Origin of the sequence: Rathayibacter iranicus NCPPB 2253 = VKM Ac-1602, assembly GCF_003149025.1 — a bacterium.
In the GTDB taxonomy this organism is placed as follows: domain Bacteria; phylum Actinomycetota; class Actinomycetes; order Actinomycetales; family Microbacteriaceae; genus Rathayibacter; species Rathayibacter iranicus.
Window position 1 is genome coordinate 54,553 of record NZ_QGDV01000010.1, and the last position, 51,077, is coordinate 105,629.

The following is a 51,077-nucleotide window of genomic DNA, read 5'->3' on the forward strand; positions in this document are numbered from 1 at the left end:
AAAATGGAATGCTGCGCACGTGGATCGGCGTTGGCGGCAGCCCCGAGTCTGTCGTCCGTGCCGCGCGCTACGGCTTCCCGCTGGTGCTCGCGATCATCGGCGGCTCACCCGCCCGCTTCCGTCCCTACGTCGACCTCTTCGGGCGAGCGCTCGACCAGCTTGAGCAACCCCGGCTCCCCGTCGCCGTGCACTCGCCGGGTTTCGTCGCCGAGACAGACGAGGAGGCGCGCGAGCTCTACTACCCGCACCACAGGGCGATGATGGACGCTCTCGGCCGGGAGCGCGGCTGGTCACCGATGACCCGGGAGCGCTTCGATGAGGAGTCGGGCCCCGACGGCGCTCTTCACCTCGGCTCGCCCGAAACGGTCGCCCGCAAGATCGCAGGAACGGTCTCGGCGCTGGGCATCGACCGGTTCGACCTCAAGTACAGCGCAGGCACCCTTCCCCACTCGGCCATCATGCGCACTATCGAGCTCTACGGCACGCAGGTCATTCCGCGCGTGCGGGAGATCCTTGCCGGGAGCTGACCGGGCGACGCCGTGAGCGCTCCCACCGAGCGCCCGGGCGGCGTCGATACACTCGAACACCCGGTGATCCCGCCGCCCGACCCTCCGGAAGCACATGCCAGACAGCAACGCCGCCCGCACCCCCTACGAGGTGCTGGGCGTCGCCACCACGGCGTCCGACGACGAGGTCAAGCGGGCCTACCGCCGCCTGCTCCGCGAGACGCATCCCGACACGGGCGGTGATGCCGCCTCCTTCCACGCGGTGCAGGTCGCCTGGGAGCGCATCGGCAGTACGGCGGCGCGCGGCGACTACGACCGCGGCGCCCCGGCGCCCGGAGACTCCTCCTCACAGACGTCCTCTACGGGATCGCCGCGTGCGCAGAACGCGTCGGCCGTCCGAGCCCGCGCGTACGGTCATCCCGGAGGCGCGGCGCGCGAGTACTACCTGCGTCTCGTCCGAGAGTGGCTGGGCCGGGGTGCCGCTGTCGATGATCCGTTCGACCCGGCGATCGTCCGCTCTGCCCCCCGCGAAATCCGCTCCTGGCTCGCGAAGGCGCAGGCGGAGGAGGCGACCGCCGCTCTTATCGGCGCTCTGGGCATCGCCTACACGATCTGGAATGATGTCGCGGTGGGCGATGGTGGCCTGAAGATCGACCACCTCGTGCTCGGCCCCTCGGGGCTGCTCGCGATCACGTCGGCCGACTGGGGCGACCCGGTCCGCCTCCGCAAGGGCGAGCTAGAGGGGGCGGGTATCGCCGACGACGAGAAGCCGATCACATCGCTGACCAAGGCGGCGCGGCGGCTCGGGCGCGACCTCGGAGTGCGCTTCTCCGCGAGCGTCGTCGTGGTCCCTGACGACGCGTTGGAGCAGCCTTTCGAGCAAGTGGAGCGCGGCCGGCACCAGGGCGCTGTCGTCATCCGCCGCTCGCTGCTGCCGCAACTGTTGCGTTCCGGGACCGACGATCCGCGGCTGGGAGGCTACGGCGAAGCCTTCGAGGTCCGCACCCGGGTCCAGAACCGCATTCGCTTCGTCTGAGGCAGAGCTAGCCGCCGATCGTCGCCGGGGCAAGGGGTTAGCGCACGTCCACCCCGCCGCCCCAGCATGGAGTATGCCCGCGGGCATTCCACGACGAGCGGAACGAGGACGGACGATGGTGCGATTCGGCTACACCCTGATGACCGAGCAGAGCGGACCCAAGCAGCTGGTCGGCTACGCGGTCGACGCTGAGAGGCTCGGCTTCGAGTTCGCGGTCTCGAGCGACCACTACTCGCCCTGGCTGACCGAGCAGGGGCACGCCTCCTACGCGTGGACTCTCCTCGGCGCGGTTGCCCAAGCGACGTCGACCATCGACCTGACGACCTACGTCACCGCCCCCACCATTCGCTACCATCCCGCGATCGTCGCGCAGAAGGCGGCGACTCTCGCGATCCTGTCGGACGACCGCTTCACCCTGGGCCTGGGCTCAGGAGAGAACTTGAACGAGCACGTCGTCGGCGAGGGGTGGCCCTCGGTCGCCGTTCGGCAAGACATGCTGGAGGAGGCGGTGCACCTCATCCGCGAACTGCACACCGGCGATCTGGTCACCTGGGAGGGCAACTACTTCCGCGTCGACTCCGCGCGAATTTGGGACCTCCCGGACAAGCCCGTCGAGATCGGTCTTGCCGTCTCGGGGACGAAGTCGATTGAACGCTTCGCTCCGATCGCCGACCACTTCATCACGACCGAGCCCGACGCAGAACTGATCTCACAGTGGACCGCCGTCCGCGGCGTCGACGCCGCCCCGTCCCGCACGATCGGGCAGATCCCGATCTGCTGGGCGCCCAGCAAGGAGCAGGGCGTGACGCTCGCCCACGAGCAGTTCCGCTGGTTCGCGGGCGGCTGGGCTGTCAACTCCGACTTGCCGACGCCAGCCGGTTTCGCGGGCGCGAGCCAGTTCGTGCGCCCCGAGGACGTGGCCGAGCAGATCGCCTGCGGACCGGACCTCGACGCGCTTGCCGAAAGCGTCGTGCCGTACATCGAGGCGGGCTTCACCGATATCGCGCTGGTCCAGGTCGGCGACGAGCTGCAACAGCGCTTCCTTGATGAAGCGGCGCTTGGGCTGCTCGAACGCCTGCACGCTCTCGCCCCGTAATCGAGGCGGGCGCCTCCCGGTCAGAAGCCGCGAAGGCGCTCGATGTCGCGGCGGTCGCGCTTGGTCGGTCGTCCCGCACCGCGGTCGCGCACGATGACAGCAGGAGCCGACTCTCGCGGCGGAGGCGGCGGCGTTCGGTCCTCGACGCACTCGGCGGCGACCGGAGCACCAACCCGCTTGACGACCAGGCCGCGAACGACGAGTTCGCGGTCGAAGCCACCGATCCGGACTCGCACCTCATCGCCGACGCGCACCGTCTGCGCCGCCTTCGCCCGCTCCCCGTTCACGCGGATGTGGCCCGCCCGTGCGGCGGTCGTGGCGGCGGAGCGGGTCTTGTACACGCGGACCGCCCAGAGCCAGGCGTCCACTCGCACGGAACCGGTCACCGGGATCTGCATCCCATCAGTCTACGAAGCGGTCCGCTCCCCACTCCACGGCCCACCATCCACCCCGCGGCCCGCCAGGGGCCGCCGCGACACAAGGATCGACATGAACCGAGACGAAAGTATCTACTCCGGGACACACGACGAGGGAGGCGACGACGCCCTCCGTAGCGAGGAGAGTCGCATGGTCGCTGCCAACGACAGTTCCGGTGCCGGAGGCACGCGCGGCGACGTCGGGATGAGTACCACGAGCGGCGCGGGCACCGGCGTTCCCACGCGGGGCGCACCCCCGCACAGTGGCTCGCCGTCCGAGCTGCGGCCGACAGCGTTCCCGCACGCGGGCCTGGAGTTCTCGCTTGTCCCGTCAGGTCACGAGGAGTGGCGCATCGAGCACCCCACTGGTCGCGCTGTCGGGGTGTTGGCCGTGATCTCCCACGCGGGCGAGGAAGCGGAGGCAGTCTTCGTTACGCGCCGCGTCGGCTCCGAGGACGCCGTGGCAGAGGGCACCGACTGGCGCGGCATCGTGTCGGCCGTCATCAACGACGAGGCCGCCGATCAGCGCGACGCTGTCGATCCCGACCCCACCGTTTCCCACGTGCGCGGCGGCCTCATCACCCGCGCCCCGTCCGCCCCCGACGCCCTCCCCTGACCCCTTTCCCTCCCGCGAGATGCCACGTAAGACCGCCGTCACCGGCGTGCCGCGCACCCAAGGGGCATCTCGCGGAGGGGGATCAGCGGGTCAGGAGTGCTGCGTTGATTCGGGCCGAGAGGTCGCCGTCCACCGGGCGGTCCACTCCGTCGACCGAGCGGATGGGTGCTGCGTTGCGGGCGCTGGAGACCAGCCAGGCCGCGTTCGCTGCGTCAAGGTCTGGTGCGCGTAGGGGTCGTATGGCGGTTCGTAGGCCCAGCGTGGGCGCCAACTCGAACAGGTCGCCCTGCGTGGTGCCCGGCAGTAGGCCGAGGCTCGGCGGAGGCGTCACCAGCTCCTCGTCGATCAGCAGCACGAGGTTAGCGCTCGGCCCCTCGAGCAGGTAGCCGTCGCTGGAGACGAAGAGCGCGTCGTCCGCGCCTCGCCGCACTGCCTCCCGCGCGGCCGCCCGGTTGACTGCATACGAGAGCGTCTTCGCCCCCACGAGCAGCCACGGCGATGTGTGCTGCACGTCCGAACGCAGCCCGCGGTCCAAAAGCACCACCCGAACGCCGTCGCGTCGCGCTGGCCCGAAGTCGGGGCTGGTCTGCACGAACACCACGCCAGTCGGCCGTCCGCTGCCCTCCACACCGCGCGTCAGGATCGTCTTCACTATCGCCTCAGGGACACGCGGATGCTGGGCGACAGCGGTGGCGATCGCGTCTCGCCAGGCCACACAGTCCGGACGGGGGAGGTCCAGCATCCGCGCCGAGCGCTCAAAGCGGTCGAGGTGCGCGTCCAACGCCTGGACCCGGCCATCGACGAGGTTAATGGTCTCGAAGATCCCGTCGCCTCGGGTGAAGCCGAGATCGGTGACGTCAACGTCTCCGCTCCGGTACGGATGCGCGTCTGCGTCGAGGGAGGGGCGGTCGAGGATGACGAGCGTGTCAGCGGGCATGGGTGATGCGGTCCTTCCGGGGGCGGCGGGGTAATCGGGGGAGAGGGGTATCGGGTCAGGAGGATCGTCAGCAGGGCGCCGAGCAGTGAGCCGCTGCCGTTTGACACGAGGTCCTGCACATCGCTGACCCGGGTCGGCAGCCAGAGCAGCTGCGCCGTCTCGATGACGACTGAGACGCCCAGGCCAATGAGCGCCGCGAGCAGGCGGCGACGCGGAGGCAGCTGCGCGGCGACCAGTGCCCCGAGCGGCACGAAAAGAAGCACGTTCGCCGTGAATTCCGCGACGGCGAAGTCAAACCAGCCGGTGAGCGGAGTGGAGGCGATGGTGGCGATAATCGCAAGGATCAGCGTGCTCGGCTCCCCGGCAGGATACGGCGCGGGTGTCAGCGTGATCAGGGCAATGACCGCGAGCCACGCCAGCGTCGCAACGGGGAGCAGTCTTGAGCGGCGCATCGTCCGATTCTGCCAGCCCGTCGCGGCTCGCGGACGTCGGGCTCGGCGGGTCCCGTGTGGGAGGCTGGAGGGTATGACGAGCGAGGACACCGGCGGCACCGGGCTGCCCTCGCGCCCTCCGCTCGACTCGGCCCTTGGCGACGGGTGGGTCGAGATTGGCGACGGTCGCCGCTTCTGGGGCCGGTTCGGCGCCGCCGGCCTTCTGCTGCGTGATCCGTCCGGTCGCGTCCTGCTCCAGCACCGCGTGAGTTGGAGTCACTTCGGCAACACCTGGGGCCTCCCCGGTGGGGCTCGGCATCCGGAGGAGTCGGCGTTTCAGGCCGCGCTCCGCGAGTCGGAGGAGGAGGCGGGCGTCCCCGCCGGGCTGATCGTCCCCGTCCTCTCCAGCGTGGTCACGATCGGACCTTGGAGCTACTCCACTGTCGTCGCCGACACTCTCGAACACTTCACCCCGCGCATTACCGACGCCGAGAGCGAAGAGTTGCGTTGGGTTGCTCCCGAAGACGTCGACACCCTCCCCTTACACCCTGGATTCGCCGAAGCCTGGCCGGGCCTGCGCTTGCTCGCCGCGCCGCTGCCCGTGCTGGTGATCGACGCGGCGAACGTGGTCGGGTCGCGGCCCGACGGCTGGTGGCGCGATCGTGCTGGAGCCGCGCAGCGCCTCCTCCTCGCCCTCGCGCGGCTCGCTCGCACCGGCGTCCCGGGTGCACTGCTGGGGATCGACGCCGAGACGGTCTGGCCGTGCATCGCCGTCGTCCTGGAAGGCGCCGCCCGCGCCGCCGATGCCACCGCGGCCGTCGAGGCAGCACCGTCCGGACGCCTTGTCGTGGACTCCGCCGAGGGTTCCGGCGACGATGCGATCGTCGACCTCGTCGCGAGGCTCGACTCCGCCGTCGTCGTGACCGCCGACCGTGGACTCGTTGCCCGCATCGAGGCGCTCGGAGCCACCGCGATGGGACCGCGATCCGTCCTCGATCTGCTCGACGCGGCCCGGGAATAGGCCGTCGCGCACCCCGGTTGCATCCCCCATGACCACGACCCCGATGACCCTCGACTCCCATGACCAGACGATCGCCGACGGCATCGTCCTCATCGACTTCTGGGCCGACTGGTGCGGTCCGTGTAAGCAGTTCGCGCCCGTCTTCGAGGCCACAAGCGAGAAGAACACCGACATCACCTTCGCCAAGGTAGACACGGAGGACCAGCAGCAGCTCGCCGCCAGCTACGGCATCTCCTCCATCCCCACCCTCGTCGTCTACCGCGACGGCATCCCCCTGATGGCTCAGCCGGGCGCCCTGCCTGCTGCCGCCCTCGACGGCTTGATCGAGCAGGTCCGCGGTCTCGACATGGTCGAGGTGCGCCGCCACTACCAGGAGGCGAAGGCAGCCCAGGAGGCGAGCACAGCCGCGCAGGTCTGATCCCGCAGCGGACGACACGGAACCCCGGCAGCCGAGAGAGCACCGGGGGTTGCGTCGTTCGAGCAGCCGATCAGCCTGTGTTCTGCAGGCCAGCCGCCACGCCATTCACGGCCAGCAGGAGCAGGCGCTGGTTCTGCTCTGTGCCTGAGCCGCCCGGGTCGGTCCGCAGGGCACGCAGGGCGCGCAGCTGGAGGAGCGAGAGGGCGTTCACGTAGGGCGTGCGCAGCCGCACCGCCCGGCCGAGTACCCGGTGCCCGGTCAGCAGACTCTCCTCCCCAGTGATCGAGAGCACCCAGCGTCGCGTCAACTCCATCTCGCCGAGTACAAGGCCGGCGAGGTCGTCGCGGGAGTCGAGCGCGAGGTAGCGGCGGGCGATCCCCTCGTCGGTCTTCGCGAGCGACATCTCGACATTGTCGATCATCGTCGTGAAGAGCGGCCAGGAGGCGTAGGCCGCCTGGAGCAGCTCCAGATCCCCGACCGCCTCGAGGGCGCTACCCAGTCCGAACCATCCGGTCAGATTGACGCGCGCCTGCGTCCATGCGAAGACCCACGGGATCGCCCGAAGATCCTCCAGCGACTCGACCGAGAGACCGCGGCGGGCCGGGCGCGAGCCGAGCGCGAGCAGGCCCACCTCCTCCTGTGGGGTCACCCGGGCAAACCACGGGGCGAAGCCGTCGGCCTTGACCAACTCGAAGAATCGACGACGGGATTCGCGGTCCATCGTCGCGGCGACCTCGGCAAAGCGGTCAGCGGCTGCCGCGTTCCGCTCACCAACTGCGGGGGACGAGGCGAGCAGCGTCGCTCCCGCGACCTGCTCGATGTGCCGGGTCGCGATGTCGGGGTTGCCATAGCGGGCGAAGATGACCTCGCCCTGCTCCGTGAGCTTGAACCGGCCGTCGACCGAACCCGGCGGCTGCGCGAGGACCGCGCGGTTCGCCGGACCGCCACCGCGACCGAGCGCACCGCCGCGGCCGTGGAACAGCGTCAGCACGATCCCCTCGCTGGCGGCCCACTTCGCGATGCGCGCCTGGGCGTCGTAGAGCGCCAGTGTCGCCGAGACCGGTCCGACGTCTTTCGACGAGTCCGAGTAGCCGAGCATCACCTCGAGGCGGTTGCCGGTCGTGGCCAGTCGCTCGCGCACCTGCGGGATGCGGATCATCTCGGCGAGGATGTCGGTCGACGCGTCCAGATCAGCGAACGTCTCGAACAGCGGGACTGCATCGATGATCGGGGGAGTCCCGTCGGTCGCCGCCTTCGCGAGCTCGAAGACCGTGCGGAGGTCGTCAGCCGACTGGGTGAACGACACGATGTAGCGGCGGGCCGCCTCCGTGCCGAAGCGCTCCTGGACCGTCGCGATCGCGCGGAAGACCGCGAGCACCTCGAGGCTGCGCTCGTCGAGTTCGCCGCCCGCGCGCACCGCGGCGATGGTCTCTCGGTGCACCTTCGAGTGCTGGCGCACCTCGATTTCGGCGAGGTGGAAGCCGAAGGTCTCGAGCTGCCAGACGAAGTCCTGCAGGTCGCCGTAGGCGGCGCGGACGTCGCCCGCAGCGACCAGCGACTCCTGCAGCGTGCGCAGCTCGCCCAGCAACTCGGCGGCATCGGAGTAAGCCAGCGGCCCCTCGGAGCGCGTCGCGGCGAGGCGGTCCGCGGCGAACAGGAGCACTCGGCGGTGCGTCTCGTTCGGCGAACGCTCGGCGATCACTGCGGCGAGTGTGGGGGCCCGCTCGGTGCACGAGGCCCACAGGGCATCGACGGCAGCCGACGGGGGAGTCGTCGCGCCGTCGAGCGTCAGCGCGCGGCCGACGCGGCGGGCGACCCGCTCGAGACCGATCAGCACGTGTTCGGAAGCGATGTCGACGGCTCTCAGCGTCGTCTCGGCAGTGACGAACGGATTGCCGTCGCGATCTCCGCCGATCCAGGTGCCGAGTCGGACGAAGGCAGGAGCGACCGGCGATCGCGTGCCGGAAGCCTCGCCGAGCAGGGCGTCGTCGAGGCGCCGGTAGACGCGGGGCAGCACCGAGAACAGTGACTCGTCGAAGACGCTCATCGCGGTTCGCACCTCGTCCAGCGGACTCGGCTTTGACTCCCGTAGCGGCGCCGTGCGCCAGAGGGTGTCCACTTCGGCCAGGAGGCGGCGGCGGATCTCGACCAGCACCACCCCGCCCATCCGCGGATCGTCGCGCTGCTCGAGGAGATCGCTGATGCGGCGGATGGTCGACGCGACCGCTCGCCGGCGGGCCTCCGTGGGGTGCGCCGTGAGCACAGGCCGAAACTCCAGCCGCGAGAGTCGCTCGAAGGCTTCCTCCTCGCCAAGTTCCCCGGTGAGACGGCGCATCGACGCGAGGATGGAGTCCTCAGGCGACTGCGTGCCCGCGTCGGCTTCGCGACGGCGCAGCACGCGCACCCGGTGAAACTCCTCGGCCACGTTCACGAGATGGAAGTAGCAGGTGAACGCGCGAGCCACCTCCTCGGCGCGCTCGAGCGAGAGCGAGGCGACGAAGTGCTCCGCCTCGGCCATCGTGGCGGGGTCGCCACTGTCGTAGGCGCTGATGGTCAGCGCGCGGAGACGCTCGACGTCGTTGTAGAGCGTCGGTTCCCCCGATTCGCGCAGGACCTGGCCCAGCAGCTCGCCCAGCAGGTGAACGTCGCCGCGGATGCGCTCATCCAGCGGGGGAGAGGTCGTCCCGTCGGCGGACGAGAGGGAGGAGGCGGGTGCTGCGGTCGCGTCTGACGCGTCGGAGTACGGGGGCACGGGACAGACCTTAGCGGCGGGGCCGATCACGCACGTGAATCCTCCCTCACGATCGAAACTGGAATGATCGAGGAGTGACCGTGACACTCGCATCTCCCGCTTCCGCCGTTCAGACCGAGCAGGCGGCGCCCCACGTCGTCGTCCTCTTCGGCGCGGTCGGCGATCTGGCCCGTCGCAAGCTCATTCCGGGGATGGCCCACCTCGCTCTGTCCTCGCTCGCTCCGGACCTGCAGATCGTGGGCACCTCGCTCGAGGAGCATGACGACGATTCCTTCCGCGCCTTCGCCAAGCTCGCCTACGACGAGTTCGGTAGCCGCTCACTCACGGCCGCCCAGTGGGACGAGTTCGCCTCAAAGCTGCGCTACGTCCCGCAATCGGCAGGTCCCGCCGCGCTGGCCGAGGCGGTGACCGCCGCCGAGGCGGCACTCGGACCCGACGTCAGCCGCCTGCACTACCTCAGCGTCCCGCCCAAGGCCGCGCTCTCGGTCGTGCGGATGCTTGCCGAGGCCGGCCTGGTCGAGCGTTCCCGCATCATCATGGAGAAGCCCTTCGGCGTCGACCTCGACAGCGCCGTGGTGCTCAACGCCGAGCTGCACGAGACCTTCAGCGAGGAGCAGATCTTCCGGATCGACCACTTCCTCGGCAAGGAGCCGGCGCAGAATATCCTCGCGTTCCGCTTTGCCAACGGTTTGTTCGAGCCGATCTGGAACCGCAACTTCATCGACCACGTCCAGATCGACATCCCCGAGAAGCTCACCCTCGACCGCCGCGCCGAGTTTTACGAGTCGACCGGCGCCTATAAGGACATGGTCGTCACCCACCTTTTCCAAGTCCTCGCCTTCATGGCGATGGAGCCGCCGACGGCCCTGGAGCCGCAGGCGATCAGCGAGGAAAAGAACAAGGTCTTCCGCTCGATGCGTCCACTCAACCCCGAGAACGTCGTGCGCGGCCAGTACATCGGCTACCGCGACGAGCCGGGCGTCGCCGCCGACTCCGAGACCGACACCTTCGTTGCGCTCAAATGCGAGATCGACAACTGGCGCTGGGCAGGCGTCCCGTTCTACCTCCGCACCGGCAAGCGGATGGCCGAGGGGCAGCGCATCATCTCGATCGCCTTCCGCGAGCCTCCGAAGAGCATGTTCCCGCAGGGCTCGGGAGTCGGCGCCCACGGGCCGGACCACCTCACCTTCGACCTCGCCGACGCCTCAAAAGTCTCGCTGTCCTTTTATGGCAAGCGGCCCGGTCCCGGTATGCGGCTGGACAAGCTGAGCATGCAGTTCGCGCTGCAGGAGACCGATCGAGCCGGCGACGCGCTGGAAGCCTATGAGCGCTTGATCCTCGATGCGATGCGCGGCGACCACACGCTCTTCACCACGGCCGAGGGCATCGAGCGCCTCTGGGAGGTCTCGGCGCCGCTGCTGCAAGACCCGCCGCCCGTCCGCCTCTACGCCCCCGGCTCCTGGGGTCCGAATGCCATCCATCAGCTGATCGCCCCGCACGCCTGGCGGCTTCCGTTCGAACGCGTCTGGCGCGATAAGCGCTGACCGCGCCGCCGAACGCCCGGCCTAGGCTGGGGCGCATGAGGCGCGCGGGGGAGGACCGGATCTGGACGGTCCCCAACATCCTGAGCCTTGTGCGCCTGGCGCTCGTCCCGGTGTTCCTCGTGCTGGTCGTGGTGGGCCAGGATGCGCTCGCCCTCCTCGTCCTTGTCGTCTCGAGCCTCACCGACTACCTCGACGGATGGATCGCGCGCCGCTTCGACCAGATGACGCGCCTCGGCCGGATTCTCGATCCCGCTGCCGACCGGCTCTCCATCTTCGCAACCGTCTTGGGCCTCGCCGCCCGCGACCTCGTGCCCTGGTGGCTCGTCGCCGTGCTGCTCGCCCGCGACCTGATGCTCGTCGTTCTCGCAGTCATCCTGGCGAACCACGGCTACGGGCCTCTTCCGGTGCACCACCTGGGGAAATTCGCCACTTTCTGCCTGTTGTACGCCCTCCCGCTGATCATGCTCGGGCAGGCGTTCCCCGCTCTGGCACCCGCCTCGCTGCCGCTCGCTTGGGCGTTCGCACTCTGGGGCGTGTTTCTCTACTGGTGGGCAGGGATCGTCTATGCCGTGCAGACGTGCGGACTCGTCCTGCAGGTGCGCACAGGCGATCAGGGGTCCGGCGAGGGTCACGATTCGGATACGCTGGGCCGGTAGGAGGTACCTCTTGGTCGAGCCAGTCGGTGGAGCATCACCCGCCCAGCACAAGTCCGTTTCCGGTGAGCCATCGACGGAGACGACGCTGACGTTCACCGACGACATCGGTGCCCAGCTCGCCGCTCTCGACAACCGCGCCTCCCGCGAGGAGGCTGAGGCCGTCGGTGCTCTGCCCTCCGGTTCGGCGCTGCTCGTCGTACGCCGCGGTCCCAACACGGGTGCGCGCTTCCTCCTCGACACCGACTCGACCACGGTGGGCCGGCACCCCGAGGCGGGCATCTTCCTCGACGACGTCACGGTCTCGCGCCGTCACGCCGAGTTCGTCCGCCGGGGCACCTCGTTCGAGGTCCACGATCTGGGCTCGCTCAATGGCACCTACTTCGACGGAGTCCGGATCGAGTCCGCGATCCTCACCGATGGCTCCGAGGTGCAGGTCGGCAAGTTCCGTCTCACCTTTTACGCGTCCCGCGCCGACCTCGTCGCCGCTCCGGACGCGTGAGCCGTGGGCCGCTCCTCCGCGCGCGCCCTCCCCACCGGTTCCGCTGCTCTCCTGAGCATCGGCCAGGTGCTGGCCAGGCTTGTCCCCGAGTTTCCTGATGTGACTCCCTCGAAGCTCCGCTTCCTGGAGGAGCAGGGTCTCGTCTCACCCGCCCGCACCGACTCCGGCTACCGCAAGTTCTCTTCCTCCGACGTCGAACGGCTCCGGATGATCCTTGCGCTCCAGCGCGATCACTACCTCCCTTTGAAGGTCATCCGCGGGTACCTCGACGACGTCGACGCCGGACGCGAGCCCATCCTGCCCGCGGGTGTCGGCGGTGCGGGAGCGGCCCTGCTTGGTCCGGCTACCCGGCTCAGTCGCGAGGGACTCTCGAGCGAGTCGGGCGCGAGCGCCGCTCTCATTCAGGAGGCGATAGCCGCTGGCCTCGTCAGGGGCGGCGACGTCTTCGGCGACGAAGCCGTGACGACGCTGAAGGCTCTCGTCGAACTCGGCCGCTCGGGCGTCGAGCCGCGGCATCTGCGGCCTTTGCGCGTCGCCGTCGAGCGCGAGATGTCGCTGATCGAAAGCGTCGTTGCCTCGAGTTCGCGGCGCGGCGAAGCGTCAGGAGCAGCGGGCGCGGCCGAGAATGCGATAGGACTCGCGGCGCAGCTGGGCACCATCCGCGGAGCGATGGTGCGCAGCGCCCTGTCGCGGATCGGGCGATCGTGAGCCACCGCGAGTTAGTCGCAGACCGCAGACGACACGCCGCCGCCGGAAGGCCGATGTCGTTTACTCGGCCTGCCGTGGTGGGTACGGTAGGGAGCGCGTTCGGAGGATCCGGCGTCCGGATCCGAGAGGCACAGGGATGAGAGAAGTCAGCCGCGACGTCCGCGGCCAGCGCGATCTTCTCCTCTTCAGCGACGGGCTCCCCGATCTCGACGCGGACGCCGGCTATCGCGGGGCCGTCGCCGCTCGCGCCGCAGGTATCACCTACCGCCAACTCGACTACTGGGCGCGTACCGAACTCGTCGAGCCGACCGTCCGCGGAGCCTCCGGGTCCGGCACCCAGCGGCTCTACGGCTTCCGCGACATCCTTGTGCTCAAGCTGGTCAAGCGCCTGCTTGACACCGGCATCTCACTCCAACAGATCCGCACCGCGGTAAACCAGCTCCGGGAGTCGGGTGTGGACGACCTCGCCCAGACGACGCTGATGAGCGATGGCGCAAGCGTCTACCTCTGCACGTCCAACGATGAGGTCATCGACCTCCTCAGTCGCGGTCAGGGCGTCTTTGGCATCGCCGTCGGCAAGGTCCTCCGCGAGGTCGAGTCGAGCCTCGTCGAACTCGAGCACCAGTCCGTCGACCCGACAGACGAGCTGGCCCAGCGCCGCGCTTCCCGCCGCGTCGGCTGACGACGACGATCCGTCCGGGGCCCTGGACCTACTTCGCGGCCGTGACCTGCTCGCCGATGCGGCCGGTGCGAATCACGCGGTCGAGCAGCAGGTCGAAGTTGTGCGCCATCTCCTGAGCGCTCTCGCCCGGCCACACATGGACCGGCTTTGCCGCGCCTTGAGCTTGCTGGAGCGATGTGCGCTCGGGGAGCTGCGGGCTGAGCACCAGCGGACCGAACATGTCGCGCAGTTCCTTGATCCGGAACTGGTGCTCGAGCGACTGCACGCGAGCGCGGTTGACGATGATGCCGAGTGGCTGGAGGCGCGGACTGAGACCGCGGCGAATCTCCTCGATCGCGCGCAGGGCACGGTCGGCGGCGGCCACGGAGAAGAGGCCGGGCTCGGTCACGACGGCGACGCGATCACTCGCTGCCCACGCGGTGCGGGTGAGCGCGTTCAGGGACGGCGCGCAGTCGATCAGGACGAGGTCGTAGTCGGCCTCGACGCTGGCAAGCGCCTCCTCGAGCTTCCAGATGTCACGGATGCTGGGGTGGGGCCCGTCAAAGTTGATCGCGGACGGGCTGCCGATCAGCACGTCGATCGTGCCGTGGTGCTCCTTCGTCCAGCCGGATGGGGCAATCGCGGAGCGGACAATCTTTTCTTTCGGCGACGTGAGGACGTCGGCGATGTTGAGGTGCCCGGCGACGTTGATGTCCATCCCGGTGGACACGTCGGACTGGGGATCGAGGTCGACGACCAGCGTTCGCCAGCCCTTCGAGAACGCCGCGGATGCAAGGCCGAGGGTCACCGTGGTCTTGCCGACGCCGCCCTTGAGGGAGCTCACGCTGAGTACATGCATGGCTGACTACTTTACGTTCCCGCGGGCGGGAGAACCTAACCGTCCGCCGCATACGCCGTTCGTGCGTGTCGCGCGGGCGCGTCCACTAGCAGCCGCGGCGGCGCCGATCCAAGCCACCCCGAACGATCCGGGCCCGCCGGTACACTGACCGCAAGCGGAAGGAGGCTCGTTCGCATGGATGAGCGCAACGACGAACAGCCCGACACCGACCCAGACACCGGCCCGACCGACACTGGTGCGACCGACACTGGCCCGACGCCTCGGACCGCTCTGGATGCGGCGCGGGAGTTCGAGCAGTACGCACCTCGCGCGAGCGACACGGCGCCGACCCTCCTCCCCGACGGTATGCGGTCGTCCTCGCCCGGCCCACGCCGGCGGTCGACCGCACCCGCTCCGGTCGAGGACGAGAACGCGATCGACGTTGGTCGCCTCGGTCTCCCGCCGACGCGCTCGCACGCTCTCCTTCCGCCCGAGCCCGCGCCGGACGCCTCAGAGCCCAGCCCGCGGACGACTCCGAGCGCATCAGGTCAGGGCCATTCCGTTCCGCGCGCGTCGGACCCCGCGCGACCTGTCCCGAGCGGTCCGGTCTCGGCAGGGATTCCCGTGCACCAGGAGCAGTCGCTCGCCGACGAGGCCTCCGGGTCGTCCGTCCCCACCCGGCGCGACCGTCTGCGTGCGGAATCCTCCGGAGCTGGGGCCCCCGCGACTCCGGGCTCTCCGGGTGCCACCACTCCCGAGTCGGCGTCGATGCTGACGCCCGACCGCCTCCTCGAAGTGAACCGAAAGACGCGTCCGGCGCCCACGGGGGGCTGGAACCGCTTCCTCTATGGCCTCACCTTCCGTACCGTCAACCTCGGCGACTCCGCGAGCGTTCGCGCCTGGAAGGCGATGGATGTGCGCATCGGCCGTCAGTTCGAGGGCGGCACGCGCTTCGTGCCCGTGATGACACGCAAGGGCGGCGTGGGCAAGACCACGGTCACCACACTCCTCGGCATGGCCCTTGCCGACTCGCGGGAAGACCGCATCATCGCGGTCGACGCCAACCCCGACCGCGGCACGCTCGCCGAGCGGGTGCCCAAGCAGACGCGGGCGACCGTCCGCGACGTCGTGAACGGCGCCTCAGGAGTGACGGGCTTCACCGAGTTCTCGACGATGGTCTCGCGGGACGAGACGCGACTCGATGTCCTCGCCTCCGACACCGACCCTCAACTCTCGGAAGCATTCGACGAGGACGACTACAACGTGGTCGCGGATCTCGTCGAGCAGTTCTACTCGATCATGCTGACCGACTGCGGGACCGGGATCGTTCACTCGGTGATGCGGCCCACACTTCAGCGCGCGGACACCGTCGTGATCGTCTCCGGCGGCAGCGTTGACGAGGCGAGACTCGCCTCCGAGACTCTCACCTGGCTGGACGCGAACGGCCACGGCGCGCTGGTCCGCAATGCGGTAGTCGCGCTGAATACCACCACACCGGGCACGAGTCTGGTCAAGCTCGAGGAGATCGAGTCGCACTTCCGGTCCCGCGTGCGCGAGATCGTGCGGATTCCCTACGACCCGGTGCTCGCCGCCGGTTCCGTCGTGAAGTGGGAGCAGCTGCGCCAGGCGACGAAGGAGGCGGCGCGCCTGCTCGCAGCGCACGTCGTCGAGGGTATCCCGGTCCGGCGTGTCTGAGGCCTCCGAGCAGGAGCAGTCCATCGAGACCTTCGACCTGATCGTGGTGGGAGCGGGGTCGGGCAATTCGATCGTTGGGCCTGAGTTCGACGGCCTGCGGGTCGCGATCCTCGACGACGGGCAATGGTTCGGCGGCACGTGCCTCAACGCCGGATGCATCCCCACGAAGATGTTCGTGCACGTCGCCGACGTGGTCGCCGACGTCGACCAGGGCGGTCGGATCGGCGTTCACGCTCGCCTCAGCCGGCCCGAGTGGGCGGAGGTCCGTGACCGGATCTTCGGTCGCAGCGACGCAATCAGCGAAGGCGGCTTCGAGTATCGCGACCAGCGCTCGCCGAACGTGACCGTCCTGCGCGAGAGCTTCGGCTTCGAGTCGCTCGGCGACGGCACCCGCCCGCATGTCTTGGTCAGCACGAGCGGCGCCCGCATCAGCGCCCCGCAGGTCGTCATCGCCGCGGGTTCCCGCCCGAGGCCGCTCCTGGCCGCGTACGAGCCCGACCCACGTATCCATGACTCCTCGTCGGTCATGCGCCTCGAGGAGCTGCCCGAGCGGATGCTCATCGTCGGCGGCGGCGCGGTCGCCGTCGAATTCGCCCACGTCTTCTCCTCCTTCGGCACTGCGGTGACCGTCGCCGTCCGCGGCGACCGGCTCCTCCGCGCTCTGGACGAGGATGTCGCCCGCCGCTTCACTGCGATCGCTGCCGACCGCTACACGGTCCACACCGGAGTGAGCGTCGAGAGCATCGACGCTCGCGACGACGGTCTGCACGTCGTCTTCGACGACGGGAGCACGGTCGAGACGGACCTGCTGTTGGTGGCGCTCGGGCGCGACCCGAATAGCGACACTCTCGCCGCCGCCGCCGTCGGGATCGACCTGCACGAGGATGGCCGGGTCAGTGTCGATACCGAGCAGCGCGTCCTCTCCGCCGGGCGCCCCGTGCCCGGCGTCTTCGCTCTCGGCGACGTTTCGTCTCGCTGGCAGCTCAAGCACGTCGCCAATCACGAGGCTCGGCTCGTCGCGCACAACCTGCTCCACCCGGGTGAGCTGCTCTCGAACACGCTCGCACCCGTCCCCGGAGCGATCTTCGCCCATCCGCAGATCGCGCACTTCGGGCTCACCGCGGCCGAGGCCCGTGAGACGGGGATCGACGTCGTCGCCGTGAGGCAGGAGTACGCCTCGACGGCATTCGGCTGGGCCCTGGAAGACGACTCAAGCGCGTGCTTTCTCGTCGTCGGCCTCGACGGCGCGCTCCTCGGCGCGCACATCATCGGACCGCAGGCCAGTATCCTCATTCAGCCGCTCGTCCAGGCCGCCAGCGCCGGCATCGGTATCCGCGGACTCGCTCGCAGCCAGTACTGGCCGCACCCCGCAGCGAGTGAAGTCGTCGAGAACGCCCTCCTGAGCGCGGAGGAGGCCCTGAGGGAGCGCACCACATGACCGAACGCCAGATCCGTATCTTCGGGGACCCGGTGCTGAAGACGCCGTCGGCCCCGATCGAGACCGTCGATGAGGGTGTCCGCCGCCTCGTCGAGGACCTTCTGGACAGCGTTCGTCCGCCCGGTCGCGCCGGCGTCGCTGCTCCCCAAATCGGCGTCAACCTGCGCGCTTTCAGCTACAACGTCGAGGGAGTCGTCGGCTACATCCTGAACCCCGAGATCGTCGAGCTGAACGGCGAGCCGCAGCCCGTCGACGAGGGCTGCCTCTCGGTGCCGAATCTGTGGTATCCGGCGATCCGCTACCCATACGCAAAGGCGCGCGGGACCGACCTCGACGGTAACGAGATCATCCTGGAGGGCGACGGTCTCATGGCTCAGGCTCTCCAGCACGAATGCGACCATCTCGACGGTCGGCTCTACCTCGACCGGCTCTCCAAGGACGACCGCCGGGCCGCCATGAAGGCTGTCCGCGAATCGGACTGGTTCTGAACGGTGTTTGTGTGCGAGCCGGTCCTTGCCCGGCTCGGCGCGGTCGGCTGGGTGGGGTGGCTGGGTTGGGTGGAGCGGGGTGGGTGCGCCGACGGGAAAGCGCTGGACGCGCTTTTCCGGATACGGCTGTGTTTGTTGCGATCCGGTCCCTGCCCGGCTCGGCGCGGTCGGCTGGGTGGGGTGGCTGGGGTGGGTGGAGCGGGGTGCGTGCGCCGACGGGAAAGCGCTGGACGCGCTTTCCCGGATACGGCTGTGTTTGTTTGTGAACCGGGGAGGGGCTGGGGACCACGGGTGAGGGGGCCCGGGGTTAGTGCAGGGAGATGCCCTCCGTGGCGGGAGCCGCGGAGTAGACGGCGGCGATGGTCTCGGCGTAGTCGGCGAGGATCACCGACCGCTTGATGCTCATCTTGGGAGTGAGGTGGCCGCTTGCCTCCGTGAATTCGGTGGGAAGGATCACGAACTTACGGATCGACTCCGCGCGCGAGACCCGTTCGTTGGCAGCGTCAACGGCACGCTGAACCTCTGCCAGCACGGCAGGATTCACGGCCGCGTCCTCGAGAGTGAGCGCCGCATCCTGACCATTATTGGCGAGCCACGTCGGCAGCATTTCGCTGTCGAGAGTGATCAGCGCGGCGATGAAGGGCCGCTGGTCGCCGACAACGACGACCTGGCCGACCAGGGGATTTGCCCGGATTGGGTCCTCGAGCGCCGCCGGAGCGACGTTCTTGCCGCCCGCGGTGACGATGATCTCCTTCTTCCGGCCGGTAACGCGGAGATAGCCCTCGTCGTCGAGCGCCCCGAGGTCGCCGGTGCGGAACCACTCGCCGTCGAACGACTCCGCCGTGGCCTGCTCGTTGTTCCAGTACCCGCCGAAGACGTCGATACCGCGCACCTGGATCTCGCCGTCGTCGGCGATCCGCACCGACACTCCGGGTAGCGCCGGCCCAACGCTGCCGATCTTGAAGCGCTCCGTGCGGTTCACGGTTGCCGGCGCTGTGGTCTCGGTCAGACCATAACCCTCCAGGATCTTGATGCCGAGGCTGTGGAAGAAGTGGCCCAGCCGGTCGCCGAGCGGTGCGGATCCTGACACGGCGAACCGAACGTTGCCGCCCATCGCGGTCCGCAGCTTCGAGTACACCAATCGGTCGAACAGGAGGAACTGGAGCTTCACCGCGAGCGGCACCGAGCCGGCCTCGACGGCGATCGAGTGCGCGACAGCGATATCTGCTGCGCGCCGGAAAAGCTTTCCGCGCCCGCCGGCCTCGGCCTTCTGCTCAGCGGAGTTGTAGACCTTCTCGAACACTCGCGGGACTGCGAGCAGGAACGTCGGCTTGAACGAGGCGAGCGAGGGGAGCAGCTGCTTCGTGTCTGCCTGATGCCCGACCTTCACGCCTCCGTGTACGCAGAGGATGGCGATGAAGCGCGCGAAAACGTGTGCTGTGGTGATGAACAGGAGCGTCGAGGCGCCGGGCTGGTGAATCAGTTCTGTGAGAGCGACCGCGGCGTTGCGGCTGAGTTCGACGAAGTTCGAGTGGCGGATGATGCAGCCCTTGGGGCGGCCGGTCGAGCCAGAGGTGTAGATGATCGTCGCGATGTCGGAGCCGGTGGCGAGGGAGCGGCGACGCTCGATCTCGGCGTCCGGCACCTCGCTGCCCTGAGCCACGAGCTTGTCGAGGTCGCCGAGCCCGATCTGCCACGCGAAGCGGATGCCGGGAAGATCGGCACGCACCTCGTCGAAGCGGGCGAAATGCTCCGCGGTCTCGACAATGACCGCGTGCGCGCCCGAGTCGGTGAGGTTCCACTGCACCTGAGCAGGGGAAGAGGTCTCGTAGACAGGGACGAGGACCCCGCCGGCAAACCAGACGGCGAAGTCGATCAGGGTCCACTCGTACCGGGTCTTGCAGATCAGCCCGACCTTCTCGCCGGGCTTGAGGCCCACGGCGACGAAGCCCTTCGCCAGGGCGGTCACCTGATCGAGGAACTCCTGCGCGGTCACATCTCGCCACCCCGCACCGTCCGGTAGGGCGAAGAGCACCCGCTCAGGCGTCTCGCGGACCCGGTCGAGCAGGAGCGCTGTGGCGTTCGCCCGCGGGTCGGCGGGGACCACAGGGGGAGAATCGAACTGGTTCATGGCAACTCCTTTGGTACCTGAATGAACGTCGTCTCCACCTTACCGGTGCGGAACAAACTGTGAGTCTTTTCAGGTATATCGGTTGGTCATATCCGTGCGGCAGATCGGTCAGGCGCATCCGTCCCGGTCACGCCCGCCACACGAGCGGATGAGACGAGCGAACGTCGAGCGCGTCCGGTCACTACACTCATTCTGGTCGCCGCTGAGGCGGACCCGCCGTCGCGTCCGTGCCGGTGGCATCGTGAAAGGCGGTTCGCGTGCACGCGATCGGGATCGACATCGGCGGCACGAAGATCGCCGGAGCCCTGGTCGATGAGTTCGGCGCCATCCTCCGCGAGGACCGTCGGCCCACTCCCGCGGGGCATCCCGAACTCATCGTCAACGTCGTGGTCGAGATGATCGAAGACTTGCGCGAGGGACTGTCCGCGCAGGACGTCGCCGCGGTCGGAGTCGCCGCCGCCGGTTTCATCGATGCGTCGCAGTCGATCGTCTATTACGCCCCCAACATCAATTGGCGCAACGAACCCTTCCGCGAGAAACTCTCGGCGCGAATCGACCTCCCGATCATTGTCGAGAACGATGCCAATGCTGCCGGATGGGCCGAGTTTCGTTATGGAGCCGGACGCCTCGTCAGCGACATGGTGATGCTGACCATCGGCACCGGAGTCGGCGGCGCGATCGTGATCAACGACCGACTCCTGCGCGGCGGCTTCGGCGCGGCCGCCGAGATCGGGCACATGCGCGTCGTCCCTGGCGGTCTGCCCTGCGGCTGCGGAGCCCGCGGCTGCATCGAGCAGTACGGCTCCGGTCGTGCCCTGCAGCGCTTCGCCGGAGAGCTCGCCGATGCGGGCGGGATCGGACAGGGCATCGCCGACGCCCGCGCGCACAATGGCGGCGAGCTGAACGGACAGCTGATCTCAAAGCTGATCACCGCCGGCGATCTCGGGGCGCTCGCGGCCCTTCGTCAGCTCGGCCACTGGCTGGGCGAGGCGGCTGCCAGCCTGAGCGCCGTGCTCGACCCGCAGATGTTCGTCATCGGCGGCGGAGTCGCGCAAGCGGGCGATCTCCTGCTCGACCCGATTCGCCAGGCCTACCTCGACAACCTTCCGGCCCGGGGCTATCACCCCGAGCCTGAGTTTCGCATTGCCGAACTCGTCAATGACGCTGGAGTGGTGGGGGCCGCCGACCTGGCGCGTCTGCACGCGAACTCCCTCTAGCCGGCACCCGCCGCGCCTGATTCACCGCACCGCCGAGGAGCCCGATGTTCTACTGGTTCATGAAGCACATCGTCGCGGGCCCGCTCCTGACGACGATCTTCCGTCCGTGGGTGGTCGGTGCCGAGCGTGTTCCGCAGAGCGGAGGCGTGATCCTCGCGAGCAACCATCTCTCGTTCATTGACTCCGTGATTCTTCCGCTCGTGATCGAGCGCAACATGGTGTTCCTCGCCAAAAGCGATTACTTCACCGGCAAGGGCCTCAAGGGCTGGGCGACGAAGATGTTCTTCACCGCGACGGGGATGTTGCCGATCGACCGCTCCGGGGGAAAAGCGTCGGAGGCCTCGCTGAACACGGGCCTGCGCGTACTGGCCGGCGGTCACGCGCTCGGCATCTACCCCGAGGGCACTCGCAGCCCCGACGGCCGGATGTACCGCGGGCGCACCGGTGTCGCCCGGATGGTGCTCGAGGCTGGCGTACCCGTCATCCCGGTGGCGATGATCGACACCGCGCGCATCATGCCGATCGGCAAGCGGATGCCCAAGCTCGGCCGGATCGGCATCGTTTTTGGCGAGCCGCTCGACTTCACCCGATTCGAGGGAATGGAGGGCGACCGCTTCATCCTCCGCTCGATTACCGACGAGATCATGTACGAGCTGCTCACTCTGAGCGGCCAGGAATATCTCGACGTGTATGCCACCTCGGTCAAGGAGAAGCGCGCCGCGCTCACCCGCTGAGCGCCCTCCCCGCAAGCGCTAAGCTCGTCAACCGCTGCCGTCCGTCCGGGCGGCGAACGTTCATGCGCCCCTGGCGCCCGTCAGAACCGGGAACATCCTCGTGGTCATCGATCCCAACGAACCGTCCGTCCTTGCCCCGCCTTCGGTGGTCGCTGGCCTGGACTCGTGGCGGGAACTCGAGATCAAGCAGCAGCCGCAGTGGCCCGACGCCGAGGCTGCGAAAGCCGCCTCCGCCGAGGTCGCGGCTCTGCCTCCGCTGGTGTTCGCTGGCGAGGTCGACCAGCTGCGCGAGCGTCTCGGAGCTGCGGCCCGTGGCGAGGCATTTCTTCTGCAGGGCGGCGACTGCGCCGAGACCTTCGCCGGAGCGACGGCCGACCAGATCCGCAACCGCGTCAAGACGGTGCTGCAGATGGCCGTCGTGCTGACCTACGGCGCGAGCATGCCTGTCATCAAGATGGGACGGATGGCCGGGCAGTTTGCGAAGCCCCGCTCCAGCGATCTCGAGACGCGTGGAGACGTGACGCTTCCCGCCTACCGCGGCGACATCGTGAACGGCTACGACTTCACTCCGGCGTCGCGTATCGCCGACCCGCGCCGAATCGTGCAGGGCTACCACACCGCCGCGTCCACGCTGAACCTCATCCGCGCCTTCACCCAGGGCGGTTTCGCCGATCTCCGGCTGGTGCACTACTGGAACAAGGGCTTCACCGAGAACCCGCAGAACCAGCGCTACGAGCAGCTGGCGCGCGAGATCGACCGCGCTGTCAAGTTCATGATCGCCTGCGGGGCTGACTTCGAGGGGATGAACCGGACGGAGTTCTACACGGGCCACGAGGGTTTGTTGATGGACTACGAGCGGCCGATGACGCGGATCGACTCACGTACCGGCACCCCCTACAACACCTCCAGCCACTTCATCTGGATCGGCGAGCGCACCCGTGACCTCGATGGTGCCCACGTCGACTTCCTGTCGCGCGTGCGCAACCCAATCGGCGTGAAGCTCGGCCCGACGACGACCCCCGAGACGATGCTGAGGCTGATCGACAAGCTTGATCCGGAGCGCGAGCCTGGGCGCCTCACCTTCATCACCCGGATGGGCGCGGGCAAGATCCGCGACGCCCTCCCGCCTTTGCTCGAGGCCGTCAGGCAGAGCGACGCGCTGCCGCTGTGGGTCACCGATCCCATGCACGGCAACGGGCTGACGACGCCCACCGGCTACAAGACCCGTCGGTTCGACGACGTGGTGGACGAGGTAAAGGGCTTCTTCGAAGCGCACCGCGCAGCGGGGACGCATCCGGGTGGCATTCACGTCGAACTCACGGGCGACGACGTCACCGAGTGCCTCGGGGGCTCGGAGCACATTGATGAGGCGACGTTGGCCACCCGCTACGAGTCGGTGTGCGACCCGCGCCTCAATCACATGCAGTCGCTAGAACTGGCCTTCCTCGTCGCGGAGGAGCTGCGCGGCAGCGCGCTCTGACTCCACCAGCGGGGTCCCGATGCGCCAGCGGCGTCCCGGGACCTTCGTCAGGTCGTGATCGTGACGGACAGCTGGACGGTGGTGCCGCGCTGCACGAGGTCGCCTGCCTTGTTCGACTGGTTGGTGACCTTCGTCAATTCGTTCGGCGCGGCGTCGATGAGCGGCCCGAGCGTCGTCAGCGAGTAGCTCCAGGAGAGGTTGGCGGCGTTGAGTGCCGCCTTCGCCTCGTCGCGGGTCAGGCCGACGACGTTCGGCACGGCCACGGGTTTCGGTCCCTTCGACACGACCACGGTGATGGAGTCGCCGGGGACAGCCGGTGATTCCGGATTCGCCTGCGTCAGCACGATGCCCGGAGCGACCGTATCGCTCCAGTCGTCGCCACTGCGATCGAGTGCGAGGCCCGCGGCCTGCGCCTTCTGAGTGGCGGCGTCGACCGAGAGCCCTACGACATTGGGGACCGGCCCGAGACTGACGACCATCGCGATGGTGGTGGCCTCGGACAGTATCTCGGGGAGGGCGGAGCCATCGGGCAGCGACGCGGAGATGACGACGCCCGCATCGACGTCAGCGTTGAAGACCTTCGAGACCTCTCCGACGGCAAAGCCTCCGCCGGTGACGGCAGCGGACGCATCCCCTTCTGAGCGCCCCGCGAGCGTCGGCACCGGTAGCTGACGCGGCCCGCTCGACACCGTCAGCGTGATGACGGTGCCCTTGTGCACGCCCTCGCCGCCCGGGGGATCCGAACTCATCACGGTGCCGACAGGCACGGTCAGATCGGGCGCCTGCTCGGGCTGGACCTCGAAGCCCTGCGCGCGCAGCTGGGCGGTGGCCTCCTCCTGAGATCGGCTGACCACGTCCGGGATTGACACGATTGCGCCCGGACCGTTGCCGAACCACCAGGCCGTTCCGCCTCCGAGCAGCGCGAGTAGCAGGATGACGACGGTCAGCAGGACGCCACGGCGCCGACGTGCGCGGCGCTTTGCGGCGAGGCGCGCGACGGTGTCGTCACTGTCATCGACCATGACCACGGCGCCCGGGGCGGGCGCGGCCTCGAACCCAGACGTCCGGTCGGATATCGCGGGGTCGAAGAGAGCGGTCATCGGCTCCGCATCGGGGACGGGCGCCGGAAGCGGAGTGACCGCCTGCGTGTCTCCGCGCCGGTCGCTCGGCGTGATGCCCATCAGCCGCTCGGCCTCAAGCAGCTGCGCAAGCATCACCCCCGCATCACGAGGACGCATGTCCGGGTCGCGCTCGGTCGCCCAGAGCACGAGTTCGTCCAGTGAAGAAGGCACCGAGGGCACGGTGGCGCTCGGGTAGGGCACGGAATCGTTCGCGTGCTGGTAGGCGATCTGCATCGGCTGTTCGCCGGTGAACGGTTGCTCACCTGTCAGCATCTCGTAGATCATGATGCCGATGGCGTAGATGTCGCTGCGGGTGTCGGCGGTGCCGCGAGTAACGAGCTCGGGGGAGAGGTAGGCGATGGTGCCCAGCAGCGCCTGCCCGGAGGCAGTGTTCGCGGTCGCCGCGCGCGCGAGGCCAAAGTCGCCGATCTTGATCCGGCCGTCGTCGGCCAGCAGTACGTTCTCGGGCTTGAGGTCGCGGTGCAGGATGCCCGCTCGGTGCGCCGCTGCGAGCCCGGAGAGGACCGAGTGCATGATGTCGACAACCTGCTGAGCTGTCAGACGCCCGCGGTCTTTAAGGAGGTCGCGGAGGGTGATCCCGGGCAGATATTCCATGACCAGGTAGGCCATATCCGAGTCCTGACCCTGGTCGAAGACACTGACCACGTTCGGGTGTGCGAGCCGGGCGGCGGAGCGAGCCTCCTGAACGAAGCGGTTCTTGAAGGTCGCGTCGTCCGACAGATGCCCATGCATCACCTTCATCGCGATGCGGCGCTCCAGGCGTTGGTCGTGGGCGAGGTAGACCGTGGCCATGCCGCCGCGCGCAATTCGCGAGCGGACCTCGTACCGGCCGTCGACGAGACGGCCGAGGAGAGGGTCGAGTTGGCTGGTGGTCACGCGATGAGTCTAGGCAAGAGGTTCCGGTGAACCGGTGAGCGACGCCCGGGCGGCGCGGCAGCCGGGCCGGGCCGCGCTTGGCCGCCCCGCGGCGCCGTGGCAGTCTTGGCGGGTGACCGACTCGTCCGCTTCCGCCCCCTCCGCCACCGACTCCGAGTTCGATTGGCTGACCATCCCCGACCTTGTCGAGCTGACCGGGCTCGGCGTCGGCCGTGTTCGCCGCCTCCTCGAGGAGCGTCACCTGCTCGGCACCCGCCGAAATGGCGTCGTCGTGGTGCCCTCCCTCTTTCTGCGTGACGGGGAGCCGATGAGCGAGATCCGTGGAACCGCGATCCTCCTCTCGGACTCGGGCTTCACCGACGAGGAGGCAGTCGATTGGCTGCTCAGTTCAGAGGACAACCTGGGGACGAGTCCAATCCTCGCCCTCCGCGCCGGTCGCAAGGCGGAGGTTCGCCGCGTGGCTCAAGCCCTGGCCTGACTTGCGACTCGCTGCGGCGTCCTAGGCGGTGCGGACCGTGACCTGCTCGGCCAGCTCGCGCAACTCTGCCGCTCCTTCCGGCCGCAGCGGCGCGTCCGGCAAGACCGCCATCGCCGCGTCGACCTCCCGCGAGATCCGCTGTTCGAGCCGCTCAAGGGCTCCACTTCTTTCGACGATCTCCTGGGCGCGGGAGATGTCTGCCGGGTCAGCGTCGCTCCGCCCGACGACCGCGTCGAGTTCGGCACGCTCACTCGGGGAGCAGGCGCCGCGCGCGAGTCCGAGCAGTACGGTCCGCTTGCCCTCGCGGAGATCGTCTCCCGACGGCTTGCCGGTGACGGCCGGATCGCCGAAGACACCGAGGACATCGTCGCGGAGCTGAAATGCGACGCCGATCGGGAGCCCGAAGCGCCGCAGTGCGTCGAGCTGCGCGTCGTCTCCGCCCGCGAGCGAACCACCGATCGCGAGTGGCGCCTCGATGCTGTACTTCGCGCTCTTGTAGACGACGACACGTTCTGCGCGCTCAAGGTGCTCGTGCTCAGGGTGCCGGACCCAGGCGCTCTCCTCCAGGATGTCGAGGTACTGCCCGAGCGTTACCTCGGTGCGCATGAGGTTGAACTCGGCGCGGGCGTGGGGTGCCGCGACTCTGTCCTCCAGCGACCACTCCGCGTCGGCGAAGATCTCGTCGGACCAGACTAGGAGGAGATCGCCGAGCAGGATCGCGGAGGAGCGGCCAAACTCATCCCGGTCGCCCGTCCAGCCGCCTTGCTCGTGGAGAGAGGAGAAGCGGCGGTGCGCGGCAGGGGCGCCCCGACGGGTGTCCGAGTTGTCGATCACGTCGTCGTGCACGAGTGCTGCCGCGTGGAAGAGTTCAAGGCTCGCTCCTACTCGCGCGATCGGGTCGGAGCCGCTTGGATGCGCGTCGCTCGGCACGCTCGAGACGGCGTTCCAGCCCGCCTCGCAAAAGCGCGCTCGGAACCGCTTGCCTCCGCTGAGAAAGTCCCGCGAAAGGTCGCCAAGGGCCCAGACGTCCTCGCCGATCGAGCGCAGAATTGGCATGCGTCCAGCGAGGAATTCATCGATTCGGAGTTGGACGCGATCGACCAGTCGAGAGCTGTGGTTCACCCGACCAGCCTATGCACCGGCGGCGCCTGGCGCCTGTGCCGGGCTCGGTCTACACTGAAGCGCCGCCGACCGGTCGTGCCCAGTGCCGCCAATTTCGACGTCGACCCCGCGGGGCCCGGCGTCACACCCTGAAGGGGTCAAGATGCCGCTTTCGGAACACGAGCAACGGCTCCTCGATGAGATGGAGCGCAACCTCTATCAGAACGATGCCGATTTCGTGGCAGCGGTGGGCAAAGGTCGCGGCGGCACCAACTATCGGGCTCTCGTTCTGGGCATCTTGCTCGGCATTCTCGGCCTCGCGGTTCTCGTCGCGGGCGTCGTCATCCGTCAGCCGCTCGTGGGCATCCTCGGCTTTGCCATCATGCTCGGCGGAGTGATCGTCTGCCTCCGTCCGGCTACCGGCGGCTCTGTGGAAACCGGACTCCCGGACGTCGGTCGGCCGTCGAAGCCCCGCTCCAGCAACCGACAGGGCTCCGGGTTCATGGACCGCCTCAACGACAGGTGGGACAACCGCGGAGACGGTCGCGGCTAGCCCGCTCCCCTCCGCTCCACCGCAGGGTCGATCCTCACGGATCGGCCCTTTTTTTGTGCCTGGACGCTCCCTTCTTCGACGTTGTCCCTCCACTTCGCCCCACCTCCGCCGATCCGCACAGGCTCACGGGTTTCCGGGGCTTCGGTAGCGCGCCGCCGAGCACGCCGGGGTTGTTAGTGGGGGAAAGTGGAGTACGGTGGAGGACACGCCATCCTTGGCCAGAAGAAGTGGGGGCAGTACGTGTTCCTCGGCACCCATTCCCCCAAGCTCGACGAGAAGGGCCGCGTCATCCTCCCCGCCAAGTTCCGCGACGAGCTCTCTTCCGGAGTCGTCGTGACGCGCGGCCAGGAGCGGTGCCTCTACGTGTTCAGCCAGGCCGAATTCGAGGTGATGCACGAGAAGATCCGGCAGGCCCCCGTCACGAGCAAGCAGGCGCGCGACTTTCTCCGGGTGTTCCTCTCGGGAGCGAGTTCAGAGACGCCGGATAAGCAGAACCGCATCACGTTGCCGGCGCCGCTGCGCTCCTACGCCGGTCTCGATCGCGATCTGACCGTGATCGGAGCGGGTAACCGCGCGGAGATCTGGGCCCAGGACGCGTGGGATAACTACCTGCAGGAGCAGGAATCTGTCTTCTCCGACACCCAGGAGGAGGTGATCCCCGGCCTGTTCTAGCTCCTGTCGCGCGACTCCCAGCCACTCGGCGCCCGGACGCACCTTCCCCGGTGTCCGGACGCGAGGTGGATGGGGATCGGACGACAGGAACGGGACGGCGGGACCGCCATGGCAGAGAACACTCCGAACGACCACGTGCGCCCACCGGAGCAGCGGCACCTCCCCGTGCTGCTCGAGCGCTGCGTCGAACTGCTCGCCCCGGCGCTCGAGCGCGAGGGTGCCGTCGTCGTCGATGCGACGCTCGGCCTGGGCGGTCACTCGGTCGCGCTGCTCGAGCGCTTTCCCGGCCTGCACCTCGTGGGGCTTGACCGCGACCCCGAGGCATTGCAGCTGGCGGGAGAGCGGCTGGCGGGCCACTCGTCTCGGATCGACCTCGTGCATGCGGTGTATGACGAGCTGCCCGATGTGCTGGACGACCTGGGTATTGACACGATCGACGGCGCGCTCTTCGACCTCGGCGTTTCTTCGCTCCAGCTCGATGAGACGGAGCGCGGCTTCTCGTACTCAAGGGACGCGCCGCTCGACATGCGGATGGACTCGACCGCCCCGCTGACCGCGGCGAGCATCCTCGCCGACTATGCCGAGGGCGACCTGCGCCGGATTTTCCATGAGTACGGCGAGGAGCGGCTCGCCGCGCGGTACGCCAAGAAGATCGTCGAGGCCCGCCGCGAGGCACCGCTGGAGCGCTCCGGTCGGTTGGTCGAGATCATCCAGGCCGCGACACCGGTGGCGATCCAGCGCAATGGCCACCCTGCCAAGCGGGTGTTTCAAGCGCTGCGGATCGAGGTCAACCAGGAGTTGTCGGTGCTCCAGCGCGCCATCCCCGCCGCTCTGGGCCGGATCAACGAGGGCGGACGCATCGTGGTCGAGGCGTACCAGTCCCTGGAGGACCGCATCGTCAAGCGCGCGCTCCACGCCGCGTCGTCCTCGACCGCTCCGGCCGGACTCCCGATGGAGCTGCCCGAGCACCGCCCCGAGTTCCGACTCGTCATCCGCGGCGCCGAACTCGCCTCTGATGACGAGAAGTCCCGCAACCCCCGAGCAACACCCGTGCGATTGCGCGCGGCCGAGAGGATCAGGAGCATCGCGTGAGCGCCACTGCCGTCATCGACCCCGCCGTCATCGACACCGCCCGCCGGACACGGCCCGAGGAAGCGACCCCTCGCCCCCGGATCGAGGCCGTCCCCGCGGGCAACGCTCGCGCGCGTCCCACGCTCGTTCACGGGATCGTCGCTGTCGCCGGCCTCTTCGCGATCATCGTGGTGCAGCTGCTCGTCAGCGTCGGCCTCTCGCAGGGGGCATACCAGATCTCGGCGCTGCAGACCGAGCAGCGCACGCTCAGCCGCAGCAACGCCGAGAAGCAAGACACGGTCGACACGCTGAGTTCGCCACAGAACCTCGCGGCCGCCGCGCGAGGACTCGGGATGGTGGCGAACACGGCACCCGTCTACCTTCGCCTGTCCGATGGAGCGGTGCTGGGGGACCCGGCCTCGGCCGCTGCGAGCGAGGTGGGCGGTTCGGTCGCCGCGCCCCTGGTGCCGAACGCCCTGGTGCCCGCTCTTCAGCCGGGAGCGGCCGTCGCGAGCGCGTCCTCCCCGGCTGCGGACGGAGCGGCCCTACCGTTGCAGGGCGTCCTCCCGGCGCCGATCACCCACTGACGCACGGAGCCTCGGTCAGCCTCCGGATGGCCGCTGACGCCAAACGGAGTGCACGACGATCATCCGGATACGACGAACGGCGGCCTGACCGCCCGGAGCAAGAAGGAGACTGCCGCAGTGAGACACCACCGCTCGAGTAGACGCCGCACGGCGGTCACGTTCGTCATCATCGTCGCCGTCGTCGGCCTCTTCATCGGCAAGCTCGTCGACATTCAGATCGTCCGAGCGAGCGAATTGACCGAGGCGGCAGCGCACAACCAATCGAACAGCGTCGTCACCTACGGCACCCGCGGACCGATCGTCGACCGAGCAGGCACGGTGCTGGCGGACACAACCACTCGCTACCGGTTGACCACGTCGCCCAAGAACGTGGCGGAGTTTCCTCGGGTGCTCGGCGACGGGCAGAAGGTGATCGTCAGCGTTCAGCAGGCCGCCGCCGAGATCGGTGCGATCACCGGCCAGTCGGTCGAACAGATCACGGGCGCAGTCGGCGCGGCGTTGGCGAAGGACGGCAAGGCCAATTACCTGGTGCTCGCCGAGGGCCTGGACCTCGACGCTTATCAGAAGCTCGTTGCGCTCGACATCCCGTGGACCTACTTCGAGACGCAGCAGGGACGCAGCTACCCCAACGGCGCGGTCGCCGGCAATATCGTCGGCTACGTCGGAGGCGACGGAGCAGCCCAGGAGGGGATGGAGTACGCCGAGAACACGTGTCTCGCCGGGCAGAACGGCTCCGAAAGCTACGAGCGCAGCGCCGACTATGTACGGATTCCCGGCAGCACCGTCTCGGAAGCCCCGGCAGTCGACGGCGGCACGCTGAAGCTGACCCTCGACTCCGATCTGCAGTACTACTCGCAGCAGGTCCTCTCGCAGCGCGTCGCCGAGGTGGGAGGCAGCTACGGCATCGTCGTCGTTCAGGAGGTGAAGACCGGCAAGCTGCTTGCCGTCGCCGAGACCCCCACCGTCGATCCGAACAACGTCGAGGCCAGCGCCGCCGCAAATCGCAGCTCGCGCGCCTTCCGTGCACCGTTCGAGCCGGGCTCCACCTTCAAGCCGATGACCGCGGCGATGCTGATCGACCAGGGTCAGGCGGACCCGACGACCCAGGTCGTCGTGCCGGACAGCTTCGAGAAGAACGGCGCGTCGTTCAGCGACGATTGGTCTCACTCGCCGACGAACTACACGCTGACGGGCATTCTCCGGGACTCCTCGAACGTCGGCATCACGATGCTCGGCTCGCGCCTGTCGGCCCAGACGCGCCACGACTACCTGCAGAAGTTCGGTCTCGGCACGCCGACCGCCAGCGGCTTCCCCGGGGAGGAGGGTGGCCTGCTCTCGGAGTACCAGGATTGGGACAACCAGACGAACTACACCACCATGTTCGGCCAGGGTGTCTCTGCCACCGCCGTGCAGGTCGCCGGCATCTACCAGACCCTCGGTAACGGCGGCGTGCGGATCCCGGCGCAGCTGATCGACGGCTGCACCACGGCCGACGGCTCGGTCGTCGACGTACCGGACGCGACCGGCACACAGGTCGTCTCGAACTCGGCCGCGAAGCAGGTCGTCGACATGCTGCAGACCCACTACGCCGAGGGCTGGCTCGCGAAGGACGTCCACGTCGATGGCTACAACATCGCCACGAAGACGGGTACCGCGCAGCAGCCGGACGGCAAGGGCGGCTACTCCAAGAGCTATACGGTCTCGCTCGCCGGGCTCGCTCCCGCAGAGGACCCGAAGTACGTCGTGACCGTCACCATCGCGGATGCGGTTAAGATGAATACGTCCCAGGCCACGGCCCCGGTTTTCCAGCAGGTCATGACCCAGGTGCTCAAGAGCAACCGGGTAGAGCCCTCCACGGTGCCGCCGGTGAACTACCCCAGCACGTGGTGACAGCGGCCAGGACCGACCCCCGGTACGCATCAGCACGAGAGAAAGAGCGGGCATTGCACGACCCTCGCCCGCACTCCTCCCTCCGTCCCGAGCATCCGGTGCCGCGGAGTCTCTCCCAGCTCGTCGCCGAGTTCTCCCTCGGTCCGGTTCGCGGCGTCGAGGGGGTCGAGGTCAGTGGGATCACGCTCGATTCAAAGCAGGTCGAGGCCGGTGACCTCTACGTCGGAGTCGCAGGACGACACGCACATGGCGCGGCCTTCGCCTCGATGGCCGCCGCGTCGGGAGCGGTCGCCGTGCTGACCGATCCCGAGGGAGCGGAACTCGCCGCGTCGAGCGGACTTCCCGTCCTGATCACCCCCGACCCGCGTGCCGCCCTCGGCGATGTCGCGGCATGGATCCATCGCACCCATGAAGATGTGCCGGCCCTCTTCGGCGTCACCGGCACCAACGGGAAGACCAGCGTCGTCTACCTCCTCGATGCTCTGCTGCGTCGCCTCGGAGTCGTCTCGGGCTTGAGTTCGACGGCCGAGCGCCGTATCGGCGATATCGCCGTCGTCAGTTCGCTTACCACTCCCGAGGCGACCGAGTTGCACGCACTCCTCGCCCGGATGCGCGAGTCGGCGGTCCGAGCCGTGTCGATCGAGGTCTCGGCCCAGGCGATGAGCCGACACCGGGTCGATGGCCTCGTCTTCGACGTCGTCGGGTTTACGAACCTCAGCCACGACCACCTCGACGACTATGCCGATCTTCGGGAGTACTTCGAGGCGAAGGCCGACCTTTTCGACCCGGAGCGCGCCCGCCGCGGCGTCGTCACGGTCGACAGTGCGTGGGGTCGGGAGCTCGCCGAGCGAAGCCGGATTCCCGTCGCGACCCTGGCCAGTTCCTCCGTCGTCGGGGTCGCCCCCGCCACGCCGGCCGACTGGGCGATGACGGTCGTCGATGCCGCCGCGGAGAGCACAACCTTTCGCCTCGACGGGCCCGAGAACCGCTCGGTCGTCATCACCGTGTCGCTCATCGGTTGGTACATGGCGGCCAACGCCGCACTCGCGATCGTGATGCTGGTCGAGTCCGGCTTCGACCTCGACGCGATCACTCACGCGCTCGAGGAGAGCCGCCTCGACGTCTACATCCCCGGGCGAGCGGAGCTGGTGTCGGAGGCGCGCGGCCCTCGCGTGTACGTGGACTACGGCCACACTCCGGATGCCTTCCAGAACGCCCTCGAGGCGCTGCGGGCGCTGACCCCCGGGCGCCTCGTCATGGTCTTCGGCGCGGACGGCAACCGCGACACCACCAAGCGGCGCGACATGGGCGCCATCGCCGCACGCCTCGCAGATGTCGTGATCGTCACCGACTTCCATCCGCGCTGGGAGGACCCCGCGGCGATCCGCGCCGTCCTACTCGAGGGAGCGCGCACCGCCGCACCCGACCGGGAGATCCACGAGATCGCCGACCCACGCGCCGCCGTGCGGGCCGCCATCGCGCTCGCGCGCGAGGGGGATTCGATCCTTTACGCCGGCCCCGGCCACGAGGACTATCAGGAGATCGCAGGAGTGCACATGCCGTATTCGGCCAGAGACGATGTTCGGCAGGCCCTGCGCGAGGCGGGCTGGTAGATGATCGCCCTCACCCTCACCGAGATCGCCGAGGCTGTCTCGGGCCGCCTGCACCTGGCTGGCTCCTCGGCGACCGCCGCGACCGTCGTCAACGGGGTCACTGAGACCGACTCTCGTGAGATCGCTCCCGGCGGCATCTTTGTCGCTAAGCGCGGCGAGCACACCGATGGCCACCTCTTCGCCCCGGTCGCCCTCGAGCGCGGAGCAGCCCTGCTGATCGTCGAGCGCCCGCTTGACCTCGATGTGCCCCAGGTGCTCGTGGACGACTCCGTCGAGGCGCTGGGCGCCCTGGCGACGGAGGTCGTCCGCCGCGTTCGCGAGAGGGGCGGGCTGACGGTTATCGGCGTGACGGGCTCGAACGGTAAGACGACCACGAAGAACCTCCTTCGCACCATTCTGGAACGCGCCGGCGAGACCGTCGCCCCGCGCGGCTCGTTCAACAACGAGGTCGGCGCTCCGATCACGATGCTCAAGGTCTCGGAGTCGACCCGTTTCCTCATCGCCGAGATGGGTGCGAGCGCTCTCGGCGAGATCCGCCGTCTCGTGCGGATGGCAAAGCCGGACGTCGGCGTGGTCCTCGCCGTGGGCCTCGCCCATGCGGGCGGCTTCGGTGGGATCGAGCGCACACTCGAGGCCAAGACCGAGATGGTCGCCGACCTCACGGTCGATGACGTCGCCGTGCTCAACGCCGACGACGGGCGGGTTGCCTCGATGGCCGGCCACACCGCGGCACGCGTGCTCTGGTTCGGACGCGGTGAGAGCGCCGACGTGCGCGCCGTCGACATCGAACCGACCGCGGACGGCACGCGCTTCACCATCGAGGTCCGGGCGGGGGAGGATCGCGAGCCAGCCCGCGCCGACCTGCACCTGCGCGTCCTCGGCGAGCATCACGTGATGAACGCACTCGCGGCCACCGCGGCCGCGCTCTCGGTTAACGTGGCGCTCCCCGCGATCGTCGAGGCACTCGCGACCGTCACGCTCGCGGAGCGCGGCCGGATGGAGGTCCTCGGCGGCGAGGACGTTCGCGTCATTAACGACGCCTACAACGCCAGCCCTGATTCGACGGCTGCCGCGCTGCGCACCCTGGCACAGATCGCGACGCCCGAGGGGCGCACCGTCGCCGTCCTTGGCGAGATGAGCGAGCTGGGCGAGTGGGCGGATGAGGAGCACGACCGGGTGGGCCTGCTGGCCGTCCGCCTCAATATCGCCCAGATCGTGGTGGTGGGCCGCGGTGCCCGGCGGATTCACGTGGCCGCCGAGCGCGAAGGGTCGTGGAGCGGGGAGTCCGTCTTCGCCGAGACCTCCGACGAAGCGTTCGACTTTCTCGAGGGGTACCTGCGCCCCGGCGACACGGTGCTGGTGAAGTCGTCGAACTCCGCAGGTCTCCGCTTCCTGGCCGAGCGTCTCGGGGAGCGCCACCGATGAGGGCCCTGCTGCTGTCCGGCGCGTTCTCGGGGGCCTTCACGCTCCTGATGACGCCCCTGTTCATCCGCCTCTTCCACCGCCTCCAGTGGGGGCAGTTCATCCGCGAGGACGGACCGAAGTCGCACCACGTGAAGCACGGCACGGCGACGATGGGCGGCATCGTCATCATCTTCGGCACGGTCGTCGGCTACTTCCTCGGGATGCTCTTCGGTAACCGCGCGCTCGCCCCCTCTGCTCTGCTCGTGCTGTTCATGATGGTCGGGCTGGGGCTCGTCGGATTCATCGACGACTTCCTCAAGACTCGCAATCAGCGCAGCCTTGGCCTAGGTGGGTGGGCCAAGGTCGCCGGCCAGGTGATCGTTGCGGCCGCCTTCGCCGTCATCGCGATCATGGTGCGAGACTCCAACGGACTCGCGCCGGCCTCGACCTCGATCTCGTTCATCCGCGACCTGCCGTTCGACTTCGCCGCGCTCGGCTGGATCGGCATCGGCCTGTTCGTGCTCTGGATCTGCATCATCGTCACGAGCACGTCGAACGGCGTCAACGTGGCGGATGGCCTTGATGGCCTCGCAACGGGCGCGTCGATCCTGGCGATCGGGTCCTACGTGATCATTGGGTTCTGGCAGTCAAACCAGTGGTGCTTCGACGAGCACCTCAGTCCCGAGGTGCTCGACAAGTGCTATCAGGTGAGCGATCCGTTCGACCTGGCGATCATCGCCGCCGCAGTCTCGGGCGCGCTCGTGGGCTTTCTCTGGTGGAACACGTCGCCCGCACAGATCTTCATGGGCGACACGGGCTCGTTGAGCCTCGGCGGCGCGCTCGCCGCTCTCGCGATCCTCACCCGCACCGAGCTGCTTGTCATCCTGATCGGCGGCCTGTTCGTGATCGTGACGGGCTCGGTCATTCTGCAGCGGATCTACTTCAAGCTGACCCGGGGCAAGCGCATCTTCTTGATGAGCCCGCTCCACCACCACTTCGAGCTCAAGGGCTGGGCTGAGATCACCGTCGTGGTCCGCTTCTGGATCATCGCGGGAATCCTGGTCGCGGCTGGCGTCGGACTCTTCTACCTGGAATGGCTCTCGCTGGAATGACCGATTCCACCCGATCCGAGTCGGCCCGTCCCGACTCCCTCCGCAGCTGGCACGACGACTGGCGGGGCCTGCGCGTGGCTGTGCTGGGCCTCGGAGTGACCGGTTTCTCCGTCGCCGACACGCTGACCGAGCTCGGTTCCGACGTGCTAGTGCTCGCCGACCGTGCCGACGAGGAACGCGAGCGCCTACTCGAGGTCATCGGCGCACGCCTGCACCGGGCTGAGCGCCTCGACTCCGTCCCGAACGAGTTGAGCAACTTTTCGCCGGAGCTCGTCATCGTCTCGCCCGGGTTCCGACCCTCGCATCCGATCCTGCGGTGGGCGGCGGAGGCGGGCATCGTCGTGTGGGGCGATGTCGAACTCGCCTGGCGCGTGCGCGACAAGGTCGTCCGCGCCGATGGCACGCCCGCCGACTGGGTTGTCGTGACCGGCACGAACGGCAAGACCACGACGGTGCAGCTCACCGCGACGATGCTCGTCGCCGGCGGCGTCCGCGCCGCGCCGTGCGGCAACATTGGCATCCCCGTGCTCGATGCCGTCCGAGATCCCCAGGGGTTCGACATCCTGGTCGTCGAACTCTCGAGCTTCCAGCTGCACTACCTCGGCGCGATCGAGCCGATCGCGAGCACCTGTCTCAACATCGCCGACGACCACCTTGATTGGCACGGCTCCGTCGAGGCCTACCGCGCCGCCAAGGGCAAGGTCTATGCCGGCACCCGCGTCGCTTGCGTCTACAACCGTGCCGACGCGGCTACCGAGCAGATGGTGCTCGACGCGGAGGTGGTCGAGGGGGCTCGCGCGATCGGCTTCGGCCTGGGCGTGCCCGGCCCCAGCGACTTCGGGATCGTCGACGGCATCCTCTGCGACCGCGCTTTCCTGGAGGACCGCCGCACGAGCGCGCTCGAGATCGCCACTATCGACGAGCTGGCCGAGCGGCACCTCGCGGCGCCGCACATCGTGCAGAACGTGCTGGCTGCCGCCGCCCTCTCCCGGGCCTGCGGGATCGAGGTGGGGGCGATCCGCCGAGCGCTGGCTTCTTTCGAGCTGGACGCGCACCGCATCCAGGTGGTGGCAATGCACTCCGGAGTGACCTGGGTCGACGACTCCAAGGCGACCAACACCCATGCGGCCGACGCCTCACTGCGGGCATACCCGTCGGTGGTCTGGGTCGTCGGTGGTCTGCTGAAGGGCGTCGACGTCGACTCCCTCGTGGCCGCCCACGTCGACCGTCTGCGCGGTGCCGTGGTGATCGGAAAAGATCGCTCGGCACTGCTCGGAGCATTCCGACGACACGCGCCCGCCCTCCCGGTGCGCGAGGTGGTCCCGGATGACACTGGTGCGGTGATGCAGGCGGCCGTCGAGGCCGCCGCGGCGCTCGCCCAGTCGGGCGATGTCGTCTTGCTCGCACCCGCCGCAGCGTCGATGGACCAGTTCCGCGACTACGCGGCTCGGGGTCGCTCCTTCGCGGCCGCCGTGGCGACACACCTGGGAGGGGGAGCCGATGACCGCTCCAACGGCGAGCCGCCCCGCGGGCCGCTCGCGCACTGAGTCGCGCGAGAAGGACCGCAGCGGAGCCCGCACTGCGCGGATCGTCCTCTCGAAGGTCTTCGGGTCCCAGTCGCCGAACTTCTACCTGCTCTTCGGCACCACGCTGTTCCTCGTCCTGTTCGGGCTGACGATGGTGCTTTCCTCCTCCTCGGTGACGTCCTTCGTCGCAAGCGACGACTCCTTCGGTGGATTCCTCCGCCAGGGCGGGTTCGCGCTACTGGGCATTCCGACGATGCTCGTCGTCTCGCGCCTGCCGATCTCGGTGTGGAAGCGGGCGACTCCGGTCCTGCTCGTCGCCGGGTGCATCCTGCAGGGGCTCGTCCTCTTCACTCCGCTGGGTGAATCCGTCGGCGGCAACCGCAACTGGATCCGTTTGGGCGCGTTCAGCATGCAGCCCTCCGAGATCATCAAGCTGGCTCTCGCGCTCTGGCTGGGGCTCCTGCTCGCCCGCCGCTACCGCTCGCCAAAGGACTGGAAGGACGCCCTCGTCCCCGTCCTCATTGTCGGCGGGGCCTCGATCGGACTGGTTCTGATCGGCGGTGACCTCGGCACCGTCGTGATCATGGCGGGGATCGTGCTGGCTGCCCTCTTTTACGCGAATGTCCGGATGAGGATCCTGGTCCCGATCGTCGTGGTCGGCACGATCGGAGCCGTGTTGTTCGCCGTGTCGAGCGAGAACCGCCTCACGCGCATCATGTCCTTTCTTGGCGACTGCTCGAACGTCGACGAGTACCAGAACTCCTGCTGGCAGCCCGTGCACGGCACATGGGCGATGGCCTCAGGCGGCGTCTTTGGAGTCGGGTTGGGCAATTCCAAGGCCAAATGGTCATGGCTCCCCGCGGCCGACAACGACTACATCTTCGCGATCATCGGCGAGGAACTCGGGTTGATCGGGGCGATCGTGGTGCTCGCGCTGTTCGTCGTGCTCGCAGTCGCTTTCTTCCGGGTCATTCACGCGTCGACCGATCCGTTCGTGCGCATCAGCACCGGCGCGATCATGGTGTGGCTGATCGGCCAGGCCTTCGTCAACATCGGAGTCGTGCTCGGGGTTCTCCCGGTGCTTGGCGTCCCTCTGCCGCTCATCTCCTCCGGAGGAACCGCCCTGCTCAGCTCGCTCCTCGCCATCGGAGTGGTCCTCTCCTTCGCCCGCACCCAGACGGCTCCGCTGCCGGGAGCGCCTGCGCGGCGCCGCACCAGGAAGGCGGCGGAGTGACACGCCACCTGCTGGCCGGAGGCGGAACCGCCGGCCACGTCAATCCGCTGCTCGCGACCGCCGACGAGATCCGCGCGCGCGACGCTGACACCGAGATTCTGGTGCTCGGGACGGCCGAGGGGCTGGAAGCGCGGCTCGTGCCGCTGCGCGGCTACGAACTTTCGGTGATCCCGCGACTGCCCTTTCCTCGCCGCCCGAACACCGCCGCCATGCGCTTCCCGGGCGCCTTCCGCGCCACGGTCGACGGCATCGTGCGGACGATCCACGAGCGGAGGATCGACGTGGTCGTCGGCTTTGGCGGGTACGCGGCGGCTCCGGCCTATCTCGCGGCGCGGCGGGCGCTCATCCCCTTCGTCGTGCACGAGGCGAACGCGCGCCCCGGCCTCGCAAACCGGCTCGGTGCGCGCTTCACCCCGTTCGTCGGTGTCGCCTTCGAGGGGACGCCCCTCCCGCACGCCACGGTGGTCGGCATGCCCCTGCGCCGAGAGATCGCGCAGCTCGATCGTGCCGCCGGGCGCAGAGAAGCGCGGATCGCTCTCGGGCTCGACCCGGACCGTCCCACGCTGCTCGTCACGGGAGGATCGCTCGGCGCGCGCCGGATCAACGCAACCATCCACGCCGCCGCGCCCGCTCTCCTCGCCACCGGCTTCCAGATCCTGCATATCACCGGGAACCGAGCCGAAATCACCGACCCCGGCATCCCCGGCTACCATTTGCTCGCCTACTGCGACCGGATGGATCTCGCCCTCGCGGCGGCTGATCTCGCGGTCTCGCGCGCGGGAGCGGCGACGGTCAGCGAACTCAGTGCCCTCGGCCTGCCCGCGGTGTACATCCCGTATCCGGTCGGTAATGGCGAGCAGCGATTCAACGCACGAGGCGTCGTCGGCGCCCGGGGAGCGGTCCTCGTCGAGGACGCGGCTTTCGTGCCCGGCTGGGTCGAGTGCGAACTCGTGCCACTGCTGGCCGATCCTGCTCGCCGCGCGGAGATGGCTCGCCGCGCTGCGCTCGTCGGTGTCCGCGACGGCTCAGGGAGGCTGGTCGACCTCATCGAGTCGAGTCTCGCCGCGCCGCGGTGAGCACACTCCGCGCGGCTCCGAAGTGCGCTCCCGCCCACCGTCTACACTGATCCGGCGCGCGGCGCGCGGCCCCTCCCGCGTCGAGCCGACCATCCGAAAGCGAGACTCCCGTGATCAAGCCCGACCTTGGCATCACCGTCCCCGACGAACTCGGATCGGTGCACTTCATCGGCATCGGCGGTTCCGGGATGAGCGGGATCGCGCGCCTCTTCCACCACGCCGGCCACCGCGTGACGGGCTCGGACGTGCGCGAGTCGCATCCAATCGAGCAGCTGCGCGAGCTGGGCATCCCCGTCGCGATCGGTCATGACGCGGCGAACCTGGGCGACGCAGAGGCCGTCGTCGTCACCTCCGCGCTCTGGCCAGATAACCCCGAGTACTTGCTCGCGAAGAAGCGTGGCCTCCCCGTGCTGCACCGCTCGCAGGCACTCGCTTGGCTGGTGCGCGGCAAGCGCCTCGTCGCGGTGGCCGGTGCCCACGGCAAGACCACCTCCACCGGGATGATCGTTACCGGTCTGCTCGGTATCGATGCCGACCCGAGCTTCGTCAACGGCGGCATTATTGAAAGCCTTGGCACATCGTCCGCGGCTGGCTCTGGCGAGACCTTCGTCGTTGAGGCCGACGAATCCGACGGCAGCTTCCTGCTCTACGATGCCGCGGTCGCCCTGATCACCAATGTCGATCCCGACCACCTCGACCACTACGGCTCGCTCGAGGCGTTCGAGGAGGCGTTCGTGACCTTCGCGTCGTCCGCGCGCGAACTCGTCGTTATCTCCTCCGACGATCCAGGTGCGGTCCGCGTCACCGAGCGGCTCGTTGATCATCGGGTGCTGACCTTCGGTGAGGCCGCGGGTGCGGATGTCCGTGTCGTCGACCTCGAGCTGGTCGGCCCGGTCGGCTTCTCCATCGAGTACGAGGGCCGGCGTTACTCCGCCCGACTGCGCATCCCCGGCCGGCACAACGCGGTCAACGCGGCGGGTGCCTTCGCGGTGCTGGTGGGCTTGGGCTTCGATCCGGCGGCGTCCCTCGAGGCCGTGTCGGCCTTCGGAGGCACGGAGCGCCGCTTCGAGCTGCACGGCTCGGTTCGCGGCGTCAGCGTCTACGACGACTACGCGCACCATCCCACCGAGGTCGCCGCCGCGCTTTCGGCAGCGCGCACCGTCGTCGGCTCGGGACGCATCATCGCGCTGCATCAGCCCCACCTCTACAGCCGCACTCGCCTGTTCGCGCAGGAGTTCGCCGAGACGCTCGAACGCTACGCCGATGAGACGGTCGTCCTTGATGTCTATGGTGCCCGTGAGGACCCGGAGCCGGGCGTCACCGGCGCTCTCGTCAGTGGAAAATTCGCCGATCCGTCGCGGGTCTCCTTCGTCCCCGATTGGGCGGAAGCGGCGCGTCGCGTCGCCGAGATTGCGCGCGAGGGCGATTTCGTCGTCACCCTCGGCTGCGGCGACGTGTATCGGATCATCCCGCAGGTGCTCGAATCGCTCGGCGCGAGCGAGGACGCTCCGGTCGCTCGATGACCACGGCCAGCAGGCGGTCGGCGCGCGGAGGGCGTTCATGAAGCGGCCCGACGGAACGCGGCCCGCCGCCGCCTCGCGCATGCCGACCTCCCCTGTCGGTGGCGACGGGGAGCAGACGCGGGAGTACCTCACCGAGCCGATCCGCGTATCGTCGCGCCCCGCGCGTTCCGAGGGTGTGGGGGCTCTGATCTCCGCTGTGGCCGCCGTCCGCCTGCCCGGCGCCGAGAACCGCGTGCTCAGGCGCGCCGCACGCGAGCGCAGGCGCTTTGAGCGCGGTGAGGTGCGCCGCTTCACGAAGCGAGCCCGTCGCCGCCGCCTCATCGCTCTCGTCGTCGCCGGCTCGCTGGTCGCACTGGCCGCTGTGGTCGGGATCGCCGCCTATTCGCCGCTGATGGCGGTGAGGAGCATCGAGATCTCGGGCACCCAGCGCGTTGACGCCGCCGCCCTCCAGAGCGCGCTCAGCGACCAGCTCGGCGTGCCGCTCACGCTCGTCGACCGGGGTGACGTCGGCCGAGTGCTCGGAGCGTCCTCGCTCATCCAGAGCTATTCGGTGCAGACGAGACCGCCCGGCACGCTCGTGATCGCCGTCGTGGAGCGGACGCCGATCGGAGTGCTCGCAAAGGACGGGCGGTTCGATCTGGTCGATGCCGCAGGGGTGGTCATCGAGTCGGCGGATGCTGCCCAGGCCGGCTACCCGGTGCTCTCGACTCCCTCGGGTGACGCCTCCGGAGTCGGTTTTCGGGCCACGGCTCGGGTTCTCCGGACACTGCCCGTGTCACTGGCGGGTCAGGTCACCGAGGCGACGGCGACGACGGGCGATGATGTCTCGCTGACGCTCGCGAACGGAGCGAGGATCGTCTGGGGCGGCTCGAACGAGTCCGCCCTCAAGGCTGTCGTGCTCGAGAAGCTCATGGCCACGACTGATCCCGCCACGATCGCCTCGTATGACGTGTCCTCTCCTGAGGCCGCTGTGGTCGCCCCTCGGCCGTAACCGCCCACGGATCCGCTCGGCTCTTTGGCGATTGCGGGCGTGTCTGCTGGGAGCGCGCCCCGTCTCCGCCTACCGTCGGAGCCGAAACCCAAATGCATACTTAGCATAACTTTAAGCCTCAACTACAGGTTTAAGGTTCAGCCCGGAGGCCGGAGACGTGACTTCAAACCAGAACTACCTCGCCGTGATTAAGGTCGTCGGCATCGGCGGTGGCGGTGTCAACGCCGTCAACCGCATGATCGAACTCGGCCTGCGCGGTGTCGAATTCATCGCGATCAACACGGACGCCCAGGCGCTCCTGCTGAGCGACGCCGACGTCAAGCTCGACGTCGGACGCGAGCTGACCCGCGGACTCGGCGCCGGCGCCGATCCGGAGGTCGGCCGCCGCGCCGCCGAGGACCACGCCGAAGAGATCGAGGAAGTCCTCGCAGGGGCCGACATGGTCTTCGTCACCGCGGGCGAGGGTGGCGGCACTGGCACCGGAGGCGCGCCCGTCGTCGCTCGCATTGCCAAGTCGATTGGCGCGCTCACCATTGGCGTGGTGACCAAGCCCTTCGGGTTCGAGGGTCGCCGTCGTCAGACGCAGGCCGAGGCGGGCGTCGCGACGCTGAAGAACGAGGTCGACACCCTCATCGTCGTGCCGAATGACCGCCTGCTCGAAATCAGCGACCGCGGCATCTCGATGCTCGAGGCCTTCGCAACTGCCGACCAGGTGCTCCTTGCTGGTGTCCAGGGCATCACCGACCTCATCACGACCCCGGGCCTGATCAACCTCGACTTCGCCGACGTGAAGTCGGTCATGCAGGGCGCCGGCTCCGCGCTGATGGGCATCGGCTCTTCCCGAGGCGCCGACCGAGCGATCAAAGCGGCCGAACTCGCCGTCGCCTCCCCGCTCCTCGAGGCGAGCATCGACGGCGCGCACGGAGTGCTCCTCTCGATCCAAGGCGGGTCAAACCTCGGCATCTTCGAGATCAACGACGCCGCGCGCCTGGTGCAGGAGGCGGTGCACGCCGAGGCGAACATCATTTTCGGCGCCGTCATCGACGACACCCTCGGCGATGAGGTGCGCGTCACCGTTATCGCCGCAGGCTTCGACGGTGGAGAGCCGGGTGGTACTGCTCCGGCTGCCATCGCCCAGCCCCGGCAGCAGAGCGCGGCGACGGAGTCGGTGGCCGAGCCCGCTCCGACCCCGGTCGCCGCGCCCGCTGCCGGGTCGATCTGGTCGAGCACTCCCGCCGCGGCGCCGGCCCCCGTGGCCGACCCGTCGTTCGACGATGACGAGAGTGACCTGGACATCCCCGACTTCCTCAAGTAGCCGTGTCCGATCCGGAACTCGCCGCGCGCTGGGCCGACGTCTCCGAGCGGGTCGTCGAGGCGACCCGCTCGGCTGACCGAGATCCAGGCTCGGTCACGACAATCGTGGTGACGAAGTTCCATCCGGTGTCACTGATCCGCGACCTCCTCGACCTGGGCGTCGCAGACTTCGGCGAAAATCGACACCAGGAGGCGCAGGAGAAGTCGACCGAACTCGCAGGCACCCTGGCGCGCTGGCATTTCATCGGCCAGTTACAGAGCAAGAAGGCGCGGCACGTGCGTCGCTACGCCCGAGCCGTACACTCCGTCGACCGCCTCGCTCTGGTGCCGCTGCTCGATGCCGGAGAGGGCACACTCGACGTGTTCCTCCAGGTCAACCTCACCGAGGACGTCGAGCGCGGCGGGGCCGCCCCCGTCGACGTCGAGCCACTCGCTGAGGCCCTCGCGCAGGCGCCCGGTCTGACTCTCCGCGGCGTGATGGCGGTCGCTCCGCTGGGGCAGGAGCCGCGCCCGGCCTTCGCCCGCCTGCGCGGCATCTCAGAGCGGATCCGTGCGATCGATCCCGCCGCGACAGCGATCTCGGCGGGCATGTCGCACGACTTCGCCGAGGCAATCGCCGAGGGCGCGACACACCTACGAATCGGGTCGGCAATCACCGGAGAACGCCCCGCCCGCACCTAACCTCATGGTGACCCACCTGTGGGCGCAGACACGACACGGAGGACACCCATGGCCAACCCGCTGAAGAAGACGATGGTCTACCTCGGACTCGCCGATGAAGAGGTCGAGTACGAGCGCGCTGAACCCGTCGAGGCGGCTCCCGCGACGACGCACCGCTCTCCGCTTTCGCCGGTGCACCCCGTCCCGCCTGTCGAACCGGCGCCGCAGCCCCGCGCGACGGTCACCCCGCTCCGCAAGCCCACCCCCCAGACCCCGAAGGCGACGGCACACGCCGAGATGAACGAGATCCTCACCGTCCACCCGAAGCAGTACCGCGACGCGCAAATCATCGCCGAGAACTTCCGGGACGGCATCCCTGTGATCATCAACCTCTCGCAGATGAGCGACGCGGATGCTCGCCGTCTCATCGACTTCGCGAGCGGTCTTTCGCAGGGTCTGTTCGGCCGGATCGAGCGCGTGACGAGCAAGGTGTTCCTGCTCTCGCCCTCGCACATCACGGTCGCCGGCGACTCCGCCTCCACCGAGAGCGACGCCGACGCGTCGTTCTTCGCGAAGTCCTGATCCTGCGGAGCCCTGGCTCTCGGTGACCTCTCTCGTCTCGCTCCTCGGGAGCGTCCTGTACTTCCTGTTGCTCCTCTACTTTCTCGCGATGTGGGCGCGCTTCGTGCTCGATCTTGTCCGAGTCATCCGGCGCGACTGGCGTCCCCGGGGCGTCGGCCTCGTGGCGGCCGAGGGCGTCTACACCGTGACGGATCCGCCCATCGGCTTTTTCAGACGGCTCGTCAAGCCGGTCTCCGTCGGGCCGATCGCCCTCGATTTCGGCTGGAGTCTGACGATGCTCTGCGTCATTGTGGGCATGTACGTCGCCACGTGGCTCCAGCGCGTGTGAGGGTCCCTGTATCGTTGGGGACGACCGGACGTTCTCCGCGGTGCCAGCACTGCGCCGTGCGCCTGAAGTTGCTAGCTTTAGTCGAACGTTGATAAACGTGTACCTACTTGAAATCGAAGGTGGAAAGCCATGGCGCTCACTCCCGAAGATGTTGTCAATAAGCGGTTCCAGCCGACCAAGTTCCGCGAGGGATACGACCAGGACGAGGTCGACGACTTCCTCGACGAGGTCGTCGTGGAGTTGCGTCGCCTGAACCAGGAAAACGAGGAGCTGCGTCAGCGCCTCTCTTCCGGCGACACTCGCGCTTCGGACGTCCGCGTCTCGGACGTGCCGCGGGACAGCAGCCCCGCTCCTGTCGTCGTTCAGGCTCCGGAGCCCGAACCGCAGCCCACGCCGACCCCTGCTCCCGTCACCGCGCCGGTCGTCGCTCAGCAGTCGGCTCCGGCCGATGAAGCGGAAAGCTCCAGCGGACTCCTGCAGCTCGCGCGCCGTCTCCACGAGGAGCACGTCCGCGAGGGCGCTGAAAAGCGTGACGCTCTCGTCGCCGAGGGCCGCGCGACCGCCGCGCGTCTGGTCGCCGAAGCGGAGGCCAAGCAGCGGCAGCAGATCTCGAAGCTCGAGGAGGAGCGCGCGTCGGTCGAGCACCGCATCGACGAGCTGCGCACCTTCGAGCGTGAATACCGTCAGAAGCTGAAGAGCTACATTGAGGGCCAGTTGCGCGACCTCGACACTCAGCCGGCACAGGCGGAGTCCTCGATGTCGGGCTTTGGGGCGTAGTCCCGCCGCAGCGGACGTCAGGCCGAGGGCGCTCGTCACCCTCGGCCTCGTCGCGCTTGCGGTCTTCGCGATCGATCAGACTGCGAAGCTCCTGGTCACGATGACTCTCACCCTGGGCGAGGACCTGCACGTCCTTGGCGACGTTCTGATCTTCCACTACGTGAAGAATCCGGGTGCGGCCTTCTCCCTCGCCAGTGGATCGACGTGGATCTTCTCGATCATCGCGGCCTGCGTCGTCGTGGCCGTCATCTGGTTTTCGGGTCGGATCCGCTCCACCGCGTGGGCGATCTTCTTCGGGCTGCTGCTCGGCGGCACCCTCGGCAATCTTTTCGACCGCCTGTTCCGCGAGCCGTCGTTCGGCCTCGGGCACGTGGTCGACTTCCTCTTCACGCCCTGGCTGCTGCCGGCGATCTACAACGTTGCCGACATCGCGATCTGCACGGCCATGGCCCTGTTCGTCCTCCTCAGCCTGCGCGGCGTCGGTCTCGACGGGTCCCGGACGGAGCGCGAGCCCCGCAATGTCGGCCGCCGCGGCGGTCGCTGATGGTGCAGTCGCGTTCACTGCCGGTCCCCGACGGTCTCGATGGGCTTCGGGCCGATGCCGCCGTCGCCAAGCTGCTCGGGTTCTCGCGGAGTTTCGCGGCCGAGGTCGCCGAGGCCGGCGGAGTCAGTGCCGACGGCCGCGTCCTCGACAAGAGCGACCGTGTACACGCCGGCACCTGGCTGAGTGTCGAGTGGAGCCCTCGCGAGGAGCCGACAATCGTGCCCCTCGCGGTTCCCGACCTCGGCATCGTGTACGACGATGACGACATCGTGGTGATCGACAAGCCGGTTGGCGTCGCCGCGCACCCCGCGGTCGGGTGGCAGGGGCCGACCGTCCTGGGCGCTCTCGCGGCCGCAGGATTCATGGTGGCTACCTCCGGAGCTGCGGAGCGCGCGGGCATCGTCCACCGGCTCGACGCTGGTACGAGTGGCCTGATGGTCGTCGCCAAGTCCGAGCGCGCCTACACGCACCTCAAGCGGGCTTTTCACGACCGCACAGTCGAGAAGGTCTACCACGCCCTCGTGCAGGGCCATCCGGATCCGCTCGCGGGCACCATCGACGCGCCGCTCGGTCGCCATCCCTCCTCCGACTGGAAATTCGCCGTCCGCGCGGACGGCAAGCCCTCCGTCACTCATTACGAGACGATGGAGGCGTTCCCGTTCGCCTCCCTGGTCGAGATCCACCTCGAGACCGGGCGGACCCACCAGATCCGCGTGCACATGGCGGCCCAGCGCCACCCCTGCGTCGGCGACGCGATGTACGGAGCCGATCCGACGCTCTCGAAGCGGCTCGGGCTCACCCGCCAATGGCTCGACGCGGTGCGCCTCGGCTTCACGCACCCGGGCACGGGGGAGTGGGTGCAGTTCGAAGCGTCCTATCCCGACGATCTGGCGCACGCGCTCGAGGTACTGCGCGAGGAGTGAGCGCGGATCCGCGCACGCCCGGCTCCGGTCGCTTCGACCCCGGTTAGACTTTCTGCCGCCGCGGTCGCGACCTCGTGCGAGGTCCGCGGTCCCCCTGCCAGCAGTCCGTCGGAGGCGCATCCTTGCCGAGTAACGATTCCTTCGTCCACCTTCACGTGCACAGCGAGTACTCGATGCTCGACGGCGCCGCACGGGTCAAGCCGCTGATCGACGCGGCGGTCGAGGAGGGTATGCCGGCGATCGCGGTGACCGACCACGGCAACGTGTTCGGCGCCTTCGACTTCTGGCGCACGGCGACGGCCGCGGGGATCAAGCCGATCATCGGCACGGAGGCCTATCTGACGCCGGGCACGCATCGCTCCGACAAGACGCGGATCCGCTGGGGTGACGGTGGCGGTGACGACGTGTCCGGCTCCGGCGCGTACACGCACATGACGCTGCTGAGTTCGACCACCACGGGCATGCACAACCTTTTCCGCCTCTCGTCGAAGGCGTCCATTGAGGGCTATTACTTCAAGCCGCGGATGGACCGCGACATCCTCTCGCAGTACTCGGAGGGTCTGATCGGCACCACTGGCTGCCCGAGTGGCGAGGTGCAGACTCGGCTTCGGCTTGGGCAGTACGAGGAGGCGCGTCAGGCGGCCGCCGACTACCGTGACATCTTCGGCAAGGAGAACTTCTTCGCCGAGATCATGGACCACGGCCTCGACATCGAGCGGCGCGTTATTGGAGACGTCATCCGGTTGGCGAAGGACCTCGACCTCCCGCTCGTCGCCACCAACGATCTGCATTACACCCACGCGCACGATGCCACCTCGCACGCGGCGCTGCTCTGCGTGCAGTCCGGAACAACCTTGGACGACCCCAAGCGCTTCAAGTTCGACGCCGACGAGTTCTACCTCAAGTCGCCTCGCGAGATGCGGCAGGTATTCCGCGACCATCCCGAAGCCTGCGATAACACGCTTCTGATCGCTGAGCGCTGCGATGTGCAATTCGATACTTCCGCGAACTACATGCCCCGCTTCCCCGTCCCCGAGGGCGAGACCGAGGACACCTGGTTCGTCAAGGAGGTCGAGGCGGGCCTTCGTGAACGGTACCCGGATGGAATTTCGCAGGAGGTGCGCGAGCGCGCCGACTACGAGACCAGCGTCATCCTGCAAATGGGCTTCCCTGGCTACTTCCTCGTCGTTGCCGACTTCATCAACTGGTCTAAGCGCAACGGCATTCGCGTAGGCCCGGGCCGTGGCTCCGGCGCCGGCTCGATGGCCGCGTACGCGATGAAGATCACCGATCTCGATCCGCTGCGCCACGGCCTGATCTTCGAGCGCTTCCTCAACCCCGACCGCGTCTCCATGCCCGACTTCGACGTCGACTTCGACGACCGTCGCCGCGGTGAAGTCATCCGCTATGTCACCGAGAAGTACGGCGACGAGCGCGTCGCTCAGATCGTCACCTACGGCACGATCAAGGCGAAGCAGGCGCTTAAGGACGCTTCCCGAGTCCTCGGGTTCCCATTCGGGATGGGCGAGAAGCTCACGAAAGCGATGCCCCCCGCGATCATGGGGAAGGACATTCCACTCAGCGGGATCAACGATTCCTCGCACCCGCGCTATAAGGAGGCGGTCGACGTTCGGAACGTCATCGCCGAGGACCCGCAGGCAAAGCTCGTCTTCGACACGGCGCTCGGGCTCGAGAACCTCAAGCGCCAGTGGGGAGTCCACGCGGCCGGCGTCATCATGTCCAGTGACCCGCTGCTCGACATCATCCCGATCATGAAGCGGGAACAGGACGGCCAGATCGTCACGCAATTCGACTACCCCGCGTGCGAGTCGCTCGGCCTGATCAAGATGGACTTCCTGGGGCTGCGCAACCTCACCATCATTGATGACGCTCTCGACAACATCAGGGCGAATCGGCAGCAGGATTTGGTCCTCGAGGATCTCGACCTCGATGATCAGGCCGCCTATGAACTTCTCGCGCGCGGCGACACGCTCGGCGTGTTCCAGCTCGACGGCGGACCGATGCGCGGTTTGCTGCGCCTGATGAAGCCCGACAACTTCGAGGACATCTCTGCGGTCCTCGCGCTCTACCGGCCGGGCCCGATGGGCGCCGACTCCCACACCAACTACGCGCTGCGCAAGAACGGTGTCCAGCAGATCACGCCGATCCATCCGGAACTCGAGGAGCCCCTCGCAGAGGTGCTCGGCGGCACCTATGGCTTGATCGTGTACCAGGAGCAGGTCATGTCGATCGCGCAGAAGCTTGCGGGGTTCACCCTCGCGCAGGCGGACCTGTTGCGGCGCGCGATGGGCAAGAAAAAGAAGTCCGAGCTCGACAAGCAGTTCGAAGGCTTCTCGGGTGGCATGACCGCCAACGGCTACTCTATGGAGGCCGTGAAGACCCTCTGGGACATCCTTCTCCCCTTCTCCGACTACGCCTTCAACAAGGCGCACTCCGCCGCCTACGGAGTCGTCTCGTACTGGACTGCTTACCTCAAGGCCCACTATCCCGCGGAATACATGGCGGCACTGCTCACCAGCGTCGGTGACTCTAAAGACAAGATGGCTGCTTATCTCAACGAGTGCCGGCGCATGGGCATCAAGGTCCTGCCGCCGGATGTGAATGAATCGATCGGCTTCTTCGCCGCGGTCGGCACGGATATCCGCTTCGGCCTTGGCGCCGTTCGCAATGTCGGGACGAACGTGGTCGAGGGCATCCGCGCGGCCCGCGAGGAAAAGGGACGCTTCGAATCGTTCCACGACTTCCTGCGCAAGGTTCCGATGCAGGCCACTAACAAGCGCACGGTCGAGTCGATGATCAAGGCCGGCGCGTTCGACTCGCTCGGCTCGACCCGGCGCGCGCTCGTCGAGATCCACGAGGACGCCGTCGAGGCGGCGGTGGGGGAGAAGCGCAACGAAGCAAACGGCCAGGTCGGCTTCGACTTCGACAGTCTTTGGGACGAGCCGCAGGCCGCAATCCAGGTGCCGGAGCGGCCGGAGTGGGCCAAGCGGGACAAGCTTGCCTTTGAGCGGGACATGCTCGGCCTCTATGTCTCCGACCATCCGCTCGCCGGACTCGAAACCGAACTCGCCAAGCACTACAGCACGACTATTGCCGACCTGCTGATCTCGGAGACGATCGCCGACGGCGAGACTGTCGTCGTCGCCGGGCTCGTCACGAGCGTTCAGCACCGCATGGCCAAGACGTCCGGTAATCAGTACGGGATGATTCAGGTCGAAGACTTCGGCGGTGAGATCACGTGCATGTTTATGGGTAAGGCGTACCAGGAGTTCGCGCCGGCCCTGACGAACGACTCGATCGTCGTGGTCCGCGGACGCGTCAGCATGCGTGACGACGGCATGAACCTGCACGCGTTCAGCCTCTTCGCTCCCGAACTCAACCAAGACGGCGACTCCGGACCACTGACCGTCTCGATGCCGGAGTCGCGCGCGACCACCGACACGGTTTCGCAACTCAGCGACGTCCTCATCCGCCACTCCGGCCAGACGGAGGTGCGCCTCAAACTCATCAAGGGCGAGACGGCCCGCGTGTTCGAGGTCCCGTTCCCGGTGCGCATCACCCCCGACCTCTTCGGCGAGCTGAAGAGTCTGCTGGGCCCCAACTGCCTGTATTGAATTGAATGTCGCGCCGGTCCCTGCCTGGACCGTACCCGTTTTGGTGGAGTCGGGGGTGTGTTGCTGGGGTTCTCGACCTGTAGGAGACTACTTTCATGGGTTCCACCCGACGAAGCTTCACCGAGGAATACAAGCGCGACGCGATCG

Annotated in this window: 46 protein-coding genes and 1 pseudogene (1 of these 47 running past the window's edge); 39 read left to right on the forward strand and 8 right to left on the reverse strand. The window is 68.2% G+C overall.

All coding sequences use genetic code 11. The features are described 5' to 3' along the window. The 3 genes from B0H03_RS11130 to B0H03_RS11140 form a co-directional block, all read left to right on the forward strand. Positions 1-527 carry the 3' portion of an LLM class flavin-dependent oxidoreductase gene (locus B0H03_RS11130; protein WP_104264066.1) on the forward strand. Its footprint begins 511 nt before the window's first position, so 527 of the gene's 1,038 nt are visible here — the last part of the coding sequence; its start codon lies off the left edge, out of view; it ends in the stop codon at positions 525-527. Between the two features lie 94 nt (positions 528-621). Then, positions 622-1,542 (forward strand): J domain-containing protein, encoded by a 921-nt coding sequence (locus B0H03_RS11135; RefSeq protein WP_104264057.1) that lies wholly within the window; start codon positions 622-624, stop codon positions 1,540-1,542. Between the two features lie 115 nt (positions 1,543-1,657). Continuing rightward, a complete protein-coding gene (locus B0H03_RS11140) occupies positions 1,658-2,638 on the forward strand; it encodes a TIGR03557 family F420-dependent LLM class oxidoreductase (RefSeq protein ID WP_104264058.1) in 981 nt (326 codons plus the stop codon). Positions 2,639-2,658: 20 nt separating this feature from the next. On the opposite strand, the gene B0H03_RS11145 is transcribed toward B0H03_RS11140, so the two are convergent. Next, positions 2,659-3,036, reverse strand: a complete 378-nt coding sequence (locus B0H03_RS11145; protein WP_181075011.1) for an RNA-binding S4 domain-containing protein — start codon at positions 3,034-3,036, stop codon at positions 2,659-2,661. 91 nt (positions 3,037-3,127) lie between these two features. On the opposite strand from B0H03_RS11145, the gene B0H03_RS11150 reads away from it, so the two are divergent. After that, positions 3,128-3,670 carry a hypothetical protein gene (locus B0H03_RS11150; protein WP_104264059.1) on the forward strand — a complete coding sequence of 181 codons (543 nt, stop codon included), beginning with the start codon at positions 3,128-3,130 and terminating at the stop codon, positions 3,668-3,670. 82 nt (positions 3,671-3,752) lie between these two features. On the opposite strand, the gene B0H03_RS11155 is transcribed toward B0H03_RS11150, so the two are convergent. Next, on the reverse strand, positions 3,753-4,607 hold the full coding sequence (locus tag B0H03_RS11155) for an aminotransferase class IV (protein ID WP_104264060.1): 855 nt from the start codon (positions 4,605-4,607) through the stop codon (positions 3,753-3,755). 68 nt (positions 4,608-4,675) lie between these two features. After that, positions 4,676-5,059 (reverse strand): annotated as a pseudogene (locus B0H03_RS17485) (VanZ family protein); the annotation flags it as partial. 73 nt (positions 5,060-5,132) lie between these two features. Between B0H03_RS17485 and B0H03_RS11165 the strand changes: the two are divergent. Next, complete coding sequence (locus B0H03_RS11165) at positions 5,133-6,059, forward strand: NUDIX domain-containing protein (RefSeq protein ID WP_104264069.1); 927 nt, start codon at positions 5,133-5,135, stop codon at positions 6,057-6,059. A 28-nt stretch (positions 6,060-6,087) separates the two neighbouring features. Continuing rightward, complete coding sequence (trxA, locus tag B0H03_RS11170; protein ID WP_104264070.1) at positions 6,088-6,477, forward strand: thioredoxin; 390 nt, start codon at positions 6,088-6,090, stop codon at positions 6,475-6,477. Positions 6,478-6,547: 70 nt separating this feature from the next. Here trxA and B0H03_RS11175 read toward each other — a convergent pair whose 3' ends face one another. After that, positions 6,548-9,229, reverse strand: coding sequence for a phosphoenolpyruvate carboxylase (locus B0H03_RS11175; protein ID WP_420849472.1), 2,682 nt, complete (start codon positions 9,227-9,229; stop codon positions 6,548-6,550). An 80-nt stretch (positions 9,230-9,309) separates the two neighbouring features. On the opposite strand from B0H03_RS11175, the gene zwf reads away from it, so the two are divergent. The 5 genes from zwf to B0H03_RS11200 all read left to right on the forward strand — a co-directional run bounded on the left by zwf (position 9,310) and on the right by B0H03_RS11200 (position 13,318). Next, the gene (gene zwf, locus B0H03_RS11180; protein WP_104264078.1) at positions 9,310-10,773 is read left to right on the forward strand and encodes a glucose-6-phosphate dehydrogenase; all 1,464 of its coding nucleotides are present in this window, start codon (positions 9,310-9,312) and stop codon (positions 10,771-10,773) included. A 35-nt stretch (positions 10,774-10,808) separates the two neighbouring features. After that, positions 10,809-11,429 (forward strand): CDP-alcohol phosphatidyltransferase family protein, encoded by a 621-nt coding sequence (locus B0H03_RS11185; protein ID WP_104264072.1) that lies wholly within the window; start codon positions 10,809-10,811, stop codon positions 11,427-11,429. Between the two features lie 10 nt (positions 11,430-11,439). Next, positions 11,440-11,928: an FHA domain-containing protein gene (locus tag B0H03_RS11190; RefSeq protein ID WP_419956905.1), complete on the forward strand. Its 489-nt coding sequence runs from the start codon at positions 11,440-11,442 to the stop codon at positions 11,926-11,928. 3 nt (positions 11,929-11,931) lie between these two features. After that, a complete protein-coding gene (gene ftsR / locus B0H03_RS11195) occupies positions 11,932-12,636 on the forward strand; it encodes a transcriptional regulator FtsR (protein ID WP_104264074.1) in 705 nt (234 codons plus the stop codon). 136 nt (positions 12,637-12,772) lie between these two features. Beyond that, positions 12,773-13,318: a MerR family transcriptional regulator gene (locus tag B0H03_RS11200; protein ID WP_104264075.1), complete on the forward strand. Its 546-nt coding sequence runs from the start codon at positions 12,773-12,775 to the stop codon at positions 13,316-13,318. Between the two features lie 28 nt (positions 13,319-13,346). On the opposite strand, the gene B0H03_RS11205 is transcribed toward B0H03_RS11200, so the two are convergent. After that, positions 13,347-14,156: a ParA family protein gene (locus B0H03_RS11205; protein ID WP_109714880.1), complete on the reverse strand. Its 810-nt coding sequence runs from the start codon at positions 14,154-14,156 to the stop codon at positions 13,347-13,349. Between the two features lie 174 nt (positions 14,157-14,330). On the opposite strand from B0H03_RS11205, the gene B0H03_RS11210 reads away from it, so the two are divergent. From B0H03_RS11210 to def, 3 genes are read left to right on the forward strand one after another with little or no spacing between them, the layout of a single operon-like run. Then, the gene (locus B0H03_RS11210; protein WP_237399479.1) at positions 14,331-15,830 is read left to right on the forward strand and encodes a MinD/ParA family ATP-binding protein; all 1,500 of its coding nucleotides are present in this window, start codon (positions 14,331-14,333) and stop codon (positions 15,828-15,830) included. Next, positions 15,823-17,268 carry a mycothione reductase gene (locus tag B0H03_RS11215; RefSeq protein ID WP_104264076.1) on the forward strand — a complete coding sequence of 482 codons (1,446 nt, stop codon included), beginning with the start codon at positions 15,823-15,825 and terminating at the stop codon, positions 17,266-17,268. Before B0H03_RS11210 ends, B0H03_RS11215 begins: the two co-directional genes overlap by 8 nt. Then, positions 17,265-17,756, forward strand: coding sequence for a peptide deformylase (def, locus tag B0H03_RS11220; protein WP_104264077.1), 492 nt, complete (start codon positions 17,265-17,267; stop codon positions 17,754-17,756). The genes B0H03_RS11215 and def overlap by 4 nt, the downstream gene beginning before the upstream one ends. A 307-nt stretch (positions 17,757-18,063) precedes the next feature. On the opposite strand, the gene B0H03_RS11225 is transcribed toward def, so the two are convergent. Continuing rightward, positions 18,064-19,887, reverse strand: a complete 1,824-nt coding sequence (locus tag B0H03_RS11225) for an AMP-dependent synthetase/ligase (protein ID WP_104264080.1) — start codon at positions 19,885-19,887, stop codon at positions 18,064-18,066. Between the two features lie 257 nt (positions 19,888-20,144). Here B0H03_RS11225 and B0H03_RS11230 point away from each other — a divergent pair, with 257 nt between their 5' ends. The 3 genes from B0H03_RS11230 (at position 20,145) to B0H03_RS11240 (ending at position 23,318) form a co-directional block, all read left to right on the forward strand. Beyond that, positions 20,145-21,104 carry an ROK family glucokinase gene (locus B0H03_RS11230; RefSeq protein WP_104264081.1) on the forward strand — a complete coding sequence of 320 codons (960 nt, stop codon included), beginning with the start codon at positions 20,145-20,147 and terminating at the stop codon, positions 21,102-21,104. A gap of 44 nt (positions 21,105-21,148) precedes the next feature. Next, on the forward strand, positions 21,149-21,838 hold the full coding sequence (locus tag B0H03_RS11235; RefSeq protein WP_104264082.1) for a lysophospholipid acyltransferase family protein: 690 nt from the start codon (positions 21,149-21,151) through the stop codon (positions 21,836-21,838). 100 nt (positions 21,839-21,938) lie between these two features. Next, on the forward strand, positions 21,939-23,318 hold the full coding sequence (locus tag B0H03_RS11240; RefSeq protein ID WP_419956906.1) for a class II 3-deoxy-7-phosphoheptulonate synthase: 1,380 nt from the start codon (positions 21,939-21,941) through the stop codon (positions 23,316-23,318). A gap of 47 nt (positions 23,319-23,365) precedes the next feature. Here the strand turns inward: B0H03_RS11240 and pknB are convergent, their stop codons facing one another. Beyond that, complete coding sequence (pknB, locus tag B0H03_RS11245) at positions 23,366-25,336, reverse strand: Stk1 family PASTA domain-containing Ser/Thr kinase (protein ID WP_104264083.1); 1,971 nt, start codon at positions 25,334-25,336, stop codon at positions 23,366-23,368. A 112-nt stretch (positions 25,337-25,448) separates the two neighbouring features. On the opposite strand from pknB, the gene B0H03_RS11250 reads away from it, so the two are divergent. Beyond that, the gene (locus tag B0H03_RS11250) at positions 25,449-25,814 is read left to right on the forward strand and encodes an Rv2175c family DNA-binding protein (RefSeq protein WP_104264103.1); all 366 of its coding nucleotides are present in this window, start codon (positions 25,449-25,451) and stop codon (positions 25,812-25,814) included. A gap of 21 nt (positions 25,815-25,835) precedes the next feature. Here the strand turns inward: B0H03_RS11250 and B0H03_RS11255 are convergent, their stop codons facing one another. Continuing rightward, positions 25,836-26,870 carry a polyprenyl synthetase family protein gene (locus B0H03_RS11255; protein ID WP_202130070.1) on the reverse strand — a complete coding sequence of 345 codons (1,035 nt, stop codon included), beginning with the start codon at positions 26,868-26,870 and terminating at the stop codon, positions 25,836-25,838. A 208-nt stretch (positions 26,871-27,078) separates the two neighbouring features. Between B0H03_RS11255 and B0H03_RS11260 the strand changes: the two genes are divergently transcribed. The 21 genes from B0H03_RS11260 (at position 27,079) to dnaE (ending at position 50,930) form a co-directional block, all read left to right on the forward strand. After that, positions 27,079-27,468 (forward strand): DUF3040 domain-containing protein, encoded by a 390-nt coding sequence (locus B0H03_RS11260; RefSeq protein ID WP_104264085.1) that lies wholly within the window; start codon positions 27,079-27,081, stop codon positions 27,466-27,468. Between the two features lie 240 nt (positions 27,469-27,708). After that, complete coding sequence (gene mraZ, locus B0H03_RS11265) at positions 27,709-28,140, forward strand: division/cell wall cluster transcriptional repressor MraZ (protein ID WP_104264104.1); 432 nt, start codon at positions 27,709-27,711, stop codon at positions 28,138-28,140. A gap of 108 nt (positions 28,141-28,248) precedes the next feature. Next, entirely contained in the window at positions 28,249-29,232 is a 984-nt protein-coding gene (gene rsmH, locus B0H03_RS11270) for a 16S rRNA (cytosine(1402)-N(4))-methyltransferase RsmH (RefSeq protein ID WP_202130058.1), read from the forward strand. Continuing rightward, positions 29,229-29,798, forward strand: a complete 570-nt coding sequence (gene ftsL / locus B0H03_RS11275) for a cell division protein FtsL (protein WP_104264087.1) — start codon at positions 29,229-29,231, stop codon at positions 29,796-29,798. The genes rsmH and ftsL overlap by 4 nt, the downstream gene beginning before the upstream one ends. A 117-nt stretch (positions 29,799-29,915) precedes the next feature. Then, a complete protein-coding gene (locus tag B0H03_RS11280) occupies positions 29,916-31,688 on the forward strand; it encodes a peptidoglycan D,D-transpeptidase FtsI family protein (RefSeq protein ID WP_241560377.1) in 1,773 nt (590 codons plus the stop codon). 53 nt (positions 31,689-31,741) lie between these two features. Next, positions 31,742-33,301 (forward strand): Mur ligase family protein, encoded by a 1,560-nt coding sequence (locus tag B0H03_RS11285; protein ID WP_104264088.1) that lies wholly within the window; start codon positions 31,742-31,744, stop codon positions 33,299-33,301. Further along, complete coding sequence (locus B0H03_RS11290) at positions 33,302-34,726, forward strand: UDP-N-acetylmuramoyl-tripeptide--D-alanyl-D-alanine ligase (protein ID WP_104264089.1); 1,425 nt, start codon at positions 33,302-33,304, stop codon at positions 34,724-34,726. Then, positions 34,723-35,817, forward strand: a complete 1,095-nt coding sequence (gene mraY, locus B0H03_RS11295) for a phospho-N-acetylmuramoyl-pentapeptide-transferase (protein ID WP_104264090.1) — start codon at positions 34,723-34,725, stop codon at positions 35,815-35,817. Before B0H03_RS11290 ends, mraY begins: the two co-directional genes overlap by 4 nt. Beyond that, positions 35,814-37,364: a UDP-N-acetylmuramoyl-L-alanine--D-glutamate ligase gene (gene murD / locus B0H03_RS11300; RefSeq protein WP_104264091.1), complete on the forward strand. Its 1,551-nt coding sequence runs from the start codon at positions 35,814-35,816 to the stop codon at positions 37,362-37,364. Before mraY ends, murD begins: the two co-directional genes overlap by 4 nt. After that, positions 37,318-38,577 (forward strand): putative lipid II flippase FtsW, encoded by a 1,260-nt coding sequence (gene ftsW, locus B0H03_RS11305; RefSeq protein ID WP_104264092.1) that lies wholly within the window; start codon positions 37,318-37,320, stop codon positions 38,575-38,577. The genes murD and ftsW overlap by 47 nt, the downstream gene beginning before the upstream one ends. Continuing rightward, on the forward strand, positions 38,574-39,653 hold the full coding sequence (locus tag B0H03_RS11310) for a UDP-N-acetylglucosamine--N-acetylmuramyl-(pentapeptide) pyrophosphoryl-undecaprenol N-acetylglucosamine transferase (protein ID WP_104264093.1): 1,080 nt from the start codon (positions 38,574-38,576) through the stop codon (positions 39,651-39,653). Before ftsW ends, B0H03_RS11310 begins: the two co-directional genes overlap by 4 nt. 110 nt (positions 39,654-39,763) lie before the next feature. Beyond that, on the forward strand, positions 39,764-41,176 hold the full coding sequence (murC, locus tag B0H03_RS11315; RefSeq protein WP_104264094.1) for a UDP-N-acetylmuramate--L-alanine ligase: 1,413 nt from the start codon (positions 39,764-39,766) through the stop codon (positions 41,174-41,176). Between the two features lie 37 nt (positions 41,177-41,213). Next, entirely contained in the window at positions 41,214-42,167 is a 954-nt protein-coding gene (locus tag B0H03_RS11320) for a cell division protein FtsQ/DivIB (protein ID WP_104264095.1), read from the forward strand. A gap of 157 nt (positions 42,168-42,324) precedes the next feature. After that, entirely contained in the window at positions 42,325-43,482 is a 1,158-nt protein-coding gene (gene ftsZ / locus B0H03_RS11325) for a cell division protein FtsZ (RefSeq protein ID WP_104264096.1), read from the forward strand. Positions 43,483-43,484: 2 nt separating this feature from the next. Then, positions 43,485-44,162, forward strand: coding sequence for a YggS family pyridoxal phosphate-dependent enzyme (locus tag B0H03_RS11330; protein ID WP_104264097.1), 678 nt, complete (start codon positions 43,485-43,487; stop codon positions 44,160-44,162). Positions 44,163-44,210: 48 nt separating this feature from the next. Continuing rightward, a complete protein-coding gene (locus B0H03_RS11335; protein WP_104264098.1) occupies positions 44,211-44,723 on the forward strand; it encodes a cell division protein SepF in 513 nt (170 codons plus the stop codon). 22 nt (positions 44,724-44,745) lie between these two features. Next, positions 44,746-45,051, forward strand: a complete 306-nt coding sequence (locus B0H03_RS11340) for a YggT family protein (protein WP_258061894.1) — start codon at positions 44,746-44,748, stop codon at positions 45,049-45,051. Positions 45,052-45,180: 129 nt separating this feature from the next. Continuing rightward, positions 45,181-45,828, forward strand: a complete 648-nt coding sequence (locus B0H03_RS11345) for a DivIVA domain-containing protein (RefSeq protein ID WP_104264099.1) — start codon at positions 45,181-45,183, stop codon at positions 45,826-45,828. Continuing rightward, positions 45,818-46,372 carry a signal peptidase II gene (gene lspA / locus B0H03_RS11350; protein WP_104264100.1) on the forward strand — a complete coding sequence of 185 codons (555 nt, stop codon included), beginning with the start codon at positions 45,818-45,820 and terminating at the stop codon, positions 46,370-46,372. Before B0H03_RS11345 ends, lspA begins: the two co-directional genes overlap by 11 nt. Before the next feature lie 2 nt (positions 46,373-46,374). Beyond that, complete coding sequence (locus B0H03_RS11355; protein ID WP_104264107.1) at positions 46,375-47,295, forward strand: RluA family pseudouridine synthase; 921 nt, start codon at positions 46,375-46,377, stop codon at positions 47,293-47,295. A gap of 173 nt (positions 47,296-47,468) precedes the next feature. Then, on the forward strand, positions 47,469-50,930 hold the full coding sequence (gene dnaE, locus B0H03_RS11360) for a DNA polymerase III subunit alpha (RefSeq protein ID WP_237399490.1): 3,462 nt from the start codon (positions 47,469-47,471) through the stop codon (positions 50,928-50,930). The last annotated feature ends 147 nt before the right edge of the window (positions 50,931-51,077 follow it).

Bases quoted from the DNA above. Each gene is read 5' to 3' on its own strand.
- B0H03_RS11140 (WP_104264058.1), top strand. From the start codon at position 1,658: ATGGTGCGATTCGGCTACACCCTGATGACCGAGCAGAGCGGACCCAAG.
- B0H03_RS11135 (WP_104264057.1), top strand. From the start codon at position 622: ATGCCAGACAGCAACGCCGCCCGCACCCCCTACGAGGTGCTGGGCGTC.
- B0H03_RS11150 (WP_104264059.1), top strand. From the start codon at position 3,128: ATGAACCGAGACGAAAGTATCTACTCCGGGACACACGACGAGGGAGGC.
- B0H03_RS11200 (WP_104264075.1), top strand. From the start codon at position 12,773: ATGAGAGAAGTCAGCCGCGACGTCCGCGGCCAGCGCGATCTTCTCCTC.
- B0H03_RS11205 (WP_109714880.1), bottom strand. From the start codon at position 14,156: ATGCATGTACTCAGCGTGAGCTCCCTCAAGGGCGGCGTCGGCAAGACC.
- B0H03_RS11290 (WP_104264089.1), top strand. From the start codon at position 33,302: ATGATCGCCCTCACCCTCACCGAGATCGCCGAGGCTGTCTCGGGCCGC.
- rsmH (WP_202130058.1), top strand. From the start codon at position 28,249: ATGGCAGAGAACACTCCGAACGACCACGTGCGCCCACCGGAGCAGCGG.
- def (WP_104264077.1), top strand. From the start codon at position 17,265: ATGACCGAACGCCAGATCCGTATCTTCGGGGACCCGGTGCTGAAGACG.
- B0H03_RS11225 (WP_104264080.1), bottom strand. From the start codon at position 19,887: ATGAACCAGTTCGATTCTCCCCCTGTGGTCCCCGCCGACCCGCGGGCG.
- ftsW (WP_104264092.1), top strand. From the start codon at position 37,318: ATGACCGCTCCAACGGCGAGCCGCCCCGCGGGCCGCTCGCGCACTGAG.
- B0H03_RS11335 (WP_104264098.1), top strand. From the start codon at position 44,211: ATGGCCAACCCGCTGAAGAAGACGATGGTCTACCTCGGACTCGCCGAT.
- B0H03_RS11260 (WP_104264085.1), top strand. From the start codon at position 27,079: ATGCCGCTTTCGGAACACGAGCAACGGCTCCTCGATGAGATGGAGCGC.
- B0H03_RS11145 (WP_181075011.1), bottom strand. From the start codon at position 3,036: ATGCAGATCCCGGTGACCGGTTCCGTGCGAGTGGACGCCTGGCTCTGG.
- mraY (WP_104264090.1), top strand. From the start codon at position 34,723: ATGAGGGCCCTGCTGCTGTCCGGCGCGTTCTCGGGGGCCTTCACGCTC.
- B0H03_RS11255 (WP_202130070.1), bottom strand. From the start codon at position 26,870: ATGCCAATTCTGCGCTCGATCGGCGAGGACGTCTGGGCCCTTGGCGAC.
- trxA (WP_104264070.1), top strand. From the start codon at position 6,088: ATGACCACGACCCCGATGACCCTCGACTCCCATGACCAGACGATCGCC.
- B0H03_RS11210 (WP_237399479.1), top strand. From the start codon at position 14,331: ATGGATGAGCGCAACGACGAACAGCCCGACACCGACCCAGACACCGGC.
- murD (WP_104264091.1), top strand. From the start codon at position 35,814: ATGACCGATTCCACCCGATCCGAGTCGGCCCGTCCCGACTCCCTCCGC.
- B0H03_RS11155 (WP_104264060.1), bottom strand. From the start codon at position 4,607: ATGCCCGCTGACACGCTCGTCATCCTCGACCGCCCCTCCCTCGACGCA.
- B0H03_RS11165 (WP_104264069.1), top strand. From the start codon at position 5,133: ATGACGAGCGAGGACACCGGCGGCACCGGGCTGCCCTCGCGCCCTCCG.
- B0H03_RS11345 (WP_104264099.1), top strand. From the start codon at position 45,181: ATGGCGCTCACTCCCGAAGATGTTGTCAATAAGCGGTTCCAGCCGACC.
- B0H03_RS11320 (WP_104264095.1), top strand. From the start codon at position 41,214: ATGAAGCGGCCCGACGGAACGCGGCCCGCCGCCGCCTCGCGCATGCCG.
- B0H03_RS11185 (WP_104264072.1), top strand. From the start codon at position 10,809: ATGAGGCGCGCGGGGGAGGACCGGATCTGGACGGTCCCCAACATCCTG.
- B0H03_RS11235 (WP_104264082.1), top strand. From the start codon at position 21,149: ATGTTCTACTGGTTCATGAAGCACATCGTCGCGGGCCCGCTCCTGACG.
- dnaE (WP_237399490.1), top strand. From the start codon at position 47,469: ATGCTCGACGGCGCCGCACGGGTCAAGCCGCTGATCGACGCGGCGGTC.